This is a genomic window from Microbacterium sp. NPDC058062 (assembly GCF_042885375.1).
Taxonomy (GTDB): domain Bacteria; phylum Actinomycetota; class Actinomycetes; order Actinomycetales; family Microbacteriaceae; genus Microbacterium; species Microbacterium trichothecenolyticum_C.
Window position 1 is genome coordinate 670,389 of the sequence record NZ_JBHVSC010000004.1, and the last position, 56,469, is coordinate 726,857.

At 70.4% G+C, this 56,469-nt stretch carries 42 protein-coding genes (1 of these 42 cut by a window edge); 23 read left to right on the forward strand and 19 right to left on the reverse strand.

Features of this window, described 5'->3' with window-relative positions; translation table 11 throughout:
* Together ACFVSU_RS16310 and ACFVSU_RS16315 are read right to left on the reverse strand one after the other, a co-directional pair.
* Positions 1-596 carry the 5' portion of an ABC transporter permease gene (locus tag ACFVSU_RS16310; RefSeq protein ID WP_387145107.1) on the reverse strand. 361 nt of this gene lie to the left of the window's left edge, so 596 of the gene's 957 nt are visible here — the first part of the coding sequence; it begins with the start codon at positions 594-596; its stop codon lies off the left edge, out of view.
* Positions 597-669: 73 nt separating this feature from the next.
* A complete protein-coding gene (locus ACFVSU_RS16315; protein ID WP_387145109.1) occupies positions 670-2,268 on the reverse strand; it encodes an ABC transporter substrate-binding protein in 1,599 nt (532 codons plus the stop codon).
* Positions 2,269-2,392: 124 nt separating this feature from the next.
* Here ACFVSU_RS16315 and ACFVSU_RS16320 point away from each other — a divergent pair, with 124 nt between their 5' ends.
* Together ACFVSU_RS16320 and ACFVSU_RS16325 are read left to right on the forward strand one after the other, a co-directional pair.
* A complete protein-coding gene (locus ACFVSU_RS16320; protein ID WP_387145112.1) occupies positions 2,393-3,118 on the forward strand; it encodes a FadR/GntR family transcriptional regulator in 726 nt (241 codons plus the stop codon).
* Positions 3,115-4,230 (forward strand): Gfo/Idh/MocA family protein, encoded by a 1,116-nt coding sequence (locus ACFVSU_RS16325; protein ID WP_387145115.1) that lies wholly within the window; start codon positions 3,115-3,117, stop codon positions 4,228-4,230. Before ACFVSU_RS16320 ends, ACFVSU_RS16325 begins: the two co-directional genes overlap by 4 nt.
* Here the strand turns inward: ACFVSU_RS16325 and ACFVSU_RS16330 are convergent.
* Entirely contained in the window at positions 4,199-5,653 is a 1,455-nt protein-coding gene (locus ACFVSU_RS16330) for a purine-cytosine permease family protein (protein WP_387145287.1), read from the reverse strand. The genes ACFVSU_RS16325 and ACFVSU_RS16330 overlap by 32 nt on opposite strands.
* Before the next feature lie 148 nt (positions 5,654-5,801).
* On the opposite strand from ACFVSU_RS16330, the gene ACFVSU_RS16335 reads away from it, so the two are divergent.
* A complete protein-coding gene (locus tag ACFVSU_RS16335) occupies positions 5,802-6,464 on the forward strand; it encodes a TetR family transcriptional regulator (RefSeq protein ID WP_387145119.1) in 663 nt (220 codons plus the stop codon).
* A gap of 51 nt (positions 6,465-6,515) precedes the next feature.
* Here the strand turns inward: ACFVSU_RS16335 and ACFVSU_RS16340 are convergent, their stop codons facing one another.
* A complete protein-coding gene (locus tag ACFVSU_RS16340; protein ID WP_387145122.1) occupies positions 6,516-8,870 on the reverse strand; it encodes an arylsulfatase in 2,355 nt (784 codons plus the stop codon).
* 312 nt (positions 8,871-9,182) lie between these two features.
* Between ACFVSU_RS16340 and helR the strand changes: the two genes are divergently transcribed.
* The 3 genes from helR to ACFVSU_RS16355 all read left to right on the forward strand — a co-directional run bounded on the left by helR (position 9,183) and on the right by ACFVSU_RS16355 (position 13,950).
* Positions 9,183-11,417 (forward strand): RNA polymerase recycling motor ATPase HelR, encoded by a 2,235-nt coding sequence (helR, locus tag ACFVSU_RS16345; RefSeq protein WP_387145124.1) that lies wholly within the window; start codon positions 9,183-9,185, stop codon positions 11,415-11,417.
* 63 nt (positions 11,418-11,480) lie between these two features.
* The gene (locus tag ACFVSU_RS16350; RefSeq protein WP_387145127.1) at positions 11,481-12,452 is read left to right on the forward strand and encodes a hypothetical protein; all 972 of its coding nucleotides are present in this window, start codon (positions 11,481-11,483) and stop codon (positions 12,450-12,452) included.
* A 61-nt stretch (positions 12,453-12,513) separates the two neighbouring features.
* Positions 12,514-13,950: a hypothetical protein gene (locus ACFVSU_RS16355; RefSeq protein ID WP_387145130.1), complete on the forward strand. Its 1,437-nt coding sequence runs from the start codon at positions 12,514-12,516 to the stop codon at positions 13,948-13,950.
* Positions 13,951-13,960: 10 nt separating this feature from the next.
* Here ACFVSU_RS16355 and ACFVSU_RS16360 read toward each other — a convergent pair whose 3' ends face one another.
* From ACFVSU_RS16360 to ACFVSU_RS16370, 3 genes are read right to left on the reverse strand one after another with little or no spacing between them, the layout of a single operon-like run.
* Positions 13,961-15,346 carry an L-serine ammonia-lyase gene (locus ACFVSU_RS16360; protein WP_387145133.1) on the reverse strand — a complete coding sequence of 462 codons (1,386 nt, stop codon included), beginning with the start codon at positions 15,344-15,346 and terminating at the stop codon, positions 13,961-13,963.
* Positions 15,346-16,704, reverse strand: a complete 1,359-nt coding sequence (locus ACFVSU_RS16365) for a DUF3100 domain-containing protein (RefSeq protein WP_387145136.1) — start codon at positions 16,702-16,704, stop codon at positions 15,346-15,348. Before ACFVSU_RS16365 ends, ACFVSU_RS16360 begins: the two co-directional genes overlap by 1 nt.
* Positions 16,705-16,754: 50 nt before the next feature.
* Positions 16,755-17,984, reverse strand: coding sequence for an amidohydrolase (locus ACFVSU_RS16370; RefSeq protein ID WP_387145138.1), 1,230 nt, complete (start codon positions 17,982-17,984; stop codon positions 16,755-16,757).
* 143 nt (positions 17,985-18,127) lie between these two features.
* Here ACFVSU_RS16370 and ACFVSU_RS16375 point away from each other — a divergent pair, with 143 nt between their 5' ends.
* The 3 genes from ACFVSU_RS16375 (at position 18,128) to ACFVSU_RS16385 (ending at position 21,389) form a co-directional block, all read left to right on the forward strand.
* Complete coding sequence (locus ACFVSU_RS16375; protein ID WP_387145141.1) at positions 18,128-19,126, forward strand: Lrp/AsnC family transcriptional regulator; 999 nt, start codon at positions 18,128-18,130, stop codon at positions 19,124-19,126.
* A 61-nt stretch (positions 19,127-19,187) separates the two neighbouring features.
* The gene (locus ACFVSU_RS16380; RefSeq protein ID WP_387145144.1) at positions 19,188-20,489 is read left to right on the forward strand and encodes a DUF222 domain-containing protein; all 1,302 of its coding nucleotides are present in this window, start codon (positions 19,188-19,190) and stop codon (positions 20,487-20,489) included.
* Between the two features lie 36 nt (positions 20,490-20,525).
* Positions 20,526-21,389, forward strand: coding sequence for a serine hydrolase domain-containing protein (locus ACFVSU_RS16385; RefSeq protein WP_387145147.1), 864 nt, complete (start codon positions 20,526-20,528; stop codon positions 21,387-21,389).
* A 56-nt stretch (positions 21,390-21,445) separates the two neighbouring features.
* Here the strand turns inward: ACFVSU_RS16385 and ACFVSU_RS16390 are convergent, their stop codons facing one another.
* The 3 genes from ACFVSU_RS16390 to ACFVSU_RS16400 form a co-directional block, all read right to left on the reverse strand.
* Positions 21,446-21,913: a hypothetical protein gene (locus ACFVSU_RS16390; RefSeq protein ID WP_387145150.1), complete on the reverse strand. Its 468-nt coding sequence runs from the start codon at positions 21,911-21,913 to the stop codon at positions 21,446-21,448.
* Between the two features lie 45 nt (positions 21,914-21,958).
* Positions 21,959-22,882, reverse strand: a complete 924-nt coding sequence (locus ACFVSU_RS16395) for a S1C family serine protease (RefSeq protein WP_387145153.1) — start codon at positions 22,880-22,882, stop codon at positions 21,959-21,961.
* A gap of 61 nt (positions 22,883-22,943) precedes the next feature.
* Positions 22,944-23,912, reverse strand: coding sequence for a squalene cyclase (locus tag ACFVSU_RS16400; protein ID WP_387145156.1), 969 nt, complete (start codon positions 23,910-23,912; stop codon positions 22,944-22,946).
* A 99-nt stretch (positions 23,913-24,011) separates the two neighbouring features.
* Here ACFVSU_RS16400 and ACFVSU_RS16405 point away from each other — a divergent pair, with 99 nt between their 5' ends.
* Both ACFVSU_RS16405 and corA read left to right on the forward strand, forming a co-directional pair.
* Positions 24,012-26,630, forward strand: a complete 2,619-nt coding sequence (locus ACFVSU_RS16405) for a transglycosylase domain-containing protein (RefSeq protein WP_387145159.1) — start codon at positions 24,012-24,014, stop codon at positions 26,628-26,630.
* A 103-nt stretch (positions 26,631-26,733) separates the two neighbouring features.
* A complete protein-coding gene (gene corA, locus ACFVSU_RS16410) occupies positions 26,734-27,732 on the forward strand; it encodes a magnesium/cobalt transporter CorA (RefSeq protein WP_387145162.1) in 999 nt (332 codons plus the stop codon).
* Positions 27,733-27,740: 8 nt separating this feature from the next.
* Here the strand turns inward: corA and ACFVSU_RS16415 are convergent, their stop codons facing one another.
* On the reverse strand, positions 27,741-29,333 hold the full coding sequence (locus tag ACFVSU_RS16415; protein WP_387145166.1) for a hypothetical protein: 1,593 nt from the start codon (positions 29,331-29,333) through the stop codon (positions 27,741-27,743).
* Between the two features lie 143 nt (positions 29,334-29,476).
* Here ACFVSU_RS16415 and ACFVSU_RS16420 point away from each other — a divergent pair, with 143 nt between their 5' ends.
* Positions 29,477-31,549 (forward strand): primary-amine oxidase, encoded by a 2,073-nt coding sequence (locus tag ACFVSU_RS16420; RefSeq protein ID WP_387145169.1) that lies wholly within the window; start codon positions 29,477-29,479, stop codon positions 31,547-31,549.
* Between the two features lie 467 nt (positions 31,550-32,016).
* Here ACFVSU_RS16420 and ACFVSU_RS16425 read toward each other — a convergent pair whose 3' ends face one another.
* The gene (locus tag ACFVSU_RS16425) at positions 32,017-33,540 is read right to left on the reverse strand and encodes an APC family permease (RefSeq protein WP_387145172.1); all 1,524 of its coding nucleotides are present in this window, start codon (positions 33,538-33,540) and stop codon (positions 32,017-32,019) included.
* A 162-nt stretch (positions 33,541-33,702) separates the two neighbouring features.
* On the opposite strand from ACFVSU_RS16425, the gene ACFVSU_RS16430 reads away from it, so the two are divergent.
* Positions 33,703-34,620, forward strand: coding sequence for a helix-turn-helix domain-containing protein (locus ACFVSU_RS16430; protein ID WP_387145175.1), 918 nt, complete (start codon positions 33,703-33,705; stop codon positions 34,618-34,620).
* 89 nt (positions 34,621-34,709) lie between these two features.
* Entirely contained in the window at positions 34,710-36,119 is a 1,410-nt protein-coding gene (locus ACFVSU_RS16435) for an aldehyde dehydrogenase family protein (protein ID WP_387145178.1), read from the forward strand.
* Between the two features lie 31 nt (positions 36,120-36,150).
* Here ACFVSU_RS16435 and ACFVSU_RS16440 read toward each other — a convergent pair whose 3' ends face one another.
* From ACFVSU_RS16440 to ACFVSU_RS16450, 3 genes are read right to left on the reverse strand one after another with little or no spacing between them, the layout of a single operon-like run.
* Positions 36,151-36,759 (reverse strand): response regulator, encoded by a 609-nt coding sequence (locus tag ACFVSU_RS16440; protein ID WP_387145181.1) that lies wholly within the window; start codon positions 36,757-36,759, stop codon positions 36,151-36,153.
* A complete protein-coding gene (locus ACFVSU_RS16445) occupies positions 36,756-38,183 on the reverse strand; it encodes a sensor histidine kinase (RefSeq protein WP_387145184.1) in 1,428 nt (475 codons plus the stop codon). Before ACFVSU_RS16445 ends, ACFVSU_RS16440 begins: the two co-directional genes overlap by 4 nt.
* Positions 38,184-38,591, reverse strand: coding sequence for a hypothetical protein (locus ACFVSU_RS16450; RefSeq protein ID WP_387145187.1), 408 nt, complete (start codon positions 38,589-38,591; stop codon positions 38,184-38,186). It abuts the gene before it with no gap.
* Positions 38,592-38,869: 278 nt separating this feature from the next.
* Here ACFVSU_RS16450 and ACFVSU_RS16455 point away from each other — a divergent pair, with 278 nt between their 5' ends.
* From ACFVSU_RS16455 to ACFVSU_RS16480, 6 genes are all read left to right on the forward strand, one after another.
* On the forward strand, positions 38,870-39,040 hold the full coding sequence (locus ACFVSU_RS16455) for a hypothetical protein (protein WP_310287964.1): 171 nt from the start codon (positions 38,870-38,872) through the stop codon (positions 39,038-39,040).
* Positions 39,041-39,080: 40 nt separating this feature from the next.
* Positions 39,081-40,247 carry a sensor histidine kinase gene (locus ACFVSU_RS16460; RefSeq protein ID WP_387145190.1) on the forward strand — a complete coding sequence of 389 codons (1,167 nt, stop codon included), beginning with the start codon at positions 39,081-39,083 and terminating at the stop codon, positions 40,245-40,247.
* Positions 40,235-40,900, forward strand: a complete 666-nt coding sequence (locus ACFVSU_RS16465; RefSeq protein ID WP_387145193.1) for a response regulator — start codon at positions 40,235-40,237, stop codon at positions 40,898-40,900. The genes ACFVSU_RS16460 and ACFVSU_RS16465 overlap by 13 nt, the downstream gene beginning before the upstream one ends.
* Before the next feature lie 18 nt (positions 40,901-40,918).
* Positions 40,919-41,746 (forward strand): CPBP family intramembrane glutamic endopeptidase, encoded by an 828-nt coding sequence (locus ACFVSU_RS16470; RefSeq protein WP_387145196.1) that lies wholly within the window; start codon positions 40,919-40,921, stop codon positions 41,744-41,746.
* Positions 41,747-41,858: 112 nt separating this feature from the next.
* The gene (locus tag ACFVSU_RS16475) at positions 41,859-42,656 is read left to right on the forward strand and encodes a CPBP family intramembrane glutamic endopeptidase (RefSeq protein ID WP_387145199.1); all 798 of its coding nucleotides are present in this window, start codon (positions 41,859-41,861) and stop codon (positions 42,654-42,656) included.
* Between the two features lie 148 nt (positions 42,657-42,804).
* A complete protein-coding gene (locus ACFVSU_RS16480; RefSeq protein ID WP_056372115.1) occupies positions 42,805-43,194 on the forward strand; it encodes a DUF5684 domain-containing protein in 390 nt (129 codons plus the stop codon).
* A gap of 62 nt (positions 43,195-43,256) precedes the next feature.
* Here the strand turns inward: ACFVSU_RS16480 and ACFVSU_RS16485 are convergent, their stop codons facing one another.
* Genes ACFVSU_RS16485 through ACFVSU_RS16495 form a run of 3 tightly spaced genes read right to left on the reverse strand, consistent with a single transcriptional unit; the run spans position 43,257 to position 46,862 of the window.
* On the reverse strand, positions 43,257-44,264 hold the full coding sequence (locus tag ACFVSU_RS16485; protein ID WP_387145202.1) for a zinc-binding dehydrogenase: 1,008 nt from the start codon (positions 44,262-44,264) through the stop codon (positions 43,257-43,259).
* On the reverse strand, positions 44,261-45,163 hold the full coding sequence (locus ACFVSU_RS16490) for an SMP-30/gluconolactonase/LRE family protein (RefSeq protein WP_387145205.1): 903 nt from the start codon (positions 45,161-45,163) through the stop codon (positions 44,261-44,263). Before ACFVSU_RS16490 ends, ACFVSU_RS16485 begins: the two co-directional genes overlap by 4 nt.
* Positions 45,150-46,862: an IlvD/Edd family dehydratase gene (locus tag ACFVSU_RS16495; RefSeq protein WP_387145208.1), complete on the reverse strand. Its 1,713-nt coding sequence runs from the start codon at positions 46,860-46,862 to the stop codon at positions 45,150-45,152. Before ACFVSU_RS16495 ends, ACFVSU_RS16490 begins: the two co-directional genes overlap by 14 nt.
* 262 nt (positions 46,863-47,124) lie before the next feature.
* On the opposite strand from ACFVSU_RS16495, the gene ACFVSU_RS16500 reads away from it, so the two are divergent.
* Complete coding sequence (locus ACFVSU_RS16500; RefSeq protein ID WP_387145211.1) at positions 47,125-48,162, forward strand: TerC/Alx family metal homeostasis membrane protein; 1,038 nt, start codon at positions 47,125-47,127, stop codon at positions 48,160-48,162.
* Between the two features lie 97 nt (positions 48,163-48,259).
* A complete protein-coding gene (locus ACFVSU_RS16505) occupies positions 48,260-49,567 on the forward strand; it encodes a hemolysin family protein (RefSeq protein WP_387145214.1) in 1,308 nt (435 codons plus the stop codon).
* Between the two features lie 59 nt (positions 49,568-49,626).
* On the opposite strand, the gene ACFVSU_RS16510 is transcribed toward ACFVSU_RS16505, so the two are convergent.
* A complete protein-coding gene (locus tag ACFVSU_RS16510) occupies positions 49,627-55,026 on the reverse strand; it encodes a fibronectin type III domain-containing protein (protein WP_387145217.1) in 5,400 nt (1,799 codons plus the stop codon).
* A 240-nt stretch (positions 55,027-55,266) separates the two neighbouring features.
* Between ACFVSU_RS16510 and ACFVSU_RS16515 the strand changes: the two genes are divergently transcribed.
* Positions 55,267-56,370: a substrate-binding domain-containing protein gene (locus ACFVSU_RS16515; RefSeq protein ID WP_387145220.1), complete on the forward strand. Its 1,104-nt coding sequence runs from the start codon at positions 55,267-55,269 to the stop codon at positions 56,368-56,370.
* Positions 56,371-56,469 lie beyond the last annotated feature (99 nt).

Below are 56,469 nucleotides of genomic sequence, written 5' to 3' on the forward strand. Positions count from 1 at the left end.
TGGCCGATGACGGGGATCGCGAGGGCGATCGCAGGAAGCGTCATGCGCGCGAGCCAGCCCGCCGGGTCCTCCCAGAAGTCGGGGAGCGGACCGGATGCCGGGAGCACCGCCAGCTGGAGGGTGAACAGCTGGATGAGCAGGATCGCGAGCCAGAACGACGGCGTCGACAGCGACGCCACACCCAGGACACGGATGATCTGGTCGGGCCAGCGGTCGCGGTAGACGGCGGCGAGGACGCCGAGCACGAACGCGACGACGACGGCGATGAGCAGGCCGAAGAACGTGAGCGACAGCGTGATCGGGAACGCTCGGGCGACCTCGTCGGTGACCGGGAGGCTTCGCGCCGAGTAGGTGCCGAGGTCGCCCTGGAACAGTCCGGCGAGGAAGTCGAGGTACCGCACGATGAGCGGGTCGTTGAGGCCGTTGGCGTCGCGGTACGCCTCGAGGGCCTCGGGAGAGGCGGTCTCCCCCAGCGCGGTGCGCGCCGGGTCGACCGGGGAGAAGGACATCACGAAGAACACGAGGAAAGTGATGCCGAGGATCATCAACGGCAGCTGCAGGAGCCGCCGACCGATGAGGCGGAGCGTGTTGGACACGTGCCGCTCCTTCCTGGGGCGAGTGGTGGGGAGGGCGGAGGGTGCGCTCGGGCGGCGCACCCTCCGCCGTGGATCAGCCGGCGGCGACGCCGACGTCGAGGAACGACAGACCTGTCGTGGGAACCGGCTGGAACCCGACGAGCTGCTCGCTGCTCCACGCGGTGGGGAGCTTGCGGTGGAAGAGCGGGTAGAGCACGGCCTGCTCGGCGATCAGGTCGAACGCCTGGTTCCAGGTCTGCTGCTGCGCGTCACCGGTCTCCTGCACCGCGGTGTCGAGCAGCTCACGCAGCTCGGCGTACTCCGGGGTGTCCGCGAAGTGGGTACGGGTCTGCGTCCAGACGTTCGCGCCGTACCACCAGTTCATGAGCAGGTCGGGGTCGCTGCCGAAGACCGACGGGTCACCCGGGGCGACCATGACGGTGTAGTCGCCGGAGTCGACCTTGGCGTACTGCGCCGCTGACTGGCCGATGTCGAGCGTGACGTCCACCCCGATCGCATCGAGCGACTCCTTGATGAGCGGCGCGACCTCCTTCACCCAGCCGGTGTCGGTCGTCAGGAGCGTGATCGAGAGGTCGGAGACGCCCGCCTCGTCGAGGAGCTCTTCCGCCTTGTCGGGGTCGTAGCTGTAGACCGTCGACGCCTCGTTGTAGTTCGGATACGTGTCGGGGAGGAACGACGTCGCAGCCGTCGCGTTGCCGAGCATGCCGGTCTCGATGATCTTGTCCATGTCGAGGGCGTAGAAGAACGCCTGGCGGACGCGGGGGTCGTCGAAGGGCGGCGCCTGGGTGTTGAACATCATGAAGAGCAGGCCGAACGACTGCACGCTCTCGACGTCGGCCGTCGCGGCCAGCGTGTCGACGTCGATGTAGGGGACGTCCTCCATCGCCTGGATCGTGCCCGACGACATCGCGGTCACGCGCGCGGCCGAGTCCGCGAGGAGGTTCCAGTTCATGCCGGCGGCCTTCGCGGGGCGCGGGCCGTTGTAGTCGTCGAACCGCTCGAAGACGAGCTTGTCCTCGGGGACCGCCGAGACGAGCGAGTACGGGCCCGAGCCGACCGGGTTGGCACCGAAGGCCTCGGGGTCCTCCTCCACGAGAGCCTGGGGGACGATCTTGACGATTCCGAGGCGTTCGTTCAGCAGCGAGAACGGGAACTTCGTGGTGATCTCGACGGTGTCGTCATCGACGGCGGTGACGGAGTCGATGAAGCTGATGTACGTGGTGAACAGCGAGCCGCTGGCGGGGTCCAGCACGCGCTCGTAGCTGTACACGACGTCGTCCGCGGTGACCGGGTCGCCGTTCTGGAACGTCGCGCCCTCGCGGATGTCGATGTCGTAGGTGGTGTCGTCCACCTGGGTCGGCAGATCCGCGGCGAGCGCGGCGTACGGCTGCTTGGTCACCGGGTCGAGGTCGACGAGCCCCTCGAAGATGTGCCAGTTCGCCGCGACGGTCACGGCGCCTGACGCGATCATCGGGTCGAAGCTGCCGCTCAGCGCGTACGAGATGCCGGCTTCGATGACGCCATCGGGATCGACCTCGGCGCTCGCGTTCGTCTGCTCGGGCGTCGAGGATGCGGCCGATCCGCATCCCGCCAGCACGAGCGCGGTGGCCACGGCGCCGGCCGCTGCGACCGCAAGACGACCGCGCCGGGTGCGCGTCGTGTATCGGTTCATGTGTGCTCCAAATGATGAAGGTTGGACATCTTGAGAACATCAGACGTCTGACGTACTATAAACACACGTTGGAGCCCGCCACAATGGGCGAAACGAACTTGTTACCCCCGAAAGGAAGGGCCGGATGACCTCGATCGACCAGCGCGGATCGCGGATGCGGCGCGCGACGACCGCCGATCAGATCAAGCAGCTCATCCTCACTCGCCAGCTCCGGCCGGGTGATCCGCTCCCCACGGAGGCGGAGCTGTGCGAGACGCTCGACGTGTCGCGCTCCTCGGTGCGCGAGGCGATCCGCACGCTGTCGACACTCGACATCGTGGACGTCCGTCACGGGCACGGCACCTACGTCGGCAAGATGTCGCTGGCGCCGATGGTGGAAGCCCTGGTCTTCCGCGGGGTCCTCGCCCCGGACGGGTCGATCGACGCCCTGCGCGAGGTCGTCGAGGTGCGCCTCGCACTCGACCTCGCGATGACCGATCGCGTCGTGGAGGGCCTGCGCGGCGCCGACACGTCCGATCTCGAGGCGATGGTCGCCGAGATGAACGACCGCGCTTCGCGCGGCGAGACGTTCCTTGAGGCCGACCGCGCGTTCCACACCACCTTGTTCGCGGCGACCGGCAACCTGCTCGCGAGTCAGCTCGTGGGAGCCTTCTGGGACGTCCACACCGCCGTGGTCCCCCAGCTCGACATCGCGGTCCCGTCCGACATCCAGCTCACCGCACGGGCACACGGGGACATGTTGGATGCTGCGCGTCGAGGCGACCGCGACGCCTACCGCGCGGCGGTGGTCGAGCACTACGGACCGCTGCAGCGCTCGCTCATGCAGGCCGCCGAGCGGCGATCCGCGTGAGGTACGGCATCGTCGGGGCCGGCTACTTCGGCAAGGAGTTCGCGCGCATCCTCCGCGACCTGCCCGACGCCGAGCTCGCGGCCGTCTACTCGACGGGGGACGCCGCCGACCTCGCCCAGGAGGCGGGCTGCCGCGTCGTCGACTCGGTCGCGGCGCTCGTCGAGGCCGCCGACGCCGTGATCGTCGCCTCGCCGAACCATGTGCACCGCGAATCCGCCGAGCTCGCCTCGCTCGCGGGCCGCCACGTCTTCTGCGAGAAGCCTGTCGCCCTCACCTACGCCGAATGCGACGCCATGGTGTCGGCCGCCGAACGCTCGGGCGCGCTCTTCCTCGCCGGCCACGTCATGCACTTCATGCCCGGAATCCGCCGTGCCGCGCGGCTGGTGGCGGAGGGCGCGATCGGCGATCCGGTCGTCGCCCGCACCGCGCGCGTCGGATGGGAGGACGGCACGGCCGCGCCGGGCTGGAAGAAGATGCGCGCCTCGTCGGGCGGTCATCTCTTCCACCACATCCACGAGCTCGACATCCTGCAGCACTTCATCGGCCCGGCCGAGACCGTCTCGATGACCGGCGGCGCAGCGCCGCAGGCAGGACCGCGCACCGGCGACGAAGATGCGCTCCTGCTGGCGACCGCGACGTTCCCGGGCGAGCGCTACGCCACCCTCGAGTGGGGATCGGTGTTCCGGCAGCCCGAGCACACCATCACGATCCAGGGCACGACCGGGATCCTCCACATCGACATGCAGGACGTCGGCGTGACGCTTCGCCGCGGCGACGACGTCGAACGCTTCCCGCTCCATGCCTCGTTCGATGTCGACCTCGAGCGCACCCGAGAGAACCGAGCGGCGTCCGGCGGCAGCGGCGTGACCTACGGCGACCCCAGCCGGCGTCCGCCGCGCTGGCTGCGCCATGCGATGCGCGCCGAGATCGAGTACTTCGACGGTCTCGCGACGGGTTCCCTCGAGATCGATCCGGCACTCGCAGCTCTGACCGACGGCACCGCTGCACGCGCGTCGATCGCGACGGCCGAAGCCCTCACCCGCGCTCTCCGGCTCGGACGCACGGTGCGGGTCGACGAGGTCACCCTGCCGGAGGAGCGAGCGGCGGCGTGATCCCGCCCGCGTGCGCCCCGAGCCGCGTGCGCAGCAGTACCGCGTAGACGAGCGCCGACACGAGCATGCCGACCGGCACCGACAGGTCGACGTAGCCGAGACCCTCCGCGATCGGGCCGGTCCAGACCTCGGTCGACAGGCACAGCGCGGTCGCGATGCCGCCGAGCACGACCGCGGCCATGCCCGGGATGCCCCAGCCGCCGCTGTACCAGAAGCGCCCACCGCGCCCCTCGTCGAAGAGCTCGACGCCGTCGTAGCGGTTGCGCCGCAGCACGACGTCCGCCACGAAGACCGCCATCGTCGGCGCCGACACGATCACGAGGAACTGCAGCATGAGGTTCACGGCGTCGAGGAAGCTCGTCGACAGCACGAGGTAGATCGTGAGCGCGGTGCCGATAAGGCCGACGACGATCGCCGCGGGGATACGGCGGATCGAGAGGCCGATCGCCTGCAGCGCCATGCTCGACGTGTACGTCGTCATGCCGTTGAGGGCGATGGTGTTCACGACGACGCCGATCACGAGGACGGGTCCGAGCCAGTCGGGCAGAAGCCCGAGGAGCGCGGATTCGATGCCGGCGTGCATCGCCTCGGCCGAGATCGCGGTGGCCAGCAGCGCCCCGACCACGGTGAAGACGATGCCCGGCAGAGCCCCGCCGAGTGCGGTCGCCGCGATGATGTGCGACGGCTTCGTCGAGCGCGGCAGGTAGCGCGCGATGTCGGGGCTGTTGATGTACGAGATCGGCGCCGACGCGATGATCGTGAACCCGATCGTGACCGCCGACCACAGCGGCACCCCCGTGAGCGGCTCGGCCGGGTGATAGCTCCAGTCGACCTGGGGAAGGATGAACGCTGTCACGGTCACGAAGATCACCGCGAGCACGATCGCCAGCCAGGAGTACACGCGCAGGATGAGGGCGTGGCCGTACACGGCGACGATCACCGTGAGCACCGAGATGACCAGGGTGACCGCGATCGGGACGACGACGGGGTCTGTGAGGCCCATGCCCGCCAAGAGGTCCGCTCCGAGGAACGACGAGGCGAGCCAGGTGAGGGCGAGGAACACCGCCCCGATCAGCCAGCCGGTGAACGCGACCACCGGCTTGTTGCCGATGATGCCGTAGATGGCGCGCGTGATGACGGAGCCCGACGTCCCCGCCGCGGGGCCGCTGATCGCGATGACGCCGGGGAACACCCACAGGGCGGACGCGGCGAGCACGACGAGCACGGCCTGCCAGAGTTCCAGCCCGAGCAGCACGAGCGTCGCGCCGATCGTGAAGTTCAGGATGCTGACGCTCGGCGCCGCCCACACGAAGAAGAGGTCGCGCGCGCGGCCGTGTCGCTCCCCTGCCCCGATGAGCTCGATGCCGCGCGTCTCGGGCTGGGTCGCGGCATCCACGAACTTCGCGGAATCGTGCGGCGGCATCGGAACGGTCTGCGGGGGCTGTGACACGGTGATCCTCTCGGGCGGCAGGACGACGTCGTCGGGCCGCGGGCTTCGTTGCTCGGGATGTTGCGACTATTGGCCGTGTGAACAATAGCCTATTGGTCACACATCCAATAACATGGGCGCCATGGTGTCAAGCACTGTGTCCGGCCGGGTCCGCAAGCGCCCCGAGGAGCGCCGGGAGGAGATCCTCGCGGCCGCTGCGGACATCGCCCTCACCGAGGGACTCGAGCGCATCACGCTGCGAGCCGTCGCCGACCGGCTCGGCGTCCGTCCCGGCCTGATCACCCACTACTTCCCCGCCGCCGAGGATCTCGTGGTGGCCGCGTTCACGCGGGCGGCGACCGCCGAGCGGGCGGAGCTCTTCCCGCGAGTCGGCGCCCCCACCGCCCGTCTCGCGCACCTTGTGGCCGGCTTCGAGAGCCTCGACTCGTGGGATCTCGCGCGGCTCTGGATGAACGCCCGCCACCTTTCGCGGTTCAGCCCCGCGCTCGACGACGCGGTCGTCGCGCAGGAGCGACTCAACGAGGCCGGGCTGGTCGAGATCATCGAGCAGGGGATCGCCGCGGGCGAGTTCGCCGAGGTCGACCCCCTCGGTGCGTGCACGCGGATCCTCATGGCCGTGGACGGGCAGGGCGCCTACGTCAACAACGCCCACGAAGCCAGGCTCGACGCCGGCGAGCATTTCGTCGCGGACGTCGCCGAGTGGACGCTCGGTCTGCGCCCTGGGACGCTGCGCACCGATGCCACGACGACGGGGGCGGGTGCGCAGCATCCGTCTCGTCCGTGAACGAGAGCGGCCCCGGAACCGCGAACGATCCGGGGCCACTGTCGATCTGCGTCAGGCCTGCGCGGGCACCTTGTACGCGACGTGGACGCGGCCGATGTCGCCGTCGAACGCGAACGGCATCTTGTCGGCGTACGCCCGCGACACGGCGCCGCCGTACGCGCGGCCGACGTCCAGGCAGTCGTTCGCCGAGAACAGCAGCGGTGCGCTGACCGGCACCGTTCCCGAGGCGACCTCCGTGCCGTCGACCCGCAGCACGACGCTGAGCGGTCCGCCCGGCTTCGGCACGACGTACGACGTCTCGATCTCGATCGTGTGGTCACCGGCGGCGAGCGGCTCGGTCGCCGCGATCGTCGTCCGCTGCACGAGGAACAGGTTGTACTCGTACGTCAGCACGCCGTCGACGACGTAGGCCGTGAGGCCGCCGCCCGCGCCGCCGAGCTTGTAGAGCACTCCGTTGGCCTTGTCGCCGACCTTCACCTCGATCGTGACGACGTTCGGCTTGTTGCCGAGGGCGGGAGCGCAGAACTCGGGCACGCGGAACGTGTCGCCGGTGAACTCCCACTCCGTGTAGGGCGGCGAGATGCGCAGCTCGGGGTGCAGCGGCGCGATCCACAGCCCGCCGCCGATCGGGAGCACCTTGTTCTTCGCCGCCTCGATGGCGAAGAGCTCCTTGAGCCCGGCGAGCTTCGCGGGGTCCTCGGCGGCGAGGTCCTTCGACTGGCTCCAGTCCTCGTCGAGGTTGTACAGCTCCCACTTGTCGTCGTCGGGCGTCCAGGTGTGAATACCCGCCGGCATTCCGGGCACCCAGGGCAGACGTGGACCCGTCGTCGAGGCCATCCAGCCGTCCTGGTAGATGGCGCGGCTCGCCATGACCTCGAAGTACTGCACCCGATGGCGGCCGTCGGCGGTCTTGTCGTCGATCGAGTACGCGAAGCTCGTGCCGTCGATCGGGTCCTGAGGGATGCCGTTGACGGTGTCGGGGTGCGAGATGCCCAGGATCTCGTAGATCGTCGGGGCCAGATCGATGACGTGGTGGAACTGGGTGCGGGGCACCGGATCGTGCTCGATGCGCCCGGGCCACTGGATGAACATCGGGTTGCGGGTGCCGCCCAGGTGCGAGGCCATGAGCTTCATGCCCTGGTACGGCGACGACCCCGCCCACGCCCAGGCCGCGTGGTACTGGTTGTCGGTCGCCGGCGTGCCCAGCACGTCGAGGCCGCCGAGCTCGTCGAGCGCCGCGATGTGCTGGTCGATCGTGGTCGGGATCATGTTCTGCGCGAGCAGCTCGCTGATCGTGCCGTTCTGACCCTCGCCCGACGAGCCGTTGTCGCCCCAGATGTAGATGACGATCGTGTCGTCGGCGTACCCGAGCCGCTCGAGCTCGTCGACAACGCGGCCGGCCTGCACGTCGGCGTGCTCGCCGAAGCCGGCGCACACCTCCATGAGCCGGGCCTGGAACGGCTTCTGGTGGTCGGGGATGTCGTCCCAGCCCTGCAGCGAATCGGGGCGTGGGGTCAGCACGGCGTCCTCGGGGACCCAGCCCGCGGCCTTCGCGCCAGCGAGGGCGTCCTCGCGGTACGCGTCCCAGCCGTCGTCGAAGACGCCCTTGTACTTGTCGGCCCACTCCTTGTGCACGTGGTGCGGGCCGTGGATGGCGCCGGTCGCCCAGTACATGAAGAAGGGCTTGTCGGGCGAGAGCGCCTTGTGGTCGCGCAGCCACGCGATCGCGTCGTCGGCGATGTCCTCGCTGAGGTGATACCCCTCCTCCGGCGTCTTCGGCGGCAGCACCGATGTGGTGTTGCGCACGAGGTTGGGCTCGTACTGCGACGCCTCACCGGCCAGGAACCCGTAGAAGTACTCGAAGCCGTTGCCGGTCGGCCAGTTGTCGAAGGGACCCGCCTTCGTGGTCTCTTCGGCGGGGGTGTTGTGCCACTTGCCCCATGCCGCCGTCGAGTACCCGTAGTTGCGCAGCACCTCGGCCATGGTCGCGCTGCTCTTAGGGATGTGTCCCGAGTAGCCGTCCCAGTCGGCCGCGAGCTCCGCGATCTGACCCGCGCCGACCCGATGCTGGTTGCGCCCCGTGAGCAGCGACGCACGCGTCGGCGAGCACATCGACGTGGTGTGGAAGCGGTTGTAGCCGATACCGCCCTGGCGGATGCGATCGAGAGTCGGGGTGGCGACCTTGCCGCCCAGCGGCGCGGGCAACGCGGGCCCCGCGTCGTCGATGAGGATGACGAGCACGTTGGGCGCGTCGTCGTTCAGGTGCCGCTCCGGCGGCAGCGGCGAGTACGTCGACTCGGCGAGCGTCCGACCTGCGTAGCTGCCTGACGGTTTCGGCGGGAAGGGCAGTCCCCGCGCGGGTGGGAGCGGTGCTCCCACGACGGAGGTGCGGTCGTCTGCGGTCATGCGTGTCTCCTGTCCCCGAGCAGCAGGCGGGCGAGAGCACCACCCCTCGGTCGGTGCCACAGTATCGACGGACCGGCGCGAGCGACATCGTTCGGATCGCGTGAACTCGTCCGTGCCGATGAACAGTGGGTGACGGGGGTCTGCGCACGCAGAGGCGCGACCTTCCTGCCACTACCAGGATATCCGGGGGTGGGGGCCTTGCGGCAAGGGCCCCCCGAGGGCGCATACTGGTCGGTCGCGACGCTCCCCCGCCCTTCTCCTCTGACTCACTCCGTCCGATTCCGCGTCGCGAAGCCGCCAGGAGCCCATGCCGTGAACACCCCTCCGATCAGCGATTCCCACCCGTCCTCCCGAACAGCCGACGTCACCGCCTTCCACCTTCCCGACCGCCTCGCAGCCAAGTCCGACCCGGCGCTCATCGGCGGCGACGAGCAGCACTTCGCCGCGATCGCCGACACGCTTTCGCGCTCCATCGAAGGGCTCGAGGCCCGCCTCGACGAGCTGCGCCGCCGTCCCGGCGGGCACGGACAGGCCGGCGTCGAGCGCGACCTCGAGATCCACCGGATCTCCGCCCGGCTGCGGGTGCTGCGCCGCTTTGGAGTCGACGCGTGCCTCGGCCGCATGGTCCCCGCCGACGGCAGTGAGCCCGTCTACATCGGCCGCTTCGGACTCACGGTCCCCACGCCCCCTCCAAGCGCCGCTGGCGCGTCGCTCGGAGCCTCCGGGCGCGTGGGCCCGGCTGCGGGCCGGCGCCTGCTCGTCGACTGGCGCACGCCCGCCGCCGAGCCGTTCTTCGCCGCGACGCACGCCCATCCTTCGGGGCTCGTGAGCCGCCGCCGCTACCGCTGGACCGGCGGCCGCGTGACCGACTACTGGGACGAGGTGTTCACCGCCGAGGGACTCGATCACAACGCCGCCCTCGACGACCAGTCCGCGTTCATCGCGAGTCTCGGCGCCAGTCGCTCGCCGCGCATGCGCGACGTGCTGGGCACGATCCAGGCCGACCAGGACGCGATCATCCGTGCCGGCTCGCGTGGCGCGCTGGTGGTCGACGGCGGCCCCGGCACGGGCAAGACCGTCGTGGCGCTGCACCGCGCCGCGTACCTCGTCTACTCCGACCCGCACCTCGGCGAGGGGCGCGGCGGCGTGCTGTTCGTCGGTCCGAGCCCCGCGTACCTCTCCTACGTCGAGGACGTGCTCCCGAGCCTCGGTGAGGAGAGCGTGCAGACGTGCACCCTGCGCGACCTCGTGGCCGAGGGCGGGGTCGCCGGCGCCGAGCCCGATGCCCGGGTCGCCCGCCTGAAGGCCGACGCCCGCATGATCGACGCGATCGAGCCCGCGGTGCGGCTCTACGAGGAGCCGCCCACGACCAGCCTGGTCATCGAGACGCCCTGGGCCGAGCTGCGGCTCGATCCCCAGGACTGGGCCGAGGCGTTCGCGTCGGCGGAGGCGGGCCTGCCACACAACGAGGCGCGCGACCAGGTGTGGGAGACGATCCTCGACATCCTCACCGACCAGGTCGACGGCGAAGAGGTGCCGCTGCACCAGCTGCGGCGGGCGCTGGCCCGCAACGAGGAGCTGACGCGCGCCTTCGGCCGCGCGTGGCCGCTGGTCGAGGCATCCGTTCTCGTCTCCGATCTGTGGAGCGTGCCCGCGTATCTGCGCCGCTGCGCGCCGTGGCTCGAGCCGGACGAAGTCGAGGCCCTCCAGCGAGCGGTCCCCACGGCCTGGACCTCCTCCGACCTGCCGCTGCTCGACGCAGCACGGCGACGGCTGGGTGACCCGGGGGCGTCGCGGCGTCGCCGCGAGCGCGAGGCGAAGCTCGCGCAGGAGCGCGAGTACATGGCGCAGGTCGTCGACCGGCTGAAGGAGGCCGGCGACGAGATGATGCAGTGGCTCGACGGCGACGATCTGCGCAACAGCCTCGTCGACGAGTCCGTGCTCGACGCGGTCGACCTCGATCTGCTCGCGGGGCCGTTCGCGCATGTGATCGTCGACGAGGCGCAGGAGCTCACCGATGCGGAATGGCGGATGCTGCTGGCCCGCTGCCCGTCGCGCAGCTTCACGGTGGTCGGCGATCGGGCACAGGCGCGCCACGGGTTCCACGAGTCGTGGCAGGAGCGCCTCGAGCAGGCCGGCCTGACCGAGGTGGGCGTCTCGTCGCTCACCATCAACTACCGCACGCCGAGCGAGGTGATGGCCGAGGCGGAGCCGGTGATCCGCGCGGCGATCCCCGACGCGAACGTGCCGACGTCGATCCGGTCGAGCGGGGTGCCGGTTCGCCACGCCGCGGTGGCGGACCGCGACCGGATCCTGTCGGAGTGGCTGGCGGAGCACGGCGAGGGCGTGGCGTGCGTCATCGGCGACCCCTCGTTCGCGCCCCGCGAGCGGGTGCGTTCACTGACGCCGGAGCTCGCTAAAGGCCTTGAGTTCGACCTCGTCGTGCTCGTCGAGCCGTCGTCGTTCGGCGAGGGCATCGAGGGTGCGGTCGACCGCTACGTCGCGATGACCCGCGCGACGGAGCGGCTGGTGGTGCTCGAGGGTTAGCGACGGGGGACGGATGCCGCGGCGCCCGCGTATCTGCGGCGCGTCGCGGCCGCTCTCCCCTGTGTGAGCACAGACGTCGAAGACGAGGCATCCGAGGCCGTCGAGGCCGCGGATCGCGAGACGCGCGGGTCGCTCGTGCGCTCGCTGCTCGCCGTCGTCGCCAACGTCGGTGTGCTGACCGCCCTCCTCGTGTACTTCGGCTGGGTGCGCAGCGACCAGATGGCGAAGATGCTCGGCATCGACGAGGCCATCCTCGGGATGACGGTCGACGACTACGTCCGCCGGAGCGTGCAGCCGGTGGTGCTGCTCCCGATCTGCGCGGCGATCGCCGGCCTCGCGTGGGTCGGGCTCGACCAGTGGCTCCGGCGCCGGCGCATCCGGTTCGGAGGCGACGATCGCATCGTCACGTGGGTTGCGCGCTGGATGTGGCTCATCGCCGTCGGCGTGTTCGCGCTGGGCCTCGTCCTCGGGCTGATCGGGTACGCGATCACGTACATCGCGGCACCCCTCGTGTGCGCGGGCGGAATGCTCCTGCTCCTCTACGGGCTGATGCTGCGCGGTGGACTCCGCAACGCGGTGAGGTTCGCCCCGATGACCGAGGGCGTCCTGCGGGGCGCGATCGCGATCCTCGTGGCGATCGGGCTGTTCTGGTCGGCGATGAACTACGCGACGGTCGAGGGCACGGAGCTCGCCCGCGATTTCCCGAACCAGATCGAGAAGCTGCCGGGAGTGATGGTCGACAGCGCCGCGCCCCTCGACATCGTGTCGCCGGGCGTCGACGTCGCGTGCGCCGGATCCGGCGAGGACCTCCGGTACCGGTATCGCGGCCTGCGCCTCCTCGAATCGACGGGCGGGAAGTACTTCCTCATCTCGGACGAGTGGACGTTCGACTACGGCGTGGTCGTCATGCTCCCGGTCGACGGCGACGGCCTGCGGTTCACGTTCGTGCGAGATGTCCACGGGATCGCGGACGCCGGAGGCTTCGGCCCCTGCGCGAGCGTCGACCCGGAGCCCGAGGTCGCGGGGCAGGGCTGAGGTATCTCCCCCACCCCTTCACCCCTCCACAACTGCAGATCCTCGACGAAGGAGGGAAGCGATGTCTCCGACAAGAACCACTCCGAAGCGATCGCTCGCGATCGGATCCGCGGTCGCGGTCGCGGTCGCCCTCGGCCTCTCGGGGTGCGGCGAATACTCGCCCGTGGCACCGGAGAAGGAGCAGCCGCCCGCAACGCAGCGGGACGACGACTCGCGTGATGACGTGAATCGGACCGACTCGGGTGAGCCGGCGCCGCCGGATTCGACTCCGGATGCTGCGCCCCCGGCGTCACCGCCGAGCACCGACACTCAGCAGCCCGGTTCCGGCGGGGGCCCCGCCCCGCGGAACCGGCAGGGCGGCGGATCGGGTGGTTCGAGTGGTTCGGGAGGAAACGGCGGGAATGGTGGAGGCGGCGGGAACGGCGGCTCCGGCGGGAGCGGAGGCTCGGGCGGCAATGGCGGCCAGGGCGGGAATGGCGGCCAGCCCCCGACCGTCGTCTACGCGTGGGACCTCCCGAAGAGCGACACGAGCCCGAACAACTTCGACGACGGCCCTGCGTACGGCTACCTCGAGTCGGGAGACTGCGACACCGCCGCGGCGTACCTGGCGCCCAGCCGGCTGACGAACGAGCCCGTCTTCGGGGTGTTCAACATGAAGACGCCGCGCTACGTCGTCCTGCTCTCGGCCGGTGTCGCCATGTGCCGAGGCTCGTTCGACGAGGCCCGCGCGAGGTACACCTATTCCATGACCCAGTGGGGCGTCCAGGGTCTCGATCACCCGAGCCACCCCGTGGCGGAGGACGGCGTCACTGAGGTGACGGCGCCGTGGCGTCGCGGTTACCGGGAGCCTGAGTGCGACCTGTATCGCACCTTGACGTTCGCGCTCACCGGCGTCGCGGCCGACACCCTGCAGTGCCCCGGCGGCGAACGTCCGCTGCACCGCTACGTCGCATACGCGGCCGAGGACCCGGCGACGAACGTGGTGGCAGAGGTGATCGTGTGGGACAACCCGCTGACATTCACCGTCGACGAGAGCCTCGTCCCGCCGGAGCATTGGACCGGCGCACCGGGTACCCCGGCAACCTCCGACCAGATCGGCCCGAAGGTGGCCGGAGACCCTGACGACGAGTTCGACTTCCCCGAGCCGCCACCCGGCGTGGTCGCCCCTCTCGAGGCCGCCGCTCTGGAGGCAGCTGAGCCGGTTGCCGCTGCTGCGGTGGTCGAGCCCGCGGCAACCGAGCCGGCGCCCGCAGAACCGGAGGCGGACCAGCCGGTCCCGTCGGAACCCGTCGAGGTCGAGCCCGTTGCGGTCGAGCAGGCTCCGATGGAGCCCGCGCCGGCCGACACCGAGCCTGCGCCGCAGGCCGAGGCAGAGGCATCCGTCCCCGCCGTTGAACCGGCCTCCGCACCTGCTGAGCCCGCGACGCCGCCGGTGACGGCGGAGCCACCCGCCGCTCCTCCGGCCGAGAGCGAACCCACGGCACCGGCGGCGCCGTAGCCGTCGCGGATCAGCACTCCACGACGTTGACGGCGAGGCCCGCGGCGCTGGTCTCCTTGTACCTCGATGACATGTCGGCGCCGGTCTGGCGCATGGTCTCGATCGCGGTGTCGAGGTCGACGATGTGACTGCCGTCACCCAGCAGCGCGAGCCGGCTCGCCGTCATCGCTGTCGACGCGGCGACGGCGTTCCGCTCGATGCACGGGATCTGCACGAGGCCCGAGACCGGGTCGCAGGTCAGGCCCAGATGGTGCTCGATCGCGATCTCGGCGGCGTTCTCGATCTGCTCGGGCGTGCCCCCGCGGACGGCGGTGAGCCCTGCCGCCGCCATCGCGCATGCGCTTCCCACCTCTGCCTGGCAGCCGGCTTCGGCGCCCGAGATCGAGGCGTTCGCCTTGATGAGCGATCCGATGGCCGTCGCGGTGAGAAGGAAGGTGCGGATGAGTTCGGGATCGAAGCCCGTCGGCACGGCCGCCTGGTACAGCACCGCCGGAAGCACCCCGGCGGCGCCGTTCGTCGGTGCCGTGACGACCCGGCCACCCGCGGCGTTCTCCTCGTTGACCGCGAGCGCGTAGACGGACACCGCCTCGGCGGCATCCGTCGATCCGCCGCGTTCCCCCAGCTGCCGCCACGCGGCGGCGGCCCTCCGCGGCACGCGCAGCCCGCCCGGCAGGACGCCGTCGGAGTGCAGCCCTCGCTCGATGCACGCCCGCATCGCGGCCCAGATCGCGTCGAGACCGCGCGCCGCCTCGGCGGCGCCGTGGACGGTGGTCTCGGTCTGCCACGCGATGTCGGCGATGGTGCGGCCTCGGGCGAGATCGAGGAGTTCGCGCATCGTGCGGAACTGCGGTGCATCCGCGGCCGCCTCGGGCAGCGCAGCCGTCCCCGGCCCGGCGCGCTCGTCACCCAGCCTGCGGATGAAGCCACCGCCGATGGAGAGATACGTCTCCTCGAAGATCCCGGCCCCCGCGGTGAGTTCGGCGGTCAGCAGCAGTGAGTTGGGATGCCCGTGCGGACGCTCGTGCGGTGCGAGCGCCATGTCCTCGCGCACGAACGGCACTCCGCCGATGTCGAGCGAGACGCCCGACTGCAGTAGCGCCCACCCTCCGTGCACGACCTCGGGATCGACCGTCTCGGGCCGGAATCCGCGGAGGCCGGCGACGACGGCGTCCGGCGTCCCGTGTCCGACCCCTGTCGCGGCGAGGGAGCCGTGCAGGCGGCAGCCGAACCGCACGACGTCCGCCAGGACGCCGGCGTCGGCCAGCCGCGTCCGGAAGTCGGCGGCCGCCCGCATCGGCCCGACCGTGTGCGAGCTCGACGGGCCGATGCCGATCGAGAAGAGGTCGAGCGCGGAGGTGTACACCCCGCGCTCGACCTCGACGGCGGTGCGGATCATCAGCCCCACAGTCCCAGGGCGAACTCGGCGACCACGGCAGACAGGAGGAAGGATGCGGCGATCGCGACGGTCCCGACCGGGATGATCTTCCAGCCGATGCTCTTGAGCATCGGGAGGTCCTTGCCGAGGCTCAGACCCGCGATCGTGAGCATCACCGTGATGAGCGACAGGAAGTCGATCGTGTTGGCGACCGTCGTGAACCATCCGGCCACGGGCGAAATCGGCGAGGTGAGGAACGCCCCGATCGTCATGACGACGATGATCGCCGGGACCTTGCCGCGGGTGACCTTGGCGAGCGCGATGCCGCCCGCGACCAGGACGCCCATCACGAGGTACGCGATGACCATCTCCCACGAGAACCCCTTGGCGGCGATCGCGGCCGTGACCAGCCCGCCGAACCCGATGATGAGCATCGAGACCCACAGCGGGACCCTCACGGTCGGCTTCTCGAGCACCGTCTCCTCGACGGTCTTGACCGCAGACGTCGGCATCGCACCGGTCGCCTTCGAACGACGGCCGGGGAGGGTCGCGTCCTTGTTGCGGGTGAGCAGCTTGTAGAAGCGGTCGGCGAGCGGCAGCGACACCCAGACGCCGATGTAGACGCCCAGAACGCCCGTGATGAGGTTCGACGTGGCGGCGAGCGCGAGCACCTGGTCCTGCATGTCGGGGTGCGCCGAGACGATGACCGACGCGGCGGCGGCCATCATCGAGCCCGAGCCGACACCGGCGCCCATCGCCAGAGCCAGCGGGTCGAAGATGCCCAGCGAGGCGGCGAGCGAGGCGATGAGACTCACGATGATGGCGCCGAAGATGGTGCCGAACACGTACATGGACAGGACGCCCCGGTACTGCGGCGAGTCCGAGCCGTAGCGCTCGCTGACCATCGCGAACGAGCCCTCGCGGTCGATCGAGAAGGTCGCGCCGACGGTGGCCGGCCCCATCCGCAGCAGCACGGCCAGCGGAAGGGCCAGCGCGATGGTGCCGAACAGGTGGCCGACCTCCTGCAGCAGCAGTGCGGGCCCAGCCTGCAGCAGCATCGGGATGTTGGGGCCGATGGTGAACGACAGCCGTGCGCACAGGAACAGCACCGCGACGCCCATGATGACCGTCGCCGCCTGCTGCAGGTCGATCGGCAGGGGCTTCAGTCGCTGACCGGACACGATCGCGCCGGCGGTGATGCCCCAGATCATCGGCAGCAGCGTCACCGACGCGATGCCGAGCGGGATGACGATCGGGCCGATGAGGATCCACAGCCGGGGGCTGCGGAAGCCGAGGGCGACCGCCGAGGCCGCCTTCGCGATCGGGCTCGACGAGGTTCCGGTGGAGGCGGCGCTGCCTGTACGGGTGTGAGCGGTCATATCGGGTTCTCCAGATGGGGAGGCTTCGGGGTCCCGGCGGGCGGGATCGGTCATGCCTCGGGCGTGATCCGGGTCGCCCCGGCGGGGCGCTCGGCGGTGCGGTGGAGCAGGTCGGCGCGCAGGGCGTCGTCCAGGGCGACGTCGAGCACCGTCCACGCGAGGAGCGTGGCGGCGTCGATGACGGCCTCATCGGCTGCGGGCGTGGCCGCAGCAGCAGTGAACTCGGGGTTGTGGGCGGGGCCCGTCTGCCCGAGGAAGGCGATGGTCGGGTGGATGGTCGGCACGACCTGCGACACGTTGCCCATGTCGGTGGATCCGCCCCCGAGCGGGGCAGGCGTGATCGTGCGTCCGCGGGCCAGGAGATTCGCGTCCCACAGCTCGCCGAGGGCGGGGTCGTGCTTCATAGGGGCGTACGGGTGCTCGGTCGGCGCCCATTCCCAGCGGCATCCCGTCGCGATCGCAGCGCCCTCGAAGCACGCGAGCACGCGCTTCTTCATGTCGCGCCACATGTCGATGTCGTAGGCGCGCAGCTCGACCTGCACGACGGCGCGATCGGGGATGATGTTCGTCGCCTCGCCGCCGAGCGAGACGAAGGCGTTGAGGTTCGTCTCCTTCGGCAGGTGCTGGCGGAGGAACGCGATCGAGGTCTGGGCGATCGCTGCCGCCGAGCCGGCGTTGAGACCCTGCTCAGGCATTCCGGCCGCGTGAGCGGTGCGCCCGTGGAACACGACCTCGAAGCGGTCGACCGCGGTGGATCGGAAGCTCGTGGCCGAGATGTCGTGACCGGTCATGCCGTGCACCATGAGCGAGAAGTCGACGTCCTCCCAGGCACCTTCGAGGAGCATGGCGACCTTGCCGCCGCCGTGCTCCTCGGCCGGCGTGCCCAGCAGCTTGATGCGCAGAGCGGCCGCGTCGGCGAGGGGTGCGAGTGCGAGAGCCGCACCGACACCCGATGCCGCGATGACGTTGTGTCCGCAGCCGTGTCCGATGCCGGGGAGCGCGTCGTATTCGGCACAGATCGCGACCGTGAGATCGCCGGTGCCGTAGACCGCTTCGATCGCGGTCTCGACGCCGTACGCGCCGACCTCGACCGCGAAACCGGCGTCCTGGAGCGTGCGCGCGACGAGAGCGGCGGCTTCGTGCTCCTCCCACGAGAGCTCGGGGTTCTCGTGGATCGCGTGGCTCAGGCCGATGAGCTCGTCGCGACGAGCGTCGACGCCCGCGGCGGCGCGGTCCTTCAACTCCGTGACGGTCACGGCATCGGTGGTGGTCAGGCTCACGAGGTGTCCTCTCGTCGTTGCGAACGTTGCGGACATGGTGCGCGTTCAGATGTTTCCACTCCGTGACGATGCGCGATATCTGCGGAAAGTACGAATCTGTTGCGGGACAATTGATTACAGGATCGGTTCCAGGGAGGGTCCGGATGCAGGAGATCTCGCTCGACGCCATCGACCGCCGGCTCGTGCACGCGCTGCAGATCGAGCCGCGCGCGAGCTGGAACGAACTCGCCCCCGTCATCGGCGTCGATGCCAGCACCCTCGCTCGTCGCTGGGCGCGCCTCCGGGAAGAGGGCATCGCGTGGGTCACCGGCCACTCGACCGACGGGCAGCTGTCGTTGATGGAGATCGACTGCGAGCGGGCGAAGCTGGATGCCGTCGTCCAGGAGCTCCAGCGAGACCCCGCCGTATACGTGCTCGACGTGACCTCGGGCTCACGCGACCTCATGGCCCTGGTGTTCGCACCCGACATCTCAGCACTGTCGGACTACGCGCTACACCGACTCGGACGACTGGACGGTGTGCGCTCCGTCCGCACGCACTTGGCCAACGAGACGCTGATCGACGGCGGCAGCTGGCGCCTGCGCGCACTCGATCCCGCTGAAGCGCAGCACGTGCGACCGCCACGCCCGCCGCGGCCGCGTGCCGCGCAGCGGGTGCCCGACGATCTGCGCGCCGCGATCGAGCGAGAAGTCTGGGCCGACGGACGCGTGCCGGTCACGACGATCGCCGAGCGCAGCGGCTTCGCGCCCCAGCGCGTCGCCGACGCGCTGGCGACGCTGCGCGCACGTGGCAGCCTTCGCTTCCGCACCGACATGGCGCGTGCGGCGTCGGGGTGGCCCATCTACGCCTGGTACTTCGTCGAAGCTCCGGCCCAGCTGCTCGAGGCGGCCCGGCCTGCCATCACATCGGTGCCCGAAGTCCGGCTCGCGTTCACCGCCGCAAGCCGGTACAACCTCATCCTCGCTGTGTGGCTCCGCCGCCTCGCCGACGTGAACCGATTCGAGGTGGCACTGGAGTCAGCCCTGCGGGGCGCGCGCATCGGGGACCGCGCCGTGGTGCTGCGCATCGCGAAGCACATGAATCAGACGGTGGGTGCCGACACGCGCGCGACGGGGTTCGCCGGGCCTTCAGTGGGTGCGTAGAGCGGCCCACGCCGCCGCCTCACCCTCATCGAGTGTCGGAGGTTTGTTCTAATCTCGGGGTATGTGCACGACGGATGCGCTCCACTGCGACGACGCGGCCACTCTGGTGGCAGAGCTCGATCGTGTGCGACGGGCTCAGGCGAGCCTGGCGGCGGAGCGCACCCGGTTGCTCGATGAGCTGCGGAGGGTCAGCGAGGCGCACCAGCAGCAGATCGTGTCGTACGAGCCGGGGTCGCCGGCCGCGAAGAAGGCCGCGCAGGGTGAGGATCCGGCGACGGATGCTGCGGACTGGGTGGCCCGCTCCACCCGCGCCGAGGTCGCCTGCGTGCTGCGGATCACCGAACGCCGGGCCGCGGACCTGCTCCGAGAGGCCCGGGTGCTGTGCGCCGACCTTCCCGCGACGATGACCGCGCTCACGTCCGGCGAGATCTCCTACCGGCACGCCGCGGCTCTCGTGGAGGACGCCGAGATGTTCACCCCGCTCCACCGCGGCGCATTCGAGGACGCAGTTCTCGCCGGACGACGGGACGTCACCGCGCACCGGTTCGCGCACCGGTCGCGGCGAATCCGGGAGCACCTCGACCCCGACACCATCCAGGAACGCGCCGACCGAGCGGTGAAGTCGCGAGACGTGACCGTGCAACCCGCCCGCGACGGCATGGGCTGGCTCATGGTCTACGGCCCCATCATGCAGATCCATCTCGCCCACACCCTGCTCACCGGCACCGCGAAGGACGAACAGGAAGCTGGGGACCCGCGCACGTCGGGCCAGTTGCGGTTCGACGGGCTCATCGACGCCCTGCTCCGCAACGACCGCCCCGTCGGCGTGCCCGACAGCGCCGACCCCGCGAAGTCGCTGCGCCGGGTCCGGGTGAACGTCACCCTCACCGTCCCCGCGCTGACCCTTCTCGGTGGGAGCGAAGAGCCCGCCGTGCTCGACGGCTACGGCCCGATCCCCCTCGATGTCGCGATGACCCTCGCCGCCGGCGCCACCTCCTGGCGGCGCGTGCTCACCCACCCCGTCACCGGCATCCGTCTCGTCTACGACCGCACCACCTACAAGACCCCCGTCGCGCTCCGCGCCTGGCTCGCCGACCGCGACGGCACCTGCCGGTTCCCCGGCTGCGGCACTCCGGCCACCGGCTGCGAAACCGACCACAACCTCGCCTGGGAACACGGCGGCTGCACCGACCACGACAACCTCGCCCACCTCTGCAAGAAGCACCACCGTCTGAAACACCACACCCGGTGGACCGCACGCCTCGATGACGAGCTGCTGGTCTGGGCCAGCCCCACCGGCCACGAATACACCACCACCGGCCGCGAAGACCGTGCCCCCGCACTCACGCCCTTCCGTACCTGAGACTTCAGGCACCGGTGGGCGGGCAGACTGGAAACCGTGACCCGCGCCCAGTCCGTCGCCGACCGCATCGTGCTCGAGGCGGACGCCTCGGGGTTCCGGGCCCATGGCCTGCATGTCCTCGTCGGCGACGACGTCGCAGAGCACCGATGGACCGCTGATGTGCGCGAAGACATCCACTCCGCCGCGAAGGGCGTCTGCGTGCTCGCCGCGGGCATCGCCGCAGACGAGGGACTGGTCTCGCTCGACGTGCCGGTGGCGACATACCTCCCGGGCGTGGAGCTCGGCGAAGGCGTCGATGAGGTCACCCTCCGCCACCTCCTGTCGATGACGAGCGGCATCGACCTGCCCTGGTCCGAGACGATGATGACCGACTGGCCCGATCTCGCCGCGGAGTTCCTCCGGCGCCCGTCACGCGGGAGGGCGTTCCAGTACTCGAACGCCAGCACCTACACCGCGATGCGCGTGCTCGCCGAGCGAGTGGGCGACGTCGCCGACTATCTCGGTCCGCGCCTGTTCGCTCCGCTCGGCATCGACGATGTCGAGTGGGAGCGCAGCCCGAACGGTCGGATCGTCGCGGGCGGCGGCCTCCCTCTGCGCACCGACGAACTGGCCCGGCTCGGGCGGCTCATCCGCGATCGCGGCCGGTGGGAGGGACGGCGGCTCGTGTCGCCGGAGTGGATCGAGGCGATGCATTCCGACTGGGTGGTCGCCGGCGAGAACCCGGGATACGACGGCTACGCCCTCGCAGGCTGGCGCGGCCCTGGCGAGGCCTGGCGCCTTCACGGCGCCTACGGCCAGCTGCTCATCTTCGCGGGCGACGCGGTCGTGACGATCACGGCCGACGATCACTTCGGCGCCGACCGCATGGCCGCCTTCGCCGTCGAGACCGTGCACGGCTGAAGGGCCGCGACCCCCGTCCCCGCCACTACCCCCGCTTGGAGTCGTGCCGTGACAGGTCAGCTGCGCTGCACGTAGTGGCGCACGGTGTCGTCCCTCTCGACGAGGAACCGGTCGTCCTCCGGGTAGTACACCGCCCTGTCGACGTCGTCGCCTGCGAATCCTCGGATGCTGTCCAGGCTCTCCCACCGCGACACCGTCAGGATCTCCGTCAGGCCGTCGGCGAGTTCGCGCGTGAGCGTCCAGGCGTCCTTGTTCCCAGGGAGTGCGCGATACTCCTCGATCCCGGTCCGCTCGACATAGTCGACGTACTCGTCGCGGTCCTCCGTGCGGATCACTCCACGCCACACCCGGACGATGTTCCGATGATGGCTGTGGTCCGCGACGTCGGGCTCCGCTCGGGCGACGTCGGCCACCTCTTCCTCGGGGCGCGGCGGGATCGTCTCGTCGATCTCGAGTTCGGGGATGCTCGACTCACCCGGCCCTGGAACGTGGGCGTGAGAGAAGTGCTCGTCATACGTGGACACGGCGGCTCCTTCCTTCGGAACAGTCACAGCGTAGATCCACGCAGGTCAGCGCACCCGGAGTTCCTGCGGCAGCACGACCACGTCGACCAGCGCGCCGTTGCGCCAGAGGGTCATCTCCATGCGACGGCCGATCGCGCCCTCGACCATGCGCCGCTGCAGCGCCGTCGGGTCGGCGATCGTCACACCGTCGAGCGACAGCACGATGTCGCCGACACGGGCGCCGGCCACTGCGGCCGGGCTTTCGGGCACCACCGAGACCACCTGCATCCCGACCCGCGATCCGGCCTTCGCCGCGACGTCGGGGGCGAGCGGCACCGTCGAGCCGGCGATGCCGAGCCAGGCACGGCGCACGCGCCCCGACACCCGCAGGGCGTCGATGATCTCGCGCGTCGTGGCGTTGATCGGCACGGCCAGGCCCAGTCCCACCCCGGCGACCGCGGTGTTCACCCCGACCATCCGGCCCGCGCTGTCCGCGAGCACTCCGCCGCTGTTGCCCGGGTTGAGGGCCGCGTCCGTCTGGATCACTTCGTCGATCACCCGCCCCGACCGCGTCGGCAGCGAACGGCCGAGCGCCGACACGATCCCCGCGGTCACACTGCCCGAGAACCCCCGCGGGTTGCCGAGCGCCACGACGAGCTGCCCGACGCCGAGTTTCGAGGCATCCCCCATCGTCAGCGGGGGCGGGGTGTCGACGTCCGCGCGCAGCACGGCGAGGTCCGAGAGGGGGTCGGCCCCGATGACGGATGCTGCCGCCACCGTGCCGTCCGGAAACGCGACCTCCACGCCGATCGCACCCTCGACGACGTGCGCACTCGTGAGCAGGTGCCCCTCCGAGGTGATCACGGACGCGCTGCCCGCGCCTGCACCCTGCCGGGTGCGCACGCTCACCGCGGCGACGGACGGCAGCACGATCTGCGCGACGCGCATCACCGTCGAGGAGTAGGCGTCGAGCGCCTCCTGGTCGTCCACGAAACCAGTGTCGACCCGTCACGGATGCTGCGGCGGAAGTTCGCCGAAGGCGGAAGGAGCGTCAGGCCGCGGCATCCCACCAATCCAGGACCCTCGTGCCGACCAGCGTGAGCCACTTCGACGGCTCGCCCTCGGCGACGTCGACGTCGAACCAGGTGCGGCCGGGAAGCGGGGTGGTCTGCAGCCACGCGCCGTCGGGCTGGCGAGCGGCATGCACGACCTCGACCGCGTCGGCGAGACGTGGATCGGGCGGCGTGCCTTCGAGCAGCGCGACGTCGCGGAAGTGGTCGAGCGCGACCAGCGCGCTGTAGCGGTGCCGGTTGGGGTACACGAAGCGCGTGACGAACGGGCCCACGACCTCCCCGGTCGTCGCACGGTTCATCAGGTGCCGCGACAGGAGGTACTCCTCGCCTCCGTGGCGCGCGTCACGCATGCTCGTGTCGCCGGTGATGCGCTCGTACGCGAGGATGCCGCGCGCCGCGTTGAGCGTCGAGTGGAACGAAGAGCGCACCGAGTCGCCCTCCTCCGCTTCGCAGTTCCAGCCGCCGTCGGCCAGGCGATGCTCGGGGAACCAGGCGACCAGCCGCGAGACGTCGGCACCGAGCCAGGCGCCGCTGGCCAGCGTGTACGAGTTGATGCAGACGTCGACCTCGCCGCCCCAGTAGGGCAGGTCCTCGTACTCCCACCGGCTGTTCGCGGCGATCTTCTCCGCGGTGCCGTCGAGCACCTTCGCGTCGACGCCCCACTCGCGGAGGTCCTTCAGCACCCACGTCGTCGCCACCCAGGGCTGACCGGGCTCGTCCTGCTCGGCACTGCCGAAGAAGCCCGCGGGGAAGAACGCCCCTCCGGCCCACTGGCCGTCGGCGTCCTGCTCGGCGAGCAGTCGCGCTCCGAACCCCTCGGAGGCCACACGCGCACGCGTCGCCTGCCAGATCTCGGGCGGGGCCCCGGCGAGATCGCGCTCGACCTGCCAGCGCAGCGCCGGGTCGGAGTCGAGCAGCCAGTCGAGCAGATCCTGATCGATGGTCATGCGGGCAGGCTAGTCGCACCTGCCGACAGTTCACGGCGTCCACCTCGCGCATAGCTTCGTCACCAGAACCATCCAGGCCCGCTTCCTACGCTCGACCCCATGCCCGAATCCCGAAGACGGGCGAGCGGATTCCTCGGCGGTCTCGCCGGGCTGCTCGGCCTCAGCGCCCTGGCCGGAGTCCTCGTGGCCGCCACCGTCACCCCGGCGGTGGCCCTCACCAGCGCCGCGGCGTCGCAGACGATCACGCTGTTCGACAACCTGCCCAGCACGCTCCAGATCGACCAGCTGATGGTGCCGAGCAACTTCTACGCCACGAACCCCGACACGGGCGAGGAGGTGCTGATGGCGCAGTTCCTCGAGCAGGACCGCACGCCGGTCACCTACGACCAGGTCTCGTCGGCGATGTACGACGCGATCCTGTCGAGCGAGGACCCGCGCTACTACGACCACGGCGGCGTCGACATCATCGGCACGACACGGGCCGTGCTGTCGAACCTCGAGGGCGGCGGCGAGACCCAGGGCGGGTCGACCATCAGCCAGCAGTACGTCAAGAACGTCCTCGTGCAGCAGTGCGAGGCGACCGCGAAGACGCAGCAGGAAAAGTACGACTGCTGGTCCGAGGCCACCACGTCCTCCGGCACGGCCGGCATCGAACGCAAGCTGCAGGAGATGCGCTACGCGATCGCGCTCGAGCAGAAGTACTCCAAGGACGAGATCCTGCTCGGCTATCTCAACATCGCCAACTTCGGCGGCACCACGTACGGCGTCGAGGCTGCCGCGCGCTACTACTTCGGCACGACCGCCGCGAACCTCACCGTCGCACAGGCGGCGACCCTCGCCGGCATGGTGCAGAACCCCAACAGCTACCGGATCGACCGCCCCGCCGGCTCCATCACGACATCGGACGGCACGACCCTCAACAAGGCGCCCGACGGGGTCATCGAGGACGGCGCGAAGCTCGGGGCGCTCGACGCGCTGGTGACGTCGGGCGAGATCACCGAAGAGCAGAAGCTCGCCGCGGCCGACGGGTACACCTCGACGAAGGTGCGCCAGCTCTACGTGCTGAACCGCATGCTCGACGACGGCAAGATCACGCACGACGAGTACGTCGCCGCGGCGATCGAGCCGGTCACCCCGGCCATCACGCCGACGGTCACGGGATGCGCCGCGGCGGGTGGGGCGGCCTACTTCTGCGAGTACGTGAAGGACGTGATCCTGAGCGACCCCGCCTTCGGCGAGACCGCGACCGACCGGTTGCAGACCCTCCAGCGGGGCGGGCTCAACGTCTACACGACCCTCGACTCGCGCGTGCAGTCCGCCGCCGAGGCCGCGATGACGCAGTACGCGCCCGCCTCGGCCACCATGCCGACGTCCAGTGGTGCGTCGACGGGCCGCTTCGGCTCCACGACCGTGAGCATCGAAGCAGCCACCGGTCGCATCCTCGCGATCGCGCAGAACACCAAGTACGGCGAGGACGCCGCGGCCGATGACGATCCGGACTACTCCTCGCTCGTCTTCGCCGGGGATCCCGCGGTGGGCGGATCCACGGGTTTCAGCGCCGGCTCGACCTTCAAGCTGTTCACCCTCCTCGACTGGCTGGAGCAGGGGCACTCGGTGAACGAGACCCTCGACGGGCGGCTGCGGGTCTTCACGCACCTCACCAACTCGTGCGACGGCGATTGGGACAACACGTCGAACACGCTGGTCAACAACTTCGGCAAGGCGGCCGGCCGCATCGGCACGCCGATGCAGTTCACCGCGGCTTCGCTCAACACCGGCTACTTCGCGATGGCCGAGAAGCTCGACCTCTGCGACATCCAGAACGTGGCGGCCAAGCTCGGCGTCACGCAGAGCGACGGCACGCCGATCTCCATGGACAGCCTCAACTCGGTCATCGGCACCGCCCAGGTCTCGCCGATCGCGATGGCCGCCGCCTACGCCACCGTCGCCAACGGCGGCACCTACTGCCAGCCGCAGGCCATCGATCGGGTGACGGATGCTGCGGGCGACGAGATCGCGAAGCCCGCACGCTCGTGCACCCAGGCCCTGGACCCGAGCATCGCGGCGACCGCCGCCTACGCGCTGCAGGGCGTGATGGCTTCCGGAGGAACGGGAGCCGCCGGCAACCCCGGCGACGGCACCCCGATGCTCGGCAAGACCGGAACCCACGAGGCGTGGCAGACCTGGATGATCGAGTCGAGCACGAAGGTGACGACGGCGACGTGGGCGGGCAACGTGGAGGGCGGCGGAGACGTCTTCAACACCTGGCACGACGGCACGCGGCTGTCGGACATCCGCTACCGCATCGGCCGGGCGGTGCAGTCCGCGGCGAACGACGCGTACGGCGGTGACGCCTTCCCGAACCCCGACCCGCAGCTGACCAAGACCTCGCAGGCCACGGTGCCCGACGTCACGGGGCTGAGCGTCGCGGATGCCCAGAGCCGGCTCGAGGCGGCGGGGTTCGTCGTCCAGGTCGGCGACACCGTCGAGTCGGAGGTCACGGCCGGGCTCGTCGCGAGCCAGGATCCCGGCGCGGGCCGAGCCACCGCCGGCGCCACCGTCACGATCCATCCCAGCGCAGGCCCCGCAGCCTCCGACCCGGGCAACGGCGAGGGCAACGGCAACGGCGGGACGGGCAACGGCGGAACCGGCAACGGGGGGTCGGGCAACGGCAATGGCGGCGGGAGCAGTGGAGGCGGCAACGGAAACGGCGGCTGATCCCACGCCCCCTCACGACGGAGGCCGCGGCACAGCATCCACGCTCGTCACGGAATCGTGAGGATCGTTGCCCACCCAGCCACGCGCCGAGGAGAATCGTCTGATGCCCATCGTCGACAACGGCGTGTACGTCGCCGGTAAGCGGATCGAGAACCCGTCGAGCCTCGCTGAGACCTTCGAGTACACCCGCGCCCAGCACGGGATGGCGTGGATCGGGCTGTTCCGTCCGACTCCGGAGGAGATCGCGCAGGTCGCCGACGAGTTCGCCCTCCACCCTCTCGCGGTGGAGGACGCGCTCACCGGCCACCAGCGCGCGAAGCTGGAGCGCTACGGTGACATCCTCTTCGTCGTGCTGCGGCCTGCACGCTACATCGACGAGACCGAGACGGTCGACTTCGGCGAGCTGCACGTGTTCGTCGGCCCCGACTTCATCGTGACGATCCGGCATGCGGAGTCCCCCGATCTCAGCCGTGTCCGCCGACGCATGGAGCAGGAGCCCGAGCTTCTCGCACTGGGGCCGGAGGCCGTGCTCTACGCGATCCTCGACGAGGTCGTCGACGAGTACACGCCGGTCATCGAGGGCGTCGAGAACGACATCGACGAGATCGAGGACGCGCTGTTCGAGCACGGGGGCGTCTCGCTCTCCAAGCGCATCTACGACCTGTCCCGCGAGGTGATCATGCTCCAGCGCGCGGTCACTCCCCTCGCCGACATGCTGGAGTCGCTGCAGCGCGGGGCTCCGAAGTACGAGGTCGACCTCGAGCTGCAGCGGTCGCTGCGTGATGTGCACGACCACGCGCTGCGCATCATCGACAAGGCCTCGGCGTTCCGCTCGATCCTCGACAACGCCCTCACGGTCAACGCGACGATCGTGACGCAGCGCCAGACCGATACCGCGCTCGTCCAGAACGAGCAGGTCAAGAAGATCTCCGGCTGGGCGGCGATCCTGTTCGGCCCGACGCTCGTCGGCACGATCTACGGCATGAACTTCGAATACATGCCGGAACTGGCATGGCCCCTCGGCTACCCCATGGCGCTCGGCTTGATGGCCGCGACCAGCCTCACCCTCTACTGGGTGTTCCGCAAACGCCACTGGCTCTGAGACGCAGCTCAGCGGGTGTAGAGCAGCACGACGCTGCTGTGCAGCGGGATCCGCTCGGCCTGCTCGTAGCCGAGCGCCTCGAGGTCGCCGATCGCGGTCGAGTCGGTCTCACCGTTCCTGGCATACTCGACGACCCACACGCGACTCACGTCGGCGAACCGGCCGAGGCGCGCGGCCTCGGCGACGGAGTACACGCTCGAATGCCAGCTCGTGCTGTCGGCGTAGGAGGTCTCGAGGGTGACGTCGGCGATGCCCGCGAACGCCGCCGGATCAGTGTCGAGTGCGAGGCGGGGCCGCCGCGAGGGGCGCACCGAGTCGTCGAACACGATCGCGTCGCCCTGCCGGGCGTCGTGCTGGATGGTCGCCGCGATGTCGTTCCAGTCGGACTTGTTCTTCGCCCACGGCGTGCGCTGCGCGGCCCACACCGGCATCGCCGAGACCACCACCGCGACGACGGCGAGCGCGGCGAGCGCGCTCCGTGGCACGCCGGCGCCGAAGCGCAGATCACCCAGACGCCATACGCCGAGCGCGATGAGGATCGCGGCCGCCGGTGCAGCGAAGGTGCCGTAGCGCGGGGTGAATCCGGCGACGAAGGGGCTCGCTGCCAGCAGGATCCCCGTGGGAACCACGAGCCACGCCAGCGCGACGGTCTCGAGGTCGAGACCCGAACGCTCGCCCTGCCGCCGCTGCCGCAGCCGGCGCCGCACCCACATGACGATCGCGAGCGCGATGAGCGACCACGCGACGACCGCGAACGGCCAGGCGCTGAACCACATCTTGACCAGGATCGAGTTCGGGGTGACCACGTCGCGGTGCGCCAGGAACGCGATCTGCTGCCGCTGGCTGACGGCGAGCACGGCGACGGGGCTCGCGGCTAGCGCTGCGGCGGCCGACGCGATCAGCCAGCGTTTCAGTTGGCGCCGTCCTCGTTCATCCAGAGCCAGCGCGAGGCCCACCGCGAGCGTCAGCAGCGCCAGGTAGAGGAACACGTAGATCCCGAGCGCCAGCACGACGGCGTACAGCACCCACCAGCGCCGCGACGGCGCCGGGCGCCGGAGCAGCTCCACGACGACGATCCAGAGCACGGCGGCGAGCGCCGCCGCGAACGCGTACCCGCGGGCTTCCTCCCCCGCGTAGGTCAGGCGTGGGAGGATCGCCGTCAGGGTTCCCGCGAGCACGGCGAACCCGAGCGACCCGAACCGTCCGCACAGCCAGGTGACCGCCGCCGCGCAGACCGCGATCGCGAAGGCCGACGGCAGCCGTATGACGAAGGGGCTCGATCCGAACAGGTGCACCCACGCGTGCAGGCCGAGGTAGTAGGCGCCGTGCACCGCGTCGACGTGCGTGAGCATCGTGAGCAGGCTCTCACCGGGGCGCAGCGCCGAGAGCACACTCGCCGCCTCGTCACCCCACAGCGACGGGATCCATGACCCCATCGCGCTCACCGCGGCCGCGAACACCCCGACGAGGGCGGCGGCGACACCCAGGCGCCGGGGATCGGCGGTGAATCCGCGCGGAGCGACGGCGCGCGGCATCCGTCTCCCGGTCGCGTCCGCACTCGCGACCGCGACCGATCCGGATCCCTCCGTCGAGACGCCCACGACTTCAGACTCCGCCGACGGTCTGTGAACGAGGTGTGAGTCCGCACACGCCTCGGCGCACCGCCAGTCACGCTTCGTGCGCACCGGGTCAAGACAGCGACGCGTGCGAGAGGGAGAGTGGGGGCGGATATGAAGGAGGCCCCATGCCTGCGCACACGCACGACGCGCCCACTCAGCCCCACGACAACCCGGACCTCATCCCGGTGACTGCCGTGAGGAAGGCCGAGCCGCGGCACCCGCTCGATCCGCTCACCGCCGACGAGATCGAGGCGGCGCGCAGGATCCTCGTGTCGGCGGGGCTCCTCGGCGACACCGTGCGCGTGCCGATGCTGCTGCCCGACGAGCCGACCAAGGACGAGCTCGCCACCTGGTCGCCCGGCGAGCCCTTCGACCGTCGCGTGGACGTGACGCTGATGGATGCTGCGACGGGCGCGCTCGTCGAGGCGATCGTGTCCGTCTCGCGCGAGGCGGTGGTCGCGACGCGCGAGCTCGACCCGTCACAGGCGCCGTACGGCCAGCCGCAGTACCTGTTCGAGGAGTACGACCGTGCGGCCGAGATCGTGAAGGCCTCGCCGGAGTGGCGCGCCGCGATGAGGCGCCGCGGCCTCGCGGACCGCATCGACCTCGCGTTCTGCTCGCCGCTGGCGCCCGGATTCGTCGGGCGTGAGAACGAGGTCGGGCGCCGCGTCATCCGCTCGCTCACCTTCCTGCGCGACAGCGAGGACGACGTCCCCTGGGCGCATCCGGTCGAGGGCCTCATCGTGCACGTCGACCTCGTCTCGAACGCGGTCATCGGCATCGAGGACGAAGGCGACGTTCCGGTTCCCTCGGGAAGCGGGAAGTACACCCCGGATGCCGTGGGACCTGCCCGCTCGAGCCTCAAGCCCATCGAGATCACGCAGCCCGAGGGCCCGAGCTTCGCCGTGAGCGGGTCGCTCGTCCAGTGGGAGAACTGGTCGATGCGCGTCGACTTCAACGCGCGCGAGGGGCTCGTGCTGCACGACGTGCGGTTCGACGATCGCCCGGTACTCACGCGCGCGAGCGTGCCCGAGATGGTCGTGCCGTACGGCGACACGTCGAACACGCGATTCTGGATCAGCTACTTCGACGCCGGCGAGTACCTGCTCGGCAAGAACGCGAACCACCTGGAGCTCGGCTGCGACTGCCTCGGCGTCATCCGGTACTTCGACGGCCACGTCGCCGACGACCACGGCCACCCGGTGAAGATCCCCAACGTCGTGTGCATGCACGAGGAGGACTACGGCATCCTCTGGAAGCACACCGAGCAGGGCCCCGTCGGCTCGCACGTGCGCCGGTCGCGACGCCTGGTCGTGTCGTACTTCTCGACGATCGGCAACTACGACTACGGCTTCTACTGGTACTTCTACCTCGACGGCTCGATCCAGCTCGAGGCGAAGGCCACCGGCATCGTGTTCGTGGGCGGCGGGCACGCGGGCTCGACCAATCCGCACGCCCCCGAGATCGCGCCCGGCGTGTTCGCGCCGGTGCACCAGCACCTGTTCTCGGCGCGGCTCGACGTCGCGATCGACGGCGAGGACAACCGGCTCGTCGAGATCGACGCCGCCCGCATCCCGATGGGGGAGGCCAATCCGTTCGGCAACGCCTTCACATGGACCGAGACTCCGCTGCGCACCGAGGCCGAGGCCCAGCGCGTCGCCGACACCTCCGTCGCACGGGTGTGGGAGGTGCGCAGCGCGTCGAAGACGAACTACCTCGGCAAGCCCACGGCGTACCACCTGCTCCCCCAGCCGACGGCGCTGCTCATGGCCGACCCCGCCTCGACGGTAGCCGCACGCGCCGCGTTCGCGACGAAGCACCTGTGGGGCACGGCGTACGACCACGACGAGCGCTGGCCCGCCGGCCGCTACCCGAACGCCCACCAGGGCGGCGCGGGGCTTCCGGCCTACACGTCCGACGACCGCTCGATCGACGGCGAGGACCTCGTGCTGTGGCACACGTTCGGCCTCACCCACATCCCGCGCCCCGAGGACTGGCCCATCATGCCGGTGGACTACGCCGGCTTCTGGTTCAAGCCCTACGGCTTCCTCGACGTGAACCCCGCGATGAACGTCCCCGAGTCCTCGCAGGCCCACGCCGTCGGTCACGCCGCTGCGGGCGCCTCGGGTCCCCGGACCGCCGGCGCGATCGCGGATGGCGGCTGCGGCATGGGCGCGGAGTGCACCTGCGGCGGCTGAGCCACCCTCCCCCCGCGAAGTCCGGACATCGCACATCCCCGCCACCCCGACCGCCCGCCTCGGTCCGGGAAACACGGCAATCCCACCTCCCTAGCCCGCGAAGTCCGGACATCGCACATCCCCGCCACCCCGACCGCCCGCCGGTGTCCAGGAAAGACAGCAATACCACCTCCCCACCCTGCGAAGTCCGGACATCGCACCTCCCTGCCGCTCCGGACCGCCCGCCACGGTCCGGGAAACGCAGCGACCCCCACCTCCCCACCCCGCGAAGTCCGGACATCGCACCTCCCCACCACCCCGGACCGCCCGCCACGGTCCGGGAAACACAGCAATCCCACCTCCCCACCCTGCGAAGTCCGGACATCGCAATTGGGGCTACCCCCGCGACACACTCGAGCGAGACCTACACAAGAGGAAGGGCGACGGATGCTGCAGCATCCGTCGCCCTTCTTCTCGGCGTCAGCGGGTCACACGCCGACGGGCTCGCTGCCGAGGTGGGGCGCCTCCGCCTCTTCGGCGCCGTGGCCGATCTGGCGGTAGACGTCGGGCTTGGCCTTGCGGAGCCAGTACGCCCACAGCACCGCGGCGATCGAGGGCACGAGGAGGATCGCGGGGAGGATGAACGTCGTCGGCGTCGACTGGGGCTGGCCGAGGAGCACGTCCCAGTTCACGAGGATGAGGATCCACACGATCCCGAGCGCGACGAGGGCGACGATCGGCGCCACCAGGCGGCTCCCCGCGCCGACATCGCGTCCATCACGGCGGAAGAACCCGATCACGGCCGCCGAGACCAGCACCATGAGCAGGACGAGGCCGAAGGCGCCGAGGTTCGTGAGCCAGGTGAAGAGGGTCAGCACCGGGTAGGGGCCGTTCTCGGGGTTCCAGCCACCCTCGGCGATCGCGAAGCCGATGATGACGACGAGCGCCAGCACCGACTGCGCGAGCGAGCCCGCCCACGGCGCGCCGCTCGAGGTGCGCACGGTGCCGAGCTGGCGGGGCAGCACGCCCTCGCGGCCCAGTGAGAAGGCGTAGCGCGACACGGCGTTGTGGAAGCTGACCAGGGCTGCGAAGAGGCTCGTGATGAACAGGATCGACATGAGGTCGACCCACAGCACCCCGAGGTGCTCGGCGACGAAGTTGAAGAACAGCGGCGGACCGGCTTCCTCCGGCGTGATGCCGGTGGGGTCGGTGATCTTCGCCGGGCCGACGGCGAGCGCGAGCGCCCACGACGAGATCGCGTAGAACACGCCGATGACAGCGACCGCGAGGAATGTCGCGCGCGGGATCGTGCGCTTGGGGTCCTTCGACTCCTCGCCGTAGATGGCTGCCGACTCGAAGCCCATGAACGCCGCGATGCCGAAGGCGAGCACCGCGCCGACGCCGGGCACGAACAGCGCCGACGGCGTCATCGGTGCGACGGTGAAGCCCTCCGCGGGGTTCACGAAGGCCACGACGTCGAAGACGATGACCGCGAGGAACTCCAGCGCCACGAGCACACCGAGCACCTTCGCCGAGAGATCGACGCGGTTCACGCCGAGGATGCCGACGACGATGATCCCCAGGATCACCCAGACCCACCACGGGCTCGCCCACCCGGTCTTGGACTCGATGAACGACGAGATCTGGAAGCCGAACATGCCCCAGATGCCGATCTGCATCGCGTTGTAGGCGATAAGTGCGAGCACCGAGGCGCCGACGCCGGTGGGTCGGCCGATCCCCTGCGAGACGTAGGAGTAGAACGCGCCGGCGTTCGTGATGAACCGGCTCATCGCGGCGTAGCCGATCGCGAAGATCGCGAGCGCGGCGGCCAGGACGATGTAGCCGAACGGGATGCCGTCGACATGGGTGACCGAGTAGGCGCTGGTCACGCCGCCGGCGACGACGGTCAACGGCGCCGAGGCGGCGATGATCATGAATGCGACCGCGAGGACCCCGAGACGGCGATGCGCTGCCGTGCGGGTCGTCGAGGTCGTGGGGCCGGTGGTGGCCATGTGCAGCTCCTTCGATGCTCAGGTCGGGTCGGGATCATCGTCCCGAGGCCGGACCACCCGGGATTGACGCCGCGGGCAGAGTCCTTGCCTGTGGGGGCACAACGGATGCCCGCGTGCTAAACTCGCGCATCGTATACGATTCGGCCACAGTGAGGTGAGCCCATGTCAGATGAACCCCTGTCGTTCACGGCGTACCGCCACGCCGTGTCGCACGCGGTCGTCGCGCTCGACGTGCATGCCGAGCAGGACGAGAGCTTCCGCGGAGCACTCGACGCCGCCGTGGCCGGAGACATCCACGTCTTCGACATCGCCGCCGACGGCCACAGCGTCCACCGCACTCCCGGGCTCATCGCCCGCGCGCCGCAGCAGTACTTCAAGTTCTCGCTCATCGAGCGAGGCACCGGGCTCATCGTGCAGGACGGCCGCGAGATCTCACTGCGCGCCGGCGACATGGCGATCTACGACACCGACCGCCCGTACTCGCTCCTGTTCGACGAGACGATGCGCATGTCGGTCGTGATGTTCCCGAAGATCATGCTCGATATCCCCGCCGAGACGATCGGCCGCCTCACCGCGACGCGCCTCGACGGAGCCGGCGGCGTGGGCGCCATGATCGCGCCCTACGTGGCCTCGCTCGCGCGGGGCGCCGGCGAGCTCGACGCGCACCTCGCTCGCCGCATGTTCCGCACCGCCGTCGACATGGTGGGCACGCTGCTCGAGGCCAACCTCGGCCGCGAGGCGACGAGCACCGACGCGCACGGCACACTGATGCGCCGCGTGCTCGACCACATCGACGAGCACCTCGCCGACAGCGAGCTCTCCCCCGGCCAGATCGCGGCGGCGCACTTCATCTCGGTGCGTCACCTGCACGCCCTCTTCAACGAGCAGGGCACGACCGTGTCCACGGTCATCCGCACTCGCCGCCTCGAGCGGTGCTACGACGTGCTCGTCGACCCGCAGCAGGCGCACCGCTCGATCACCGACGTCGCCCTCGCGAACGGCTTCGTCGACGCCGCGCACTTCAGCCGCACGTTCCGCGCGCACTTCGGCGTGCCGCCGAGCGGCGTGCGCCTGGCGTAGCGCGGGCGGTCAAGCAGCCTGCGCGCGCGGTCAACCGCAGCGCGCGGCATCCTCCGACAATCGAGTCAGACCCGATCGAGGAGGATCACATGACCGTCGCGACGTCGCTGCTGGACGCCATCACCGTTTCCGAGACGGAGGGGCGGGCGATTCCGGATGCTGCCACCCGCGAGACGATCGGCTACGCGCCCGTCCACACCGTGGCGGACCTCGACGCCGCCGTCGCGGCCGCGCGTCAGGCCCAGCCGGCGTGGAACGCGCTCGGCCACGCCGAGCGTTCGAGGATCCTGAACGCCATCGCCGACGACCTCGAGGCGGACGCCGAGGAGCTCGCGCAGCTGCTGTCCCGCGAGCAGGGCAAGCCGCTCGACGGCCCCAACGCCCGGTTCGAGGTCGGCGCCTGCGCGGTGTGGACCCGCACCGCCGCCGACACCCCGCTCGAGCCCGAGGTGGTCTTCGAGGCCGGCGACTCGCGTGCCGAGGTGCACTACGACGCGCTCGGCGTCGTGGGCGCGATCGGCCCCTGGAACTGGCCGATGATGATCTCGGTGTGGCAGATCGCGCCGTCGCTGCGCATGGGCAACACCGTCGTCGTCAAGCCCAGCGAGTTCACGCCGCTGTCGGTGCTGGCCCTCGCCGAGGTCTACAACCGGCACCTGCCCGAGGGCGTGCTCACCGTCGTCTCGGGCGACCGAGAAGTGGGCGCGGCGATCGCCGGCCACCCCGGCATCGACAAGATCATGTTCACGGGCTCGACCGCGACCGGCCGTCGCATCGTCGAGTCTTCGGCGGGCAATCTCGCGCGCCTCACGCTCGAGCTCGGCGGCAACGACGCCGGCATCGTGCTTCCGGGCACCGACCCCGCCGCGATCGCCGAGAACCTGTTCTGGGGCTGCTTCATCAACACCGGCCAGACCTGCGCCGCGCTCAAGCGCCTTTACGTGCACGACTCGGTGTACGACGAGGTCGTCGACACGCTCGCCGGCTTGGCGCAGGCGATGCCGATGGGCCGCGGGCTCGACGAGGGCAACGTGCTGGGTCCGCTGCAGAACGAGAAGCAGTTCGACATCGTGCGCGACCTCGTCGACGACGCGCGCCAGCGCGGCGCCCGGATCGTCGTGGGCGGCGAGGCGGCGCCCGAGCTCGGCCCGCTGTTCTACCGCACCACCGTCGTCGCCGACATCGAGGACGGCGCCCGTCTGGTCGACGAGGAGCAGTTCGGTCCGGCCATCCCGGTGATCCGCTACTCCGACGTCGACGACGCGATCCGCCGCGCGAACGCCTCGACCCAGGGACTCGGCGCATCGGTGTGGTCGGCCGACGTCGACACCGCCGTCGAGGTCGCCAAGCGCCTGCAGGCCGGCACCGTGTGGATCAACCAGCACGGCGCACTGAATCCGGTGGTGCCGTTCGGCGGCACGAAGGCCTCAGGCTACGGCCAGGAGTTCGGCGTCGCGGGGCTGAAGGCCGTCGCCGCGCCGAAGGTCATCAGCCGCTGACCTGCGCGGATCGCACGGGCCGCAGCATCCGTCAGTCCAGGTGCTCGCGCGCCCACAGCGCGGCGCTCGTGCGATCCGCCACCCCGATCTCGCGGAAGATGCTCCCGAGATGCGCCTTGACGGTGCGCTCGGCGATGCCGAGCCGCGTCGCGATCTGCTTGTTGGCGAGCCCTTCGGCCACGAGCGAGAGCACCTCGCGTTCGCGATCGCTCAGCTGACGGGGGACGGATGCTGCGGGCAGCAGCGCCGTCGCGATGCGCGGGTCGAGCGGGGCATGGCCGGCGGCCACCGCCCGCACGGCCGCGCGAAGGTCGGCCGGTTCGGCGTCCTTCAGCTGGTAGCCCGTGGCACCCGCCTCGAGCGCCCGCCGCACGCGCTCGCGGTCGGTGAACGAGGTGAGCACCAGCACGCGGGTGTCGGGGGTCGCCTCACGCACCGCCCGCGTCGCCGCGACGCCGTCCATGACGGGCATCGACAGGTCCATCACGACCACGTCGGGCTGCTTTTCCGCGACGAGTTCCACGGCCTCGGCGCCGTTCGCCGCGCCCGCGACGACCTCGATGTCTCCGTCGGCAGCCAGCACCGATGCGAGTCCCTCGCGCACCATCGCGTGGTCGTCCACCACGATCACCCGGATCATCCGATCTCCCGTCGCGCGGCGATCCCCGGGATGCGCAAGCGCCAGCGGGTGCCCGCGCCGGCGCGGGAGGCGAGCCGCAGCTCCGCACCGCCTTGCTGGGCGACATCCTGCAGCACCCGCGTGCCGAGGTGCCCCTCCGCCGGCTCGTCGAGGATCCTGGGGTCGAAGCCGGGTCCGTCGTCGGCGACCTCGAACACGAGGTCGGGTCCTTCGACCGCCAGGCGCATCGTCACGCGACACGGGGCCGCGTGGGCCACCGCGTTGCGGAGCGTCTCCTGGGCGACGCGGTACATGAGCTGCTCGTCGGACTCGGCGATTTCGGGCAGCGGCGCCGGAATGTCGAGCTCGACGGTGACGGCGCGGCTGCGCGCCGTGGCCGCGAGGTCGTGGAGGGCGTGCGCCAGCCCCGCCGCGCGGAGTCCAGGCGGGTAGATGTCCATGAGCAGCGACCGCAGCACGCGGATGTTGCCACGGACGGCGCCGGCGATGTCACGCAGCTGTTCGCCCGCCTCGGTGTCGCCGCGACGCGCGGCCGCATCGGCGGCGCCCTCGGCGGCGTAGCTGGTGGCGACCAGTTCTTGGACGGGTCCGTCGTGGAGCGTCCCCGCGACCCGCCGGCGCTCGGCGTCCGAGGCATCCATCGCGCGCTGCAGGAGGTCGGCGCGGCGCCGCTCCTCGCTGCGGAGGCGCCGCAGCAGTCCCCACACGATCGGCGCCGTCAGCACGAGCAGCAGCAGCAGGCTGCTTGTCGTCACGCCCGCGAAGCCCCGCCAGAGGTCGGCCGCTCGCGCCGCGACCGGGTCATACGGGAGGTAGACCTCGAACAGCAGCTCGCGGCCGTCCGGCGCCCACACCGGGCGGTACACCTCGAGGAGCCGCGAACCCGGTTCGAACTCGTTCTCCGCCTCCGACAGGTCCGAGATCGCGGCGCGGGTCGACGGGTTCGACAGCGCTTCACGCTGGGCGTCGTCGAGCTCGAACGACCGGCCGACCAGCTGCGGCTCGTCGGCGTAGAGAACCACGCCGTCTGGGCTCCAGATCTTGACCCGCACGATGTCGTCGCCGAGCACCTGGCCGCGGATGATCCGGTCGAACGCGTCGACCGCGGCGGGGTCGCCGTCGGCCAGCGCGGACGTCAGCGACGGCTGGATGACGGCATCCGCCAGCACGTCGGCGACGTTCGCCGCGTCGTTCACCGCCTCCCGCTCAGCGAGCCACTGGGCCGCGAACGTGGCGAGCAGTCCGACCACGACGAGGATCGCGGCGAGCCCGGCGGCCAGTCGCAGCACGACCGTGCGCGTGCGCAGCGGCCTTCGTGCCGGCTCCGGATCGACGGATGCCGCGACCACCGTGACCCACGGCACGGGCATCGCCCCGACCGGGATCGGAGCGGTCGGGGCGGAAGAGGCGTCGAAGGGCGTCACTCAGTCGTCTCCGCCATGGCCGCCGTGGCCGCTGCCGCTGTCGTCGCTTCCGCCGCCGCGGCGGTCGTCGCCCGGCTCGGTGCGCTGGTCGCGCGGCACGTCGCCGCCGTGGTCGTCGACCGGAGGAACGGTGGTGCCGGGCGTCGTGCCCGTCGAGCCGCCGCCGTTCACGTCGCGGTCGTCGCCTGGCTCGGTGCGCTGGTCGCGCGGCACGTCGCCCCCGTGGTCGTCGACGGTCGCTGACGGCGAGGGCGTCGGTGCGACGGGCGTCGGCGTGACGACCTGCCCCGACGACGGCACGCGCACCGGCACGGACTGCGCGAACGACGTGTTGCCCCAGAGTCCGATGACGGCCGGGACGGCGACCAGCACGAGCGCGCCGGCCCCGAGGAGGATCTGCTTCTTCATGGTTGTGCCCTTCGCTCATTCTGGCCTCCGACACGTGCGACGCGAAGCGCCGTGCGTCCTGGTGTCTTCAGACTCGCCGGGTGCAGGGCTGAGCCGCCATCGGACGATGGTCGTACGACCACCCGCACGGACGTGCGTTACGGCCCGTGTCCTGGTGTTTCATCGCACCGTGGACGAGACGGATGCCGCTGTCTAGCGTCGTGGCACGGCATCGGGGAGACACTTCCCCGGCCGGTTCGGGGCGCGCCGAGATCCGGCTCGCGCGAGAGGAGCACGCCATGTCGTGGACGCACAGCTTCAGCATCGGAAGCCTGGAGGACGGGGTCCCGGTCCGTCTCGTCGAGGCACGGGATGCCTTCATCGACGCGCAGCGCGCGCTCGAGGCGGCGCGTGACGATCTGCTGCAAGCCCACGCCCAGACGAACCGGCTGTGGGGCACCGGCCGCTGAACCCACGACCGCGGCAGAGGGCGGACCTAGACTTCGTCACATGCCGGCCCACTCCACCGTCGCCGTCCGCGGCGCATGGGGTACGACGTGGCGGGTGATCCTGGCCGCGGCGATCAGCGGGATCGTGTGGGGCGCGCTTCTCACGCAGGCGTCCGGCTTCAGTCCGTTCCAGCAGGTGTGGGTGCGGGCGGTCGACCCCGCACTCGGCGTGGCGGCGCTGGTCCTGACACTCGTGTTCGTGCGGCGCTTCCCTCTCGTGACCGGCCTGGTCACCGGCATCCTCGTCGTCGTCTCGGTGTCGGCACTCGGGCCCGCGCTCCTCGCGCTCGGGTCGGTCGCGACGCGGCGCCGCTGGCGCGAGATCGCCGCCGTGGGGCTGGTCGACCTGATGGCGTTCCTGTTCCTCGGCGCGGTCTACCCCGATCCGGTCGGCCAGCTGCCGTGGTGGGGCCGAGCGCTCGTCATGGCACTCGGCATCGCGGTGGTCCTCGCGGTCGGCGTCGCGATGGGCCAGCGCCGCGCGCTGGTTGCAGGACTGCGCGAGCGGGCCGAGGCCGCGGAACGCGAGCAGGCCTCGCGCGAAGAGGCGGCCCGGGTCGCCGAGCGGGCGCGCATCGCGAGCGACATGCACGACGTGCTCGCGCACCGCTTGTCGCTCGTGGCGCTCCACGCGTCCGCGGTCGGATTCCGCGACGATCTCGACCCCGCCGACCGTGCGACCGCGATGCAGACGATCGAGGAGAACGCGCGGCTCGCCCTGCAGGAGCTGCGCGGAGTCCTCGGCGTGCTGCGCGGCTCGACGGACGAGCAGCCCGAGGCCCTGCACCCTCCGGATGTCCACGTCCTGGTCGACGAAGGTCGCGCCGCGGGCATGACGATCGAGCTCGTCGAGGACCTCGAGCAGGCCCCGCCGACGGCGCTCGAGCGGGCGATGCACCGCATCGTGCGCGAGGGACTCACGAACGCGCGCAAGCACGCCCCCGGGTCTCGCGTCGTGGTGTCGATCGCGGGCGAGGCGGGAGACGGACTCGCCGTGCGGGTCGTCAACGACGCGCCGCCCGAGACCGGGACGGACGCCCTGCCGGGCTCGGGAACAGGGCTGATCAGCCTCCGCGAGCGGGTCGAGCGACTCGGCGGCCGGTGGAGTCAGCGACCCCGCCCCGACGGCGGGTTCGAACTGAGCGCCTGGCTACCATGGACGACGTGACCGCCGGGCCGCTGCGCATCGTGATCGTCGACGACGATCCTCTGGTGCGGGCAGGGCTCGCGATGATCCTGGGCGGCGACCCCGCGCTGCAGGTGATCGCCGAGGCCGTCGACGGCGCCGACGGCGTCGAGACGGTCGCGCGCGAGAAGCCCGACGTCGTGCTCATGGACATCCGGATGCCCGTCAAAGACGGTCTCGCCGCGACCGAGGAGATCCTGGCGACGCCCGATGCGCCCCGCGTCGTGCTGCTGACCACGTTCGACGCCGACGACATGGTCCTGCGCGGACTGCGCACCGGCGCCGCGGGGTACCTGCTCAAAGACACCCCGCCACAGCAGATCGTCGACGCGGTCAAGGCCGCAGCATCCGGAACCCCCGTGCTGTCGCCGCGGGTCGCCGCCACCCTCATCGCGACGGCCACCGCACCGGAACGCGCCCGCGAGGACGAGGCGCGGGCCCGGCTCGCCGACCTCACCGACCGCGAGCGCGAGGTCGCGCAGGCGGTGGGACGCGGAATGTCGAACGCCGAGATCGCCGCGGAACTGTTCATGTCGATCGCTACAGTGAAGGCTCACGTCGGCCGCGCGCTGAGCAAGCTCCAGCTGGAGAACAGGGTCCAGCTCGCGCTCGTCGTGCACGACGCCGGCGACTGACACGAACGAAGGGCGAGAGTGACCGAGAACGACAACCCCTCAGCATGGCGGCGCTTCTGGGAGCGGGGCGGCTGGTGGCGTGCGCTGCTGCTGGTCGTGGTCTACTACGTGCTGTACCAGCTCGGCTCGCTCGCGTTCGCGCCGCTGTTCGCATCGGCCGACGACCCTGCTGCGCAGATCTGGATCGGCACCGCCCTGCCCATCGCGCTCGGCTGCGTGCTCCTTGTCGTGTTCGCGTGGTCGGTGGGCTGGCTGCGCGAGCTGTTCGGCCCGCAGCCCATCCGCGGCGGTGGCTGGATGTGGATCGCCGTCGCTGTCGTGCTGCTGTTCAACGTGCTGCGGTTTGCAACAGTCGACTACGCCGCGGCGGGCGCGGGTATCGTCGTCGCCTGGATCGTCACGGGCCTGTTCATCGGCTTCGCCGAAGAGGTGCTCACGCGCGGCTTCGTGGTGAACCTCATGCGCAAGGGCGGCTACCGCGAGATCACGGTGGCGCTCGTCTCGGCCCTGCTGTTCTCCGTGCTCCACGCCGGCAACCTGCTGTCGGGCCAGTCGCCCCTCACGACGGGGTTCCAGCTCGTGTACACGTTCGCCTTCGGCATCCTCATGTACCTGTCGCTGCGAGTCACGGGCAATCTGATCTGGCCGATCCTGCTGCACGCGACCACCGATCCGTCGATCTTCCTGCAGGGCGCCTACCCCGCCGGCGGCGCGCTCACCGGCATCGCCGCGCAGGGCAACATCGCCGTCGTCCTCGCCGGGATCGTGCTGCTGTTCTTCATCCGCGGGAAGGTGGAATCGACCGCGCCTGCGGCCGAGCCGGGCATCGACAGCAGGGTCGCCTGAGCGCCGGCGAACATAGCCGAAAGGAGGGAGCGGTCGTAGACCTCTGCCGCTCCCGCCGTTCGCCGGCACGTTCGACCATGGATACATGAACGATCTCCAGGAAAGGCTTACCGTGTCCGACAGCACTCTTCCCGCACCGCTCCGCGTACGTCCGCGGGTCTGGATCGGCCTCGCGATCTTCCTCGCCTACGCCGTCCTGGTCTTCGTCGTGCAGCAGCTGACCGGCATCCCCTACACCGCGCTGGGAGACAACGGGGGCACCCTCTTCCTCGGTGCCGGCCTGTCGCTGATCATCGGCGCCGTCTTCCTCGCGATCACGACGACCCTCCTCGGCTGGTGGCGCCCCGCGCTCTTCGACCGGGCGCACAGCGTGCGCTGGCCGATCTTCGTCCCGGTCCTGATGGCCGTTGCGCTCGTGATCAACCTCCTGAGCACGGACTGGGGCGCGTACGACGGCGCGTTCTTCGCAGCATCCGTCGTCCTGCTCCTGGTCGGCTTCACCGAGGAGATGGCGACTCGCGGTCTCCTGCTGGTCGGCCTGCGCAGCCGGCTGAGCGAGGGATGGGTGTGGTTCCTCACCTCGGCGCTCTTCGCGCTCATGCACCTCATGAACGCGCTGAGCGGTCAGGACCTGGTCAGCACGCTGCAGCAGGTCGGGTTCGCGTTCCTGGGCGGCACGATCTTCTACATCCTGCGTCGCACGACCGGCACGCTGATCTGGGCGATGATCCTGCACGGATTCTGGGACTTCTCCACCTTCGCGGTCGGCCACGGCACGCCCGCACCGACCGCCGGGATCAGCAGCATCCTGTACCTGGTCACGGGCATCGCCGGTCTGGCGGTCGTCGCCTTCGTCATCCGCGGAGCGCGCGAGCGCACCGTCGCCCCGGAGGCCGTCACGGCGGCTTGAGAGAACGAACGGGAGGACGGATGCTGCGGCCCGCGGCATCCGTCCTTCCGCCATGTCCGGCCAGGCCGGCCCGGCTCTCCGACGAGGTCTCCGATGTCGGGCCACGGCGCTCCCGGGTGGCGCCTCATGAACCCAATACGCTCAGCGCATGACTCTGCTTTCTGACATCGAGCCCATCAACCAGGCCGTCTCCGCCGGAGCCGTCTTCGGCTACGTGGTCGTCGGCCTCATCTACTGGATCGCCACGATCGCCGCCTACTGGAGGACGTTCACGAAGGCCGGCTACCCGGGGTGGCTCGCGATCATCCCGATCGTGAACCTGTTCGTGCTCGTCAAGGTCGCGGGGTACTCGGCCTGGCTCGGTCTGCTCTGGTTCGTGCCGATCGCCAACATCGTGCTCGCGATCATCGTCGCCTTCCGCAACGGCCGGGCGTTCGGCCACGGCGGCGCGTTCTCGTTCTTCCTGCTGTTCCTGCTCAACCCGATCGGCTACTTCATCACCGGCTTCAGCAACGACACGTACACCAAGCCCGTCTGAATCACTCTCCGTTGACAGGACGAACGCCCCCGGCCCGCGGCCGGGGGCGTTCGCGGCTGCGGTCACAGCGCGACGTGGAACTTCGGACCCGGCCCCGCACCCGCCGGCCGCTCGCCGGCGAGGATCGCCGGCAGCTCCTCGAGGGCGACCGTCGCCGCGATGAGAGGTCGCGGATCGACGACACCGGAGGCGTAGGCGTCGATGGTGCCCGCGAGGCCGGGTGACGCGCTGAGCACGCCGACGGCCGTCACGTCCTTCAGCGCCAGGTCGCGGGTGTCGATGAGGCTCGGCGTGCCGGCGAGCCCGATGTAGACGACCCGCCCGCCCGGTTCGACGAGCTCGAGCGCCTTCGCGGGAAGCTGCGGGGCGTTGGATGCCTCGATCACGGCGTCCCACGGCAGTCGCGGCATCCGCTCCTGCGTCCAGATGTGGTCGAAGCCGAGCGACCGCGCGAACTCGAGGGCGCGGTCGTCGCGGGCGAGCAGGTGCACCTCGGCGCCGGCAGCGCGCGCGAACATCGCGCTCAGCAGCCCGATCGTGCCGGGGCCGAGCACCAGACAGCGATCGCCTGGGCCGAGCTCCGCGCCCTGCACGGCGCGGAAGGCGTTGCCGCCGGGCTCGACCATGGCGGCCATGGCGTCGTCGACGCCATCGGGCAGCCGATGCAACGAGGAGACGGGGGTCGCGACCTTCTCGGCGAGCGCACCCGCCTTCCCACCGCGGATGCCGAGCTCGAGCCGGTTCTCGCACACGTGCTGGCGGCCGTGCTCGCACCGGCGGCACGCGCCGCACCCGAGCATCGTGTCGCCGGTGACCCGTCGCCCGATCCACGCGGGGTCGACACCGTCTCCGACGTCCGAGACGGTGCCCGTCCACTCGTGGCCGATCCGCATCGGGTAGGCCGCGTGACCGGCGTGCAGATACGCCATCTCCCCGGTGAAGAACTCGATGTCGGTGCCGCAGATCCCGGCGCGCCGCACGTCGACGACGACCTCGCCTGCCGCCGGCTCGGGCTCGGGGACCTCCTGGACCTCGGCGCGGTGCGGCGCCGTGATCACGAGCGCCCTCATCGCCCCGCCCACAGGTGAGGACGGACGCCGCGGACCCCCGGCCGGAAGGTGAACAGCCGGCCCGACAGCGGATAGCGGGCGAGCATCTCCTCGTCGAGCCCTTCGGTGGCGGTGGTGATCACGAGGGTGTCGAGCTCCGGACCCGCGAACGCCGGGCACGTGGTGTGCGGCGCGGGCACGTCGACGCGGGCCACGATGCGGCCGTCGGGTGCGATGCGCAGCACGCAGCCACCGCCGAAGACCGCGACCCAGAGATGGTCCTCGGCGTCGATCGTCATTCCATCGGGGTAGCCGTGCTCGAGTTCGAGGAAGACCTCGCGGTCCCCGACCTCACCGGTGACCGCGGAGTAGTCCCGCACGAAGATGCGCCGGGTGGGCGTGTCGATGCTGATGAACCGCCGGCCGTCGGCCGTCCACGCGAGGCCGTTGGAGAGCTCGAGATCGCCGTCGAGAATCGTGATGTTCTCACGCGCCTCGACGCGCAGCAGCACCTCGCCGCCGGGCCCCTTCGACCCGGCGACCAGCCTGCCCGCCGGGTCGGGCTTGGCGTCGTTGAAGCGACGGTCGTCGCCCGTGAGCAGGGCGCGGCTCGACGAGATGTTCCCGTCGAGGTCGCGGTAGTGCAGGCGGTGCTTCCCTGCCACGACCATGGTGCCGTCCTCGGCGACGGCGACCGCCCCGGCGGTGTCGGGGAAGTCGATCCGTTCGACCGGTTCGATGCGTCCGTCTTCCGCCAATCGCCCGGTGTGGACCGTCCCCACTTCGATGTCGACCCACAGCAGCCGCTCACGGTTCGGATCCCACGTCGGACCCTCGCCCAGATGATGCGGCTCATCGGTGGCGACCCCTGCCGTGCCGAGCAGCGGGACCGCGTCGTACGCCGCCTCAGTGGGACTCACGCGTCACCTCCGATCCGGAGGCGCCGACGAGGAAGTCGAGGTCGGCGCCGCGGTCGGCCTGCAGCACGTGGTCGACGTACAGCCGTCCCCACCCCCGTCGGGGGTTCGCGTAGCCGTCGACGGTGGCCTGGTTCGGCATCCGTCTCGCCAGCTCGTCCGCGGGGACGTCGAGGTCGAGGCGGCGGTCGCGCACGTCGAGTTCGATCCAGTCGCCGGTCCGCACGAGGGCGAGCGGGCCGCCCGCGGCGGCCTCGGGCGTGACGTGCAGCACCACGGTGCCGTAGGCGGTGCCCGACATGCGGCCGTCGCAGATGCGGACGATGTCACGGATGCCGCGTTCCAGGAGCTTCTTCGGAAGCGGCATGTTCGACACCTCGGGCATGCCCGGGTAGCCCTTCGGCCCGCAGCCGCGCAGCACCATCACGGAGTTCTCGTCGATGTCGAGATCGGGATCGTCGACGCGGGCGTGGAAGTCCTCGATGGAGTCGAACACCACCGCCCGGCCCCGGTGCTTCAGGAGGTGCGGCGACGCGGCCGCGGGCTTGATGAGCGCACCACCCGGGGCGAGCGAGCCGCGCAGCACCGAGATGCCGGCGTGCGGCTGCAGCGGGGTGTCGCGCGGCGTGATGACGTCCGCGTCCCAGATCCGCGCGTCGTCGAGGTACTCCACGAACGGGCGGCCGGTGATCGTCACGGCCTCGGGGTCGAGCAGGTCGCGCACCTCGCGCATCACCGCGAGGAACCCGCCGGCGCGGAACAGGTCGTCCATCAGGTACTGGCCGGCCGGCTGCAGGTTCACGAGCAGCGGCACCTCGGCGCCGATCCGGTCGAAGTCGTCGATGGTGAGGTCGATGCCCAGCCGCCCGGCGATCGCGAGCAGGTGCACGACCGCGTTCGTCGAGCCGCCGATGGCGGCGAGCGCGACGATCGCGTTGTGGAAGTTCGCCTTCGTCAGGAACGTCGACGGCCGTCGGTCCTCCGCGACCAGCGCCACGGCGAGCGCGCCGGTCAGGTGCGCGGCCTCGAGCAGCCGGGCGTCCGGTGCCGGTGTTCCCGCGACTCCGGGAACCACGACGCCGAGGGCCTCGGCGACCAGCGCCATCGTCGACGCGGTGCCCATCGTGTTGCAGTGACCCTTGGAGCGGATCATCGACGACTCGCTCTTCAGGAACATCGCCTCGCTCAGCGTGCCCGCGCGCACCTCCTCCGAGAGCCGCCACACGTCGGTGCCGCACCCCAGGGCCTCGTTGCGAAAATGCCCGGTGAGCATCGGTCCTCCCGGCACCACCACAGCCGGAAGATCCACGGATGCTGCCGCCATCAGCAGCGACGGGATCGTCTTGTCGCAGCCGCCGAGCAGCACCACCCCGTCGATGGGGTTCGCGCGGAGCATCTCCTCCGTCGCCATCGCGGCCATGTTGCGCCACAGCATCGCCGTCGGGCGCACGTTCGTCTCCCCCAGCGAGACGACGGGCAGCTCGAGCGGGATGCCGCCGGCCTCGTAGATGCCGTTCTTCACCGACTGCGCGACCTCCTCGAGGTGCGCGTTGCATGGCGTCAGGTCCGAGGCGGTGTTCGCGATCGCGATCTGCGGACGCCCCGTGAAGGCCGAGCCCGGAACACCGCGGCGCATCCACGCCCGATGGATGTACGCGTTCCGGTCGTCGCCCGAATACCAGTGGGAGCTGCGCAGCGTCACCGTCGACCCTCATCCTCGCCCGCAGCGATCGCGGGCGCTTTCCGCCATCCTGCCGGAAAAGAGGGCGGCCGTCGTCGGGCGCACTCGGCTCGCTCCCAGGAAGAGCCGGGGAAACCTCCGTAGGCTCGCAACCCCAAGGGGAGTACTCCGCCACGATCGGCTCGTCACTACGGATGCATGGTGCATCCCGGGCCATCGGTCCTCGATCACGAGGATGGAGAAGACCTTGGCGTCGATCAGTCACGCCAGGTCTGGAGCCTCCTTGAACATCACCCCGCTCGTCTGGGTCATCACCATCGCGATCACCATCGCGTTCTTCGTCTACGAGTTCTTCGCGCACGTCCGCAAGCCCCACGAGCCCACGATCGGCGAGTCGGCCCGCTGGTCCGCGTTCTACATCGGTCTCGCGCTGCTGTTCGGCGTCGGGGTCGGTGTCGTCTCCGGCTGGACATACGGCGGCGAGTACTTCGCGGGCTACCTCACCGAGAAGGCGCTGTCGATCGACAACCTCTTCGTCTTCCTCATCGTCATGACGGGGTTCGCCGTCCCGAAGATCTACCAGCAGAAGGTGCTGATGATCGGCATCGTGATCGCGCTGGTGCTCCGGGGCGTCTTCATCGCGGTCGGTGCCACGCTGATCGAGAACTTCTCGTGGATCTTCTACCTCTTCGGAGCGCTGCTGCTCTTCCTCGCCTATCGGCAGGCTTTCGCCCACGGTGAGGCGGATCCCTCACAGGGCCGGTTCATGCGATTCGTCCGCCGTCGGCTGCCGGTCAGCGACGACTACAACGGTGACCGTCTCACGGTCGTGAAGGCCGGCCGCCGCTTCGTGACGCCGATGCTCCTCGTGATCGTCGCGATCGGGTTCGTGGACCTGATCTTCGCGGTCGACTCCATCCCGGCGATCTACGGGCTGACAGAAGAGGCGTACATCGTCTTCACCGCGAACGCCTTCGCGCTCATGGGCCTGCGGCAGCTGTTCTTCCTGATCGGCGGTCTGCTCGAGCGCCTGGTCTACCTGGCGCAGGGCCTCGCCGTGATCCTCGCCTTCATCGGCGTCAAGCTCGTCCTCCATGCGATGCACGTGAACGAGCTGCCGTTCATCAACGGCGGCGAGCCGATGCTCTGGGCGCCCGAGATCCCCATCTGGTTCTCGCTGCTGTTCATCGCCGCGACCATCGCGGTCGCGACGACCGCGAGCCTCATCAAGACCCGCGGCGGCCGCGCCGCGACGTCGCACCCGACCACCCCCGCCGCGGATCATGCGTCCGCGGCCCACACAGAGAAGGAACTCTCTTGACCCGCCGCTGTTCTGAATCGCCCGCCGACTCCGACAGACCCCGCGCCTGGGTGACCCCAGGCGCGCCCCACCCCGTGCGAGACGGAGCCGCCCGCTGATGGGCGACCTTCTGTGGAACATCGCACTCGTCTTCATCTTCGTCCTGGTCGGAGGAGTCTTCGCGGCGACCGAGATGGCTCTGGTCACCCTGCGCGAGAGCCAGATCAACACCATCGCCGCGCGGGGCAGACGCGGGCAGAAGGTCGCCGGCCTCGCCCGCAACCCGAACACCTTCCTGTCGGCGGTGCAGATCGGCGTGACCGTGGCGGGCTTCGCCTCCGCGGCCTACGGCGCGACCTCGATCGCTCCCTCGGTCGTCCCGCTGCTGATCGGGTGGGGAGTGCCCGCGCAGCTCGCCTCCACGATCGCGACGGTGCTGCTCACCCTGCTCATCGCCTACCTGTCGCTGGTGCTCGGCGAACTCGTGCCCAAGCGACTGGCCATCCAGCGCAACGCCCAGTTCGCGTACGCCGTCGCCCCGGTGCTCGACGGGTTCGCGACCGTCATGAGACCGGTCATCTGGCTGCTCTCGGTCTCGACGAACGCCCTGGTCCGGCTGCTCGGCGGTGACCCCCACAAGACCGCCGACGGACTGACTGAGGAGGAGCTGCGGGATATCGTCGCGACCCATCAGAGCCTCCCCGCCGACGAGCGACGGATCCTCGACGACGTGCTGTCGCTCCGGGGCCGGCAGATCAGCGAGGTCATGCGACCGCGTCCGGAGGTCGTCGCGCTGGATGAGACCGTCTCGGTCGCAGATGCCATGGCCCTGGTGCGCGAGCTCCCCTTCTCGCGCTACCCGGTGGTCGACAAGTCGATCGACGACATCGCCGGCTTCGTCCACGTACGCGACCTGTTCGACGCGGCGCGGGAGAACGGCGACGCTCGGGTGCAGGAGCTGGTCCGGCCGATCTCCTACATCCCGTCCACCGCTCGGCTGCTGCCGACCCTCACACGCATGCGGGCGGACGGGCACCACATCGCCGTGGTCGTCGACGAGTACGGCGGCACCGACGGCATCGTGACGCTGGAGGATCTGGTCGAGGAGGTCGTCGGCGAGATCTTCGACGAGTACGACACCGCGGCCGACCCCGCAGCGGCCGGCGGCGTGATCGACGGACGGCTCAATCTCCAGGACTTCGAGGAGCTCACCGGGCTGTCGCTGCCGCGAGGGTCTTCCGACACCATCGCCGGATTCGTGACCGAGCAGCTGGGCCGGCTGGCCGTGGTCGGAGACACCACGGACGTCCCCGGGGCGACCATTCAGGTGACGTCACTGGACCGCCGCCGCATTGCCGGTGTGCGCGTGAAGCCCCGGCGCGAGGACACCGACGACGCGGAGGCGGTCGTCCCCACCGGCGCATAGCAGCGTCCGGCCTCCGCCACGAGGGCGGAGGCCGGACGGTGCTTCGGGTGCCGGAGCCGCTACTTCGAGACGGTCACCTTGAGCGGGGCGCTCACCGTCGTGCCGGCGGCGTTCGTGAACTCCACCGTGTAGGTGTACGTCCCCTTGGCCTTCCCCGCGACCGGCAGCGTCGCGCGCTGCGCGCCCGGGGTGGCCGCCTTCAGGTCGCCCGCGCCGACCTCGACGCCGTTCTCGAGGAACCGGTACGAGGTGGCGTTGGTGCCCCACCACAGGTCGGCGGTGACGGTGTACGACCCGGCGCCGTTGCGTGCGTCGCTCGACAGGACGGGCTTGCCGGGAGAGGCATCCGTCACCTTCACGGTGAGCGGCTGCGTCGCGGTCGTGCCCTTCGAGTTGACCAGCTCACCGGTGAACACGTAGCTGCCGTTCACCAGGCCCTTGATGTCGACGACCGCGCTCTGCGCACCGGGCGTCATCATCGTGAGCGGCACCTTTGCGACGAGCTCGCCGTCGCGGTACAGCTTGAACAGCGAGCCGTTCTCGCCCCACCACAGGTTCATCGTGAGCTGGAACGTGCCGTCCTTGAGGCCGGTGTCCCATCCGTCGTTCGACGAGAGCACGCCCTTGGCCGGCGCCGTCTTCGCGCCGTCGTTCGAGGCGACCTCCGGGAGGGTGACGGATGCCGTCGCCGCCGACCGCTCGCCCTCGCCGAGTGCGTTCACACCCGCGACCTCGTACGCGTGGGTCGTGCCGAGCTCGAGCGCCCGGACGGTGCAGCTGGTGCTGCTCGTCTCGCACACCGGATCGGTGCCGCCCGCCTCGTAGACGCGGTACCCCGTGAATCCCGGACCGGTGGGAGTCGAGGCATCCCACGCGACCGTGATCGAGGTGTCGCCCGCCAGCGCGGCCGTCACGTTCTGCGGCGCGCCGGGGCGCGTCTCATCGGCCACGGCGAGCCACGAGATGACGGGCTTCTCAGCGCCGGCGCCCTCGTTGGTGACCAGGTAGTCGACGGTGGCGGGAGCGGTCAGCGTGAAGGTGAGCGGCGCGGCGATCGGCCCGCTCGAGCCCGACAGCGGGACCGTGCCCTTGGCGAGCTCGGTGCCGCCCACCGACGCCGTCTGGTACATCGCACGGTTCAGACCCCACCATTCGGTGAACCCGCCCGTGAGCGTGTACGTGCCCGCGTCGAGGGGCAGACGGTAGACGAGCTTCGTCGTGTCCTGGTACAGACCCGTCGAGTACTTGTCGTTGATGTCGGTGGTGCCCTTCGTCTTCATGCCGTCGGCGACGTAGCCCCACTGGTCGGCGGCCGCTGAGACCTGGTCGACGGTGGAGTTCCGAAGAGCCACCGACCCGGCGACCGCGGTGTACTGCGGCGAGGCCGCCCCGCTCGTTCCCGAATCGATGTAGTACACCAGCGCCGGCGGGACGATCTCGTAGCCCGCGACGACGGCCTGATCGGTGTCGGTCAGGCGGCCCGTGACCGTGAGCTTGCCGTACACTCTGCGCGACTGCGCGGCGGAGGCGGCATCCCATTCGACGGCCTTCTCGGCGCCGGCGACCGTCACCGTCTCGGGAAGGTCCTCGTCGACGGTCAGCGCGCCCTGCACCCCGAGGTCACGAGGAAGGCTCTGCACGTAGACGAGCGCGAGGCGGGCGTTGTAGCCGCTCGTGCCGTTGGTGCCGAACTCCACGTCGACCACGGCGTCCGCGTCGAGGGTCAGCGTCTGCGCGACCGGCGTGGCCGATCCCGTCGACGTCGCATTCTTCGTGGTCTCGGTGCCGGCCGCCTTCACCTTGGAGTAGACGTTGGTCGTGAGCCCCGCACGCGGCGCCTGGACGGCGACGATGTTGTACGAGCCCGCGGGCAGCGTCAGGTGGTAGGTGATCGGCTTGTTGTAGTCCGCGCCGACGTACGACGAGCCCCAGTCCGCCGGCGAGCCCGCCGCGATCGTGGTCGCCGTGGTCGAGTAGCCCCACGTCGTGCCCGCCGTCGTGCCGTCCCACTTCTGGTCGCTGGTGTCGTTGAGCAGACCCGGAGTGGATGCCTTCACCGCCGCGTACACCGATCCGGCCGGAGCGCCCGCCGCGCCCGAGTCGATGAAGTAGTCGAGATCGGCCGGCGCGACGAGCACCGTGGCGCTGAAGCGCTGGTACAGGCCCGATGACAGCTTCTCGGTGGAGCGGCCGGACGCGGCGAACGTGCCCAGCTCGGCGACGCTCTTCGCGCTCGTCGTCGATGCGAGGCTCCACGTGACCTTCGCGTTCGTGCCGGCGAGGTCGAGCTTCGCGGGCAGGGTCCGGTCGGTCGACGTGATGGTCACGACGCCCAGGTCGAGCACGTCGGGGCTGACGTCCTTCGGCACCAGCCCATCCGCGGCGGCCGTCAGACGGGCCGCGATCGCCACCGACCCCTCGGTGTCGAGGCCGTAGGCCGCCGGGTCGTCCAGCGCGGCGGTCGCGTTCGCCTTCACCGCCGCGAACACCGCCCACGTCTCGGCGCTGTACTCGCTCTCCTCGAGGCCCTTCACGGCATCCGCCGCCGCGGCGAGCGCCGCGGTGTCGGCCTTCGCGGAGTCGGCTGTCGCGGTGACCACGCCGACGGCGTCGACGTTGATCGAGGCGTCGTTCGCGGTCTTGATGACGACCGTGTGCGGGCCGTTCGACAGGCCGCGGAGGATGAACGTGGTGCGCTCACTGCCGGCGGCGAACGTCGGCGCCGCCGTGGCGACCTGCACGCCGTCGACGATCACGTCGAGGGTCGTGGTGCCGGCGTTGGTGCCGATGATGTCGAGGCCCGTGCCGGTGAAGGAGTACGTCATCGACGCTCCCTTGGCCGTGCTCTTGGAGGCTGTGCGCTGCCACTCGAACATGCCCTGGCCGTTCGCGTGGCTCCAGTTCTTGTCGAACTGCAGCACGGGCACCGAGCGGTCCGCCCAGCTGGTCTGGTGCATCCCGTCGATCATGGCGGCGTAGTACGGCGTGTAGCCCGGCACCGTCTCGATCTTCAGGTTGTCGAACTGCACGAAGTTGAAGCTCGAACCCAGCTGGATGCGACCGGTCGCCTGGGGCGCAACATCCGTGTACGTCGCGACCTCCGCGCCGTTGACGTACGCCGTGTACACCGACCCGGCCACCTTCACGGCGATGTTGTTCCACACGCCGGCGCCCGCCTTGAACGCCGCGGCGGCGTTGCCCGCCACCGTGCCCGTCGAGAGCGTCGCGCCGAAGCGCATGAACGTCCACGCGCCGGTCGGGTCGATCTTCAGCTCCGCGGCCGAGACGCTCTGGCCGTTGGCCGTGCCGCCCTGCTCGCGCGCGCCGATGGTCGCGTACTGGGATCCGGATGCCTCGAACAGCACGTCCGACGAGACCGTGTAGTTCGCCCAGCGGGCGTCGCCGATCGTCGTCTTCGGGTCGCCGCCGTTCCACGCACCGCCCGCCATTCCCGGACCGACCTGCTGACGCAGCACGCGGTCGTGCCCGGCGTCCGGGGTCGCGACCGACTCGAACGCGCCGTTCGTGTCGTTCGTGTACCGCGGCGTGGCGCCGTTGTCCTCGCTCTGCACGGTCGGCGTGCCGGCGGGCTTCGCCTTGCTGCCGCGGGTGTCGAGGTACGACTCCTGCGTGTCGACGAGCTGCCCGGTCGCGGGGTCGTAGCCCTTGATCGCGCCCTCTTCGGTGTAGTCGAAGTCGTCGGCGTACAGGACCGCGTCGTCGGTCACGCCGTTGACGTTGCCGCTCGCGTCGGTGTCGAGCACGTCGCGGCCGCCGTCGGCGTCGGTGTACTCCTTCGACGTCGGCAGCGCGCTGCCGTAGCCGTCCTTCGCGGAGAGCTTGCCCCCGGCACCGGCGGTCGCGTGGTCGAGCGTCGTGAACGTGACGGCCGACCACGGCTTGACGGTGACGGTGTACGTGCCGTCGGCGGCGGGGGTGACCTCGCCGACCGGCTTCAGGTAGTTCGCGTCGTACGCCTGGCCGCCGTCGGCAGCCCGGGTCTCCCACACCTCACCGGTCTGGTCGGCGCCGAGGTTCAGGTCCTTGGCGACGATCCGGTAGGTCTTCGTGAACTTCGAGTCGTTGATGATCACGGTCGAGAAGTCCGACGCGTCCGGCGCCGCGAGCGTCGTGTACGACGCTCCGCCGGCGCGCGCACCGCCCGGCGGGTTGCCCGTGCCGAGCTCGCTGCCCGACGCCTTCGGGATGGCCCGCCAGATGCCGGCGGTGTTGTCGGCGTTCTCCCACCCGAGCTTCGCGAACTGGGTGAAATGCTCGATCACGGCGAGGCCGCCGTCGTAGTACATCCAGCCCGACCACGGGTCACGGGCGTTCACGAGCTCCTTCGACGAGTACTGGAACCCGTCGTAGAACGAGCCGATCGCCGGCTGGAAGATGTTCATGGTGCGCCGCGACGCGTTGAAGCCGGTCGTGACCCAGTTGCCCATCTCGAGCGCGCTGTTGGTGCCGCCGAACTGCGTGCCGAAGCCGCCCTGCTCGTCGCTCGCGTTGTTGTTCGGGCGGTCGGCCGAGCTCGAGAAGGTCGACTGGCCCTCCGAGTTCCAGACCTCCTTGTCGAGCTGCTCGGCGATCTTCTTCATGTTGCCCGCGCTGTCGTCGGCGCTCGAGTAGTGGAAGCCGACGACGTCGACCGCGTCGCGCAGCGACGGGTCGGTGGCAGAGGTCATGGCGTTGCCGAACGAGACGGGCGGCGTGCCGACGGTGTCGGCCGCGATCGTCTGGATGGAGCGGTAGAGGTTCCTCTCCTCCTCCGACGCGAAGCCGTTGTTCGGGTCGGACGCTGTCGCGCCCTCGTAGCCCTTCTCGTCGCCGCGCACCCAGCCCGAGAAGTTCTTGTAGAGCTGGATGTTGGGGCTCGAGGTCTCATTCGTGTCGGGGTTGATCGAGTCGACCATGACCCCGAACTCGCGGTAGGCGGCGAGCACGGTGTTCTTGAACCAGATGTACTGTTCGGCGTCGTTCGCGACCCACGCGGGGCGGTTCCAGCGGAGGAGGCTGAGGTGGATGTCGCCGTGGGCGACGAGCTGCGCGTCGGCGGCGAGCTGGAAGCCGGGCTCGCGGAGGACGTTGGGGTACTCGTCGCGCGTGCGCATCGTCGATGCGTTCGGGCCGGTCGAGGTGTTGCGGTCGTTGCCCATCTCGATCTTGACGGTGTTCATGATCGGGTGGTCCCCGCCGAACAACGTCTCGATGAGCTCCCAGTACGCGTCCGGGTGCTGGGACTTGTAGTCGAGCAGCAGCGCGCTCGTCGAGTTCGCCGACAGCACGCCGAAGCCCTTGAACGTCAGTCCGTTCTTGTTCTGCGCGGCCGCCGCGATGTCGGCGCCCGCGACGTTCACGGTGACGGGATCAGCCCCCGCCGCCTGGGCCATGGCCGGCACGGCGAGCGGCGCCGCGACCACGGCAGCGGTCACCACCGCCGCCAGCGTTGTGCGCACCCGTCGTGGTCTGCGTCCATCCTTCGGACGAGGCATCCATCCCTGCGACATCGCAGTCTCCGTTTCCCCTGGGGCTTCTCCCGTGCGCTCGCGGACCCGGACCGGCGTCGACGCACGAATGGGGCACGACCGCGTGCCCGCAGCGAAATCCTCTCCCGAGAGGGAGGGGTGCCGGAACCGAAACGAACAGATTCGTTCACTCTTGAACCGATTCGAACACACTTGTACGCTGAGGCGATCATGGAGCAGCCCACCGACCCGCCCGCCTTCGGCCTCTCCCGCCGCGAGCACATCCTCGACGAGCTACGCCGTTCGGGCTCGGTGCGGGTCGCGGATCTCGCGCGCGAGCTCGGGGTGTCCGAGCTCACCATCCGTCGCGACATCGGACAGCTCGCCGACCGTGGGCTCGTCACCCGCGTGCACGGCGGCGCGACGCTGCGCAGCCGGCTCGACACGACCGTGCCCGCGTCGTCGGGCGCTCCCATCAGGTTCCGAGTCGGGATGGTCGTGCCGTCGCTCAGCTACTACTGGCCCCACATCATGATCGGCGCGCGGGCCGCGGCGACCGAGCTCGGCGTCCAGCTGATCCTCCGGGGCGCGACCTACTCCGTCGACGACCAGCGCCGGCAGATCGCCTCGCTCGTCGAGTCCGGGAGCCTGCACGGGCTCATCGTGGCGCCCGAGACCCTCGGCGCCGACGGGCGCGCGCTGCTGCACTGGCTCGAGGCGCTGCCGATCCCCGTGGTGCTCGCCGAGCGGCGCGTGCCGTCCGCGCTCGCGCTCACACGCCTCGAGTGGGTCACCACCGATCACGTCTTCGGCGGCTCGCTCGCGGCCGACCACCTCGCCTCGCTCGGCCACCACCGCGTCGGCATCCTCACCTCGGCCGGCTCGCCCACCTCATGGCAGCTGCGCCGCGGGTGGGACCGCGCCGTCGAGGGGCTCGGACTCGAGTGCCTCGTCGACGTCGACGCGACGCTCGACGCCCTGGACGGAGTCGCCCGCGAGGAGCTCATCGCCGATGTGCTCGAGCGCTGCCGCGAGACGCGCACCACCGCACTCCTCATCCACAACGACCCGCAGGCGGTGCTGCTGCAGCAGCACGCACGCGACCACGGCTGGTCGATCCCCGAGGACCTCGCGATCGTCGCGTACGACGACGAGGTGGCCGAGAGCGCGGAGCCCGCCATCACGGCGCTGCGTCCGCCCAAGCAGCAGGTCGGCCGCCTCGCGGTCGAGACGATGGTCGCCCGCCTCGCCGAGGGCGCGCGGCGTCCGGTGCAGCGCGTGTACCTCCTGCCGGAGCTGCTGCCGCGCGCCTCCACGGTGGGCCCCGCGCACTGACCCGCCCCGTTACTTTCTTCGCAGCCGCTTGGTGAGCATGCTGGGCGGTGACGGCCTGCCGGGCCCGGCATGATTGCTGCCCCCTGTCTTTTATGATCC

Bases quoted from the DNA above. Each gene is read 5' to 3' on its own strand.
- ACFVSU_RS16315 (WP_387145109.1), bottom strand. From the start codon at position 2,268: ATGAACCGATACACGACGCGCACCCGGCGCGGTCGTCTTGCGGTCGCA.
- ACFVSU_RS16320 (WP_387145112.1), top strand. From the start codon at position 2,393: ATGACCTCGATCGACCAGCGCGGATCGCGGATGCGGCGCGCGACGACC.
- ACFVSU_RS16330 (WP_387145287.1), bottom strand. From the start codon at position 5,653: ATGCCGCCGCACGATTCCGCGAAGTTCGTGGATGCCGCGACCCAGCCC.
- ACFVSU_RS16335 (WP_387145119.1), top strand. From the start codon at position 5,802: ATGGTGTCAAGCACTGTGTCCGGCCGGGTCCGCAAGCGCCCCGAGGAG.
- ACFVSU_RS16340 (WP_387145122.1), bottom strand. From the start codon at position 8,870: ATGACCGCAGACGACCGCACCTCCGTCGTGGGAGCACCGCTCCCACCC.
- ACFVSU_RS16355 (WP_387145130.1), top strand. From the start codon at position 12,514: ATGTCTCCGACAAGAACCACTCCGAAGCGATCGCTCGCGATCGGATCC.
- ACFVSU_RS16360 (WP_387145133.1), bottom strand. From the start codon at position 15,346: ATGATCCGCACCGCCGTCGAGGTCGAGCGCGGGGTGTACACCTCCGCG.
- ACFVSU_RS16365 (WP_387145136.1), bottom strand. From the start codon at position 16,704: ATGACCGCTCACACCCGTACAGGCAGCGCCGCCTCCACCGGAACCTCG.
- ACFVSU_RS16375 (WP_387145141.1), top strand. From the start codon at position 18,128: ATGCAGGAGATCTCGCTCGACGCCATCGACCGCCGGCTCGTGCACGCG.
- ACFVSU_RS16380 (WP_387145144.1), top strand. From the start codon at position 19,188: ATGTGCACGACGGATGCGCTCCACTGCGACGACGCGGCCACTCTGGTG.
- ACFVSU_RS16400 (WP_387145156.1), bottom strand. From the start codon at position 23,912: ATGACCATCGATCAGGATCTGCTCGACTGGCTGCTCGACTCCGACCCG.
- ACFVSU_RS16405 (WP_387145159.1), top strand. From the start codon at position 24,012: ATGCCCGAATCCCGAAGACGGGCGAGCGGATTCCTCGGCGGTCTCGCC.
- corA (WP_387145162.1), top strand. From the start codon at position 26,734: ATGCCCATCGTCGACAACGGCGTGTACGTCGCCGGTAAGCGGATCGAG.
- ACFVSU_RS16420 (WP_387145169.1), top strand. From the start codon at position 29,477: ATGCCTGCGCACACGCACGACGCGCCCACTCAGCCCCACGACAACCCG.
- ACFVSU_RS16425 (WP_387145172.1), bottom strand. From the start codon at position 33,540: ATGGCCACCACCGGCCCCACGACCTCGACGACCCGCACGGCAGCGCAT.
- ACFVSU_RS16430 (WP_387145175.1), top strand. From the start codon at position 33,703: ATGTCAGATGAACCCCTGTCGTTCACGGCGTACCGCCACGCCGTGTCG.
- ACFVSU_RS16435 (WP_387145178.1), top strand. From the start codon at position 34,710: ATGACCGTCGCGACGTCGCTGCTGGACGCCATCACCGTTTCCGAGACG.
- ACFVSU_RS16440 (WP_387145181.1), bottom strand. From the start codon at position 36,759: ATGATCCGGGTGATCGTGGTGGACGACCACGCGATGGTGCGCGAGGGA.
- ACFVSU_RS16450 (WP_387145187.1), bottom strand. From the start codon at position 38,591: ATGAAGAAGCAGATCCTCCTCGGGGCCGGCGCGCTCGTGCTGGTCGCC.
- ACFVSU_RS16455 (WP_310287964.1), top strand. From the start codon at position 38,870: ATGTCGTGGACGCACAGCTTCAGCATCGGAAGCCTGGAGGACGGGGTC.
- ACFVSU_RS16460 (WP_387145190.1), top strand. From the start codon at position 39,081: ATGCCGGCCCACTCCACCGTCGCCGTCCGCGGCGCATGGGGTACGACG.
- ACFVSU_RS16465 (WP_387145193.1), top strand. From the start codon at position 40,235: ATGGACGACGTGACCGCCGGGCCGCTGCGCATCGTGATCGTCGACGAC.
- ACFVSU_RS16480 (WP_056372115.1), top strand. From the start codon at position 42,805: ATGACTCTGCTTTCTGACATCGAGCCCATCAACCAGGCCGTCTCCGCC.
- ACFVSU_RS16485 (WP_387145202.1), bottom strand. From the start codon at position 44,264: ATGAGGGCGCTCGTGATCACGGCGCCGCACCGCGCCGAGGTCCAGGAG.
- ACFVSU_RS16505 (WP_387145214.1), top strand. From the start codon at position 48,260: ATGGGCGACCTTCTGTGGAACATCGCACTCGTCTTCATCTTCGTCCTG.
- ACFVSU_RS16515 (WP_387145220.1), top strand. From the start codon at position 55,267: ATGGAGCAGCCCACCGACCCGCCCGCCTTCGGCCTCTCCCGCCGCGAG.